The sequence below is a fragment of the Paenarthrobacter aurescens genome (assembly GCF_041549525.1).
Taxonomy (GTDB): Bacteria; Actinomycetota; Actinomycetes; order Actinomycetales; family Micrococcaceae; genus Arthrobacter; species Arthrobacter aurescens.
On record NZ_CP157456.1, the window covers coordinates 1,253,636 to 1,310,489 of the forward strand.

The following is a 56,854-nucleotide window of genomic DNA, read 5'->3' on the forward strand; positions in this document are numbered from 1 at the left end:
GGACTCCGGCGGATTCGATGACCAGTCCTTCAACCAGTCCTCCTTCGAGGGCCTGAAGAAGGCCGAAACGGATCTCGGTATCCAGGTCCGGTCGGCCGAATCGAAGGCAAACAGCGACTTCGAAACCAACCTCAACGGCATGATCTCCGCCGGCTGCAACCTGACGGTTACCGTCGGCTTCCTCCTGGGCGATGCCACCAAGGCTGCCGCTGAGAAGAACACGGACAAGCACTTCGCGATCGTCGACTACTCGTACGAGGCTCCGATCGCCAACGTCAAGCCGATCGTCTACGACACCGCGCAAGCCGCCTTCCTGGCTGGTTACACAGCTGCCGCTACGACCAAGACCGGCAAGGTGGGTACCTTCGGCGGCATCAAGATCCCCACGGTGACCATCTTCATGGACGGCTTCTACGACGGCGTCCAGGCGTACAACAAGGCCAAGGACAAGAACGTTCAGGTTGTTGGCTGGGACAAGAACACCAAGGATGGTTCTTTCACCGGCGACTTCGAGAAGCAGGACACCGGCAAGCAGGTCACCCTCAACCTCCTGGACCAGGGCGCGGACATCATCATGCCCGTAGCCGGACCGGTGGGCAAGGGTGCAGGCGCCGCGCTGAAGGAAGCCAAGGCAGCCGGTAAGGACGTCAAGCTCATCTGGGTTGACTCCGATGGCTACCTCACCGCTCCCGAGTACAAGGACCTCATGCTGACCTCCGTGGTCAAGCAGATGGGCGAGGCCGTTGAAGCCGTGGTGAAGGATGACAAGGAAGGCAAGTTCAACAACGAAGCCTACGTTGGCACCCTGGAGAACGACGGCGTTGCACTCGCCCCGTTCCATGACCTCGACTCCGCAGTCTCGGCCGAAACCAAGTCCGAGCTCGATGCCCTGAAGGCGGACATCGTGTCCGGCAAGCTGGTTGTTGAGTCTGAATCGAGCCCCAAGAAGTAAGCAATTCCCGGACGCGCCGCCAGTACCGAGCCCCGGTACTGGCGGCGCGTTTTTGCCCTGACTAGGCTGGGCTCCAAAGCCAGCGGCTTTGGAGCAGTGCAGCCGTCCCTCGGACACACAGAACGGTGGGAGTTGTGAAACTCGAATTGAAGGGGATCTCGAAAGCCTTCGGGACCTTCTACGCCAACCAAGACATCGACCTCGTGGTCGAATCCGGCCAGATCCATTGCCTCCTGGGCGAAAATGGTGCCGGCAAATCAACCCTCATGAACGTCCTCTACGGACTGTACGAGCCCACGGCCGGCCAGATCCTGGTAGATGGCCAGCCCGTTAATTTCCGTGGGCCAGGTGACGCCATGGCAGCGGGAATCGGTATGGTGCACCAGCACTTCATGCTCGTCCCCGTATTTACGGTGGCAGAAAACGTGGCTCTGGGTGCTGAGCCCACCACGTTCGGCGGCGTCCTCAGCATTGAAGAAACCCGGAAGAAGATCCGGGAAATCTCGAACCAATACGGCTTTGACGTGGATCCCGATGCCCTGGTTGAGGACCTTCCTGTGGGAGTTCAGCAGCGTGTGGAGATCATCAAGGCGCTGGTGCGCGAAGCCAGGGTCCTCATTTTGGACGAGCCCACAGCCGTACTGACGCCGCAGGAAACCGATGAACTCCTGGACATCATGCGTCAGCTCAAAGCCGGCGGCACGTCCATCGTGTTCATTTCGCACAAACTGCGTGAAGTCAAAGCTGTCTCGGACGTCATCACCGTCATACGCCGCGGCAAGGTGGTGGGGGATGCTCCACCCACGGCATCAGCCACTGAGCTGGCCTCCATGATGGTGGGCCGCCCCGTCAGCCTGAGCCTGAACAAGGCACCTGCGCAGCGGAAGGAAACCACTTTCGTGGTGGAGAACCTCACTGTGCGTGCGGCCAACGGCACCAACGTGGTGGACGGGATCAGCTTCGAGATCGCCCAAGGCGAGATCCTCGCCGTCGCCGGTGTCCAAGGCAACGGCCAAACGGAACTGACCGAGGCGATCCTGGGCATTCAGGACCACGTCACAGGCTCGGTGACGCTGGACGGCAAGCAATTGCTGGGCCTGCCCGTGAAGGATGTCCTGCGTTCGGGCGTCGGCTTTGTCCCGGAAGACCGGACAGTGGACGGCCTGGTGGGGCCGTTCTCGGTGGCGGAGAATCTGGTGCTGGATCTGTATGACCAAGCGCCGTTTGCCAGCGGTATCAGCATGAAACCGGCCAAGGTTGCCGAACATGCCAAGGCCAAGATTGAAGAATTTGATATCCGTACACCCTCCGCATCCTCGGCAGCCGGAACACTGTCCGGCGGTAACCAGCAGAAAGTGGTCATGGCCCGGGAGCTGTCCCGGCCGCTGCGGTTGTTCATCGCCAGCCAGCCCACCCGTGGCGTGGATGTTGGCTCCATTGAGTTCCTGCACAAACGCATTGTTGCCGAGCGCGACGTCGGAACGCCGGTCATGATCGTTTCCACTGAACTGGATGAGGTCATTGAACTCGCAGACAGGATTGCCGTGCTGTACAAAGGCAAGCTCGTGGGAATCGTCCCTGCCGGAACATCCCGCGACACCCTTGGCTTGATGATGGCCGGCGTCGGCCCTGAAGGAGGCTCCGATGACAACTAACGACGAGTCGAACAAGGACCGCACACCCGAGGAATCCACCTCCGAAGTCCGTGCCGCAGACGTCTCCCTCGATACCGCAGGCGGCATGCTGGAACCTTCCATCGTGCCCGTCTCTTCCCAGAGCGGGGACACGGGCCATCAGCAAGGCAGCGTCGTTCGCAGAATTGTGATGGGCAACGGATTCGTCTCCGTCCTTGCCGTTATTGTGGCGCTGTTCCTCGGTGGTCTTCTGATTGCCAGCACGGATGCACAGGTTGCCAAGACAGCAGGTTACCTGTTCGCGCGCCCCACGGATTTCCTGAGTGCGCTGTGGGCAGCCATGACCGAGAGTTACGTAGCCCTCTTCCAGGGTTCGGTTTTCAACCCCCGCCAGGGGCTGGCACCACTGCTGGAAACCATGACCGTGGCAACGCCCCTGATCTGCGCCGGCCTTGGCGTTGCCCTGGCATTCCGCGCCGGCCTGTTCAACATCGGTGCGCAGGGCCAGATCATCATCAGTGCCACGCTGGCAGCCTATGTTGGCTTCGCCTGGCACCTGCCGTTCGGCCTGCACCTGCTGGTGGTGATCATCATGGGTGTCCTGGGAGGCGCTGTGTGGGGCGGCATTGTTGGCGTCCTCAAAGCACGGACCGGTGCCCACGAGGTGATCGTGACCATCATGCTGAACTACGTGGCATTGTTCCTGCTGGACTTCCTGCTGAACACCGCAGCGTTCCGGCGCCCGGGGGACAGCAGCCCCATTTCACCACGCCTGGACGAATCGGCAACGTTCCCCGTCCTCATCCCCGGATCCCGTCTCCACATGGGCTTCCTGGTAGCCATAGCGCTGACTTTCGGTGTGTGGTGGCTGCTGAACAGGTCCACCATCGGCTTTGAGTTCCGCGCCGTAGGTGCAAACCCTGTGGCGGCACGGACCGCCGGCGTTAAGGTTTCCCGCGCCACCATCCTGGTGATGGCCATGGCCGGTGCCCTTGCTGCGTTTGGCGGTATTGCCCAGGTGGCCGGCACGGAAAAGGTGCTGACCGGCGGCGTCGCTGCCCAGATCGGCTTTGACGCCATCACTGTTGCCCTGCTGGGACGCAGTACTCCCTGGGGGACGTTCTTTGCCGGCCTGCTGTTCGGAGCCTTCCGTGCAGGGGCCGTGCAGATGCAGATTCAGACCGGAACGCCCATTGACATTGTGCTGGTAGTGCAGTCCCTGATCGTGTTGTTCATTGCCGCACCGCCGCTCATCAAGTCGATCTTCCGGCTTGAGCCCAAGAAGAAAAAGAAGACACCGAAAGCGGCTCCCAAGGCTGCCCTGGTCAACGCCTCCGGAGGTGCCAAATGAGCGCGACAACTACCGCTCCGAAGTCGGGTTCAACGGCACTGCCCGCGTTCCGGCCTTCCATGAAAGTCCCGCTCTCGCTCGGCATTCTTGCCCTGATTGCGTTGGTCTTCTTCGGTTTCCTGGGCCCGGACCAGACCGCCGAGATGAAGATCAGCGATGCTGGTGACGCCGTGGCGGTTCCTGCCCTCATGATCCCGGGGCAGGTGGGCGGGGTAGTCTTCGGCATCTTGCTCCTTGCCATGGCCGCCTACTCCATCTACCTCTGGACGCAGGGGGAGCGCTCACCAAAGTGGCTGCCGATCGCCTTCGCCGTGGTGTTTGTGTTCGCGCTGCTCGTGTGGATCGTGGCCGGAGCCCGCCAGCCGTCCATCTCGCTGGCCGGCTTGGTGGCAGGTTCTGTCACCCTGGCGGTGCCGTTGGTGTTCGGTTCGCTCTCCGGTGTGCTCTGTGAGCGTGTGGGTGTAGTGAACATTGCCATCGAGGGCCAACTCCTGGGCGGTGCCTTTACGGCCGCACTGGTAGCCACCATGACGGGCAGCCCGTACATCGGGCTTATTGCAGCCGCTGCTGCCGGTGCTGCCGTGTCCATGGTCCTGGCAGTCTTCAGCATCAAGTACCTGGTCAACCAGATCATTGTGGGCGTGGTGCTGAACGTGTTGGTCTCCGGCCTCACGGGCTTCCTCTACGGCACTTTGATGGTTCCCAACAAAGAGCAGTTCAACACCCCGGGCCGGCTGGATATCCTGCCCATCCCGCTGCTTTCGGATATCCCCATCATCGGCCCCATCCTGTTTGAGCAGTCCATCGCGGGCTACCTCATGTACATTGCCGTGGCCGTGGTGTGGTTCGGCCTGTTCAAGACCCGCTGGGGCCTGCGGGTCCGCGCCGTGGGTGAGCACCCGCAAGCTGCTGACACGCTGGGCATCAACGTCAACGCAACCCGTTTCTGGAACGTCACCTTGGGTGGCGCCATCGCAGGGATCGGCGGTGCCGTGTTCACCCTGGTAACCATCGACTCCTTTACCAAGGACATTTCCGGTGGCCGGGGCTTCATTGCCTTGGCGGCGTTGATCTTTGGCCGGTGGAACCCCATCGGTGCCTTCCTGGCTTCGCTGTTGTTCGGCTTTGCCTACAACCTGCAGTCCATCCTGGGCATCATCGGCACCCCGGTCCCGAGCCAGTTCATGGCCATGCTGCCGTACGTGGTGACCATCTTCGCCGTCGCCGGTCTGGTGGGTAAGTCGCGGCCACCGGCCGCAAGCGGCATACCGTACGTGAAGGGTTGACCATGCCGGCGAATGACGTCGATTGGCAGGCGCTGGAAGAAGCGGCAAAGCACGCCATGCGCAATGCTTATGCGCCGTACTCGAAGTTCCCGGTGGGGGCTGCGGCCCTCACCGAGGACGGCCGGATTGTGAGCGGCTGCAACGTGGAGAACGCCAGCTACGGGCTGACACTCTGCGCCGAATGCGCGTTGGTGGGCCAGCTCCACATGACAGGCGGCGGCAGGATCGCAGCATTCTATTGTGTGGACGGCCAAGGCAACATCCTCATGCCGTGCGGGCGCTGCCGTCAGTTGCTGTACGAATTCAGGGCGCCGGGAATGCAGCTCATGACAACGCAGGGAATCAAATCCATGGACCAGGTGCTGCCTGATGCCTTTGGTCCTGAACACCTGGAGGAAACTACGTGACCAGCACCGAAGCGTTCGACGCCGTCCAGATCATTTCCATCAAGCGGGACAAGGGCACCCTCACTCCCGAGCAGATCGACTGGACCATTGATGCCTACACCCGCGGGGTGATCGCCGAGGAACAGATGGCGGCACTGAACATGGCCATCCTGCTCAACGGCATGGATCGCGCGGAGATCTCCCGCTGGACCTCGGCCATGATCGCCTCGGGCGAGCGGATGGACTTTTCGTCCCTGACAACGCCCGACGGCGGCCGCAAGGCTACCAGCGACAAGCACTCCACCGGTGGGGTGGGGGATAAGATCACGCTGCCGCTGGCCCCGCTCGTGGCCGTGTTCGGCGTCGCCGTTCCGCAGCTCTCAGGCCGCGGGTTGGGCCACACGGGCGGCACCTTGGACAAGCTTGAAGCCATCCCGGGGTGGAGGGCCAACCTCAGCAACGACGAGATCATGGCCCAACTCCAGGACGTGGGAGCCGTCATCTGCGCAGCAGGCTCCGGTCTCGCTCCGGCGGACAAGAAGCTCTACGCCCTGCGTGATGTCACCGGCACTGTTGAAGCCATTCCGCTCATTGCCTCCTCGATCATGAGCAAGAAGATCGCTGAAGGAACGGGCTCGCTGGTGCTGGACGTCAAGGTAGGCTCCGGCGCTTTCATGAAGGATGTAGCACGGGCGCGGGAGCTTGCCGAGACCATGGTGGCTCTGGGCAAGGACGCCGGTGTGCACACCGTCGCCCTGATCACGGACATGTCCACGCCGTTGGGTCTGACGGCCGGTAACGCCATTGAAGTTGAGGAGTCGGTGGAGGTCCTTGCGGGCGGCGGTCCGGAAGACGTCGTCGAGTTGACCGTCCGCTTGGCCGAGGAGATGCTGGCCGGTGCCGGCATCCACGATGCCGACCCCGCAGCAGCCCTGAAGGACGGCCGTGCCATGGACGTCTGGAACCGGATGATCGAAGCACAGGGTGGAGATCCGCGGGCAGCCCTGCCGGTGGCCAGGGAATCGGAGACTGTTTACGCGCCGGCGGACGGCGTCCTGGTGGAACTGGATGCCTTGTCCGTGGGAGTTGCCGCCTGGCGCCTCGGAGCCGGCCGGGCCCGCAAGGAGGATCAGGTTCAAGCGGGAGCTGGCGTGCGCCTGCACGCCAAGCCCGGCGCATTGGTCCGTGCAGGGGAGCCGCTCATGACGCTCCTGACGGACACCCCGGAGAAATTTGATCGGGCAAAGGAAGCACTCCAGGATGCGGTGGTGATCGCGCCCGAAGGTTCACGCCCGGCGCATCAGCTCATCATCGACCGCATCGCCTAGGCTTAAGTGTTCCGGACTGTTCGCGAAGGACGGTCCGGAACACCAGTCATCCGGCGCCTGTGGGGGAGCCGGCAACCGTAAGGAAACCGTGCAGGGCATCAACGATTTCATCCTCGCCGCAGCCGAGCAGCCTTGGGTGTTGTTCCTGGTGCTGGCTTGCTGCGTGATAGATGGTTTCTTCCCGCCTATTCCCAGCGAATCCGTGGTGGTGGGCCTGAGCGCAGTTTCCGGAAGCAGCGGTTCACCCAATGTGTGGCTGCTGGGTGTGATGGCCGCTTTGGGGGCTTTCTCCGGGGACAACATCGCGTACATCATCGGCCGGCACATCGGCATCCAGCGCTGGCGATGGATGCGCACCCAGCGAATGCAGGGCGCCTTCCGCTGGGCCGGCAAGGAACTCCGCCGCCGCTCGGCCTCGCTGATCATGGTGGCCCGTTTTATCCCCATTGGCCGCGTGGCAGTGAACCTGACGGCCGGCGCCACACACTTCCATCACCGGCGCTTCGTGGCCCTGACGGCCATGTCCGCCATCCTGTGGGCCACCTACTCGGTGATCCTTGGCTACTTCTTTGGTGTCTGGTTTGAGGACAACCACCTGCTGGGCGCCGTGATCGCGATCGTGGTGGCAGTAATCCTGGGAATCATCATTGACCGGATCATCAGCAAAGTCCGTGGATCCGTTCCCCTGGACGGCAAGAACATCCCTGAGGAAGACGCCCCCACTCCACCCACGGTATGACGTTGCCGGGCCCGGAAGATCAGCCCGGCGGTTGACGACGGCACCTTATCAGCACCTATAGCGTTAAGCGTGTGATCCCTTGGCTGGGACGTAGCGAACGACGTCCCGGCCGTGGGACACTAGAGCGACTTCGGTCACATCGTCAAGTCACATTCGTCTAGGAGCTACCGTCGCGTGGAGTTTTTGAACCAAATGCTCGAGCATGCAGCCGGGCAGCCCTGGATATACCCGGTACTCCTGGTCTTCTTCTTCATTGACGGATTTGCCACCATCCTTCCCAGCGAAACAGCCATTGTTGGCCTCTCGGCGCTGTCTCTTCACAGTGGAGAGCCCAATCTCTGGATCCTGGGAGGCACCGCTCTTATAGGTGCCATGGCGGGGGACAACATGGCCTACATGCTGGGCCGCAAAATCGGTCTTACCCGCTGGAAATGGATGCGCAGGCCCAAGGTCCAAAAGATGTTCGCCTGGGCGCAGTATGAGCTGGACAAGCGCGGCGCGGTCCTCATTTTCACGGCCCGGTACATTCCTTGGGGCCGTGTAGCTGTGAACTACGTGGCCGGACAGACCGGCTTCCGCCACCGGACGTTCTTCTGGTTGGACGCTTTCGCCTGCATCACCTGGGTTGCCTACTCCATCGGCATCGGCTTGCTGGCAGGTCAATGGGTGCACCACAACCCGCTCCTGGGAGTCGGAATTGCCGTGGCCTTCGCAGTGGTCCTTGGCATTGTGGTGGACCACGCCCTTCGCTGGTGGCACAAGTACCTTGAGAAGCGGGACCTGGCCCGTGATGCGGCAGCAGGCAATACGGTCCCTGCAGAAGAGTCCCCGGATCTGTCGCAAAAGGCGGCCGCCGGCGTGGACCTCTCAAAACCCGCTGGCTAAGCTACAGCGGTCCCCCTACAGTTAGTACGTGACTGAGCCCATTCTTGATGCTGCCCCTGCCCTTGACTTCGATTTGAAGAGCCTGCCCAAGGTTTCCCTCCATGATCACCTGGACGGAGGACTCCGCCCGGCCACCATTATTGAGCTGGCTGAGGCCGCCGGCCACACGCTGCCCTCCACCGATCCCGTGGCGCTGGGCGAATGGTTCCGCGAATCCGCCGACTCCGGTTCGCTGGTCCGTTACCTCGAAACGTTCGATCACACTGTTGCCGTCATGCAGACCAAGGAAGGCCTGTTCCGGGTCGCCAAGGAATTCGTGGAAGACCTGGCTGAGGACGGTGTGGTGTATGGCGAAGTCCGCTGGGCTCCCGAACAGCACCTGCAGCAGGGCCTGACCCTGGATGAGGTTGTTGAAGCAGTTCAGACCGGCCTTGAAGCCGGCATGGAGTCCGCTGAAGAACGCGGCCAGCAGATTCAGGTTGGGCAGCTCATCACTGCCATGCGCCACGCTGACCGCGGCCAGGAGATCGCCGAACTCGCTGTCCGCCACCGGGCAAACGGAGCAGTGGGCTTTGACATCGCCGGGGCCGAGGACGGCTTCCTGCCCTCCCGTTTCAAGGACGCTTTCACCTATTTGGCGGAGAACAACTTCCCGGCAACGGTCCACGCAGGCGAAGCCGCCGGCCTTGAGAGCATCCAGTCCGCATTGGTGGACGGGCGCGCTTTGCGCCTGGGCCATGGCGTGCGGATCGCCGAGGACATCTCGGTGGAGTTTGAAGACAACTCCGACGACGACGGCGAGGACACCGTGGGCATGGTGACCATCGGCAGCGTGGCTGCCTGGGTCCGCGACCGCGGAATTGCCTTGGAAATCTGCCCTTCGTCCAACCTTCAGACCGGTGCCATTTCCGGCTTTGGCGACGGCATTGAAAGCCACCCGGTGGACATGCTTTTCCAGCTCGGCTTCAACGTCACCATCAACACGGACAACCGCCTGATGAGTGGGGTCACCCTCACCGATGAGTTCGAACTCCTGGTGGAGACCTTCGATTACGACCTCGATGATCTGCTGGAACTGACACTGAACGCCGCAGAGGCAGCCTTCCTGCCGCTGGATGAGCGCGAAGCCTTGGTTGAGTACATCAACGATGCCTACGCCAACCTCGGCTGATTCTCCGCTGGACCAGCTGCTGGGTGGGCCCACGGCAGCAGGGGTCCCTGACCGAGCTTGCGAGGTTGGGGAGCTGCTGGGGACCATTGCGGCACTGCGTGAGCACTGCCCATGGATGGGTGGGCTGACGCACGAGTCGCTGGTGGAGTACCTGATTGAGGAAGCCTATGAAGTGGTGGACTCGATCGAAGCCGGCGCAGTTGATGATGAGCTCCGTGGCGAGCTGGGCGATGTGCTGCTTCAAGTAGTGCTGCACGCCCGGCTCGCCGAGGAGCGCGGCAGCTTTGATTTCGCTGCGGTAGCCCGGGGTATCAACGACAAGATGATCCGACGCAACCGGCACGTGTTCAAGGCGGACGGTTCACTGCAGGACAGTTTTCCGTCCAGCGTCGAGGAAATCATCGTCAAGTGGGATGCTGCCAAGCGGGCCGAGAAGCCGGAGCGGAAGGATCCCTTTGAAGGTATTCCGCCGCACCTCCCGGCCTTGGCGGCAGCCCAGAAGTCGTTGGACAGGGCAGCCCGCGCAGGGCTGGACGTTGATGCGGGGTTGAGCGTTGACGCCCAAGGTGCGCTGGCCGGCGTCGGGCTCGCTGCTGTTCCTGCCTCGGAAGAGGCGCTCGGTGAGCTGCTGCTGGCGGTCGTCGCCGGTGCCCGGGAGCAAGGACTCGACGCCGAACGGGCCCTTCGTGCAGCGGTTCGATCGTTTCAGAACACCCAGGCACCGCCTTCATGACGTGAGCCGTTGGAAGCCGTGCCGTAACCTAAGCCACTCTGGACTACGCTAGTAGCGACGAGGACGTTGAGAATTTCCCTCCACATTCCTGTAATTCGCCCATAAGGAGCACATCCATGGCGCTTATCGATGCCATCCACGCACGCGAGATCCTTGATTCCCGCGGAAACCCGACCGTAGAAGTTGAGGTCCTGCTCTCCGACGGCCAGATCGGCCGCGCAGCAGTTCCCTCCGGTGCCTCCACCGGTGAGCACGAGGCTGTTGAGCTTCGCGACGGCGACAAGGGCCGTTACCTCGGCAAGGGTGTCCAGAAGGCCGTTGACGCGGTTATTGACGAGATCTCCCCGGCCCTGATTGGTTTCGACGCCACTGACCAGCGCAGCATCGACCAGGCCATGATTGACCTGGACGGCACGCCCAACAAGGGCAAGCTCGGCGCCAACGCCATCCTGGGTGTTTCCCTGGCCGTGGCCAACGCTGCAGCAGCTTCTGCTGACCTGCCGCTGTACAAGTACCTGGGCGGCCCGAACGCCCACGTCCTGCCCGTTCCGCTGATGAACATCCTCAACGGCGGCTCGCACGCTGATTCCGATGTTGACATCCAGGAATTCATGATCGCCCCGATCGGTGCCGAGACCTTCTCCGAAGGCCTGCGCTGGGGCGTTGAGGTTTACCACAACCTCAAGGCTGTCCTCCAGGAAAAGGGCCTCTCCACGGGCCTCGGCGATGAGGGTGGCTTCGCTCCCAACCTGCCGTCCAACCGCGCTGCACTGGACCTGATCCAGGAAGCCATCAAGAACGCCGGCTACACCCCGGGCACGGACATTGCCCTCGCCTTGGATGTTGCCTCCTCCGAGTTCTACAAGGACGGTGCTTACCAGTTCGAAGGCAAGGCACTCTCGGCTACCGAGATGAGCGCCTACTACGCCGAGCTCGTTGCCGACTACCCGCTGGTTTCCATCGAAGACCCGCTGGACGAGAACGACTGGGAAGGTTGGAAGACCCTCACTGACACCATCGGTGACAAGGTTCAGCTTGTTGGCGATGACCTGTTCGTCACTAACCCGGTCCGCCTGCAGCAGGGCATCGAGACGGCCACGGCCAACTCCCTGCTGGTCAAGGTCAACCAGATTGGTTCCCTGACCGAGACTCTGGACGCCGTTTCCCTGGCCCAGCGTTCCGGTTACACCACCATCACCTCGCACCGCTCCGGCGAAACCGAGGACACCACCATTGCTGACATCGCCGTTGCCACCAACGCGGGTCAGATCAAGACCGGTGCCCCGGCCCGCTCCGAGCGCGTTGCCAAGTACAACCAGCTGCTGCGCATCGAAGAGGAACTCGACGACGCCGCACGTTACGCCGGCCGCAGCGCGTTCCCGCGTTTCAAGGGCTAGCCTTCAGCGAAAACAGCTAACCGGTGGCTATGGTGGAAAGACCATGGCCGCCGGTTTTCGTTTAACTCCGGTTCTGCAGAACACAGGCCAGGTGAAAAACAGCAAGCGCAGCAAACCGCCAGGCAAGCACCGGGCATTACAGGAGTGTCATGGCCACCCGTCGTCCAAAGGTCCCCAGGGCCGACGCCCTTGGCAGCCCGTCCAGCGGTAGCCGCCCGTCCCCCGCCAGCCAGTCCTCCACAGGTGGCAAGCCGGCCGAAGGCGCTGAGGTCATCACGGCTGAGTTCGGCGGTGAGCGGTCAACGTCAAAGTCGTCGACGCCGGCTGGCGGCAAAGCGGCAACCACCAGTAAAGCGGCAACCGGCGGAAAGAGCCCCGCAGGGAGGAAGCCGTCGGGGATTTCCTACAAGGTGGCGGACACCAAATCTGCGGACAAGGGCCAAGGTTCCGGAAAACCAGGCACTTCCAAGGATGACCGCGACCTCGATCCCGTACCGGCAAAAGCGTTCTCCGGCCGGATGCTTGCACTGGCTGTGGTGATGATTGCCATCACTATCCTGCTGGCTCCCACCGTGAAGATCTTCCTGGAGAAACGTGCTGAAATCTCAGCGCTGGAAGCGGAAATCGCCGGCAGGAAAGCCGAACAAGCGGAGCTGAACAAACAGCTTTCCCGGTGGCAGGACCCCAACTACGTGAAACAGCAGGCCCGGGACCGCATTAACATGGTTATGCCGGGTGAAACAGGTTACTGGGTGTTTGGGGGAGAAGAAGCCGCCGGCACACCGGGTGGCCGCACCGGCTCCGGATCGTCGGCCAACCCGGAGAATCTGCCCTGGGTGGATGCTCTCTGGGAGTCAATCAGACGATCGGCAACTGACTAGAAGCGGTGCCCGCCGCCGTCGTGTCCGCATGGGACGCGAGAAAAGGGGCAGGAAGGTTGGCAGCGCAAGTGGAAGAGAACACGGCAGCCGTGCCGCAGGAATCCCGCCAGCCATCAGCTCACGATCTTGAGGTTCTGAGCCGCCAACTGGGCAGGCCGGTCCGGGACGTTGTGGAGATCCCGGCCAGGTGCGTCTGTGGCAACCCCTTGGTGGCCGCTACGGCTCCCAGGCTGAGCAACGGAACGCCTTTCCCCACTACGTTCTACCTGACGCACCCGGTGATCACGTCGGCAGTGTCGCGGCTTGAAGCGGGCGGGCTCATGAACGAGATGAATGAACGGCTCACCGCTGATGATGAGCTGGCCGGTGCCTACCGAGGGGCCCATGAGGCCTACCTGCAGGCCCGCAATGAAATCGCGCACCGCTCCGGGACAGGAGCGGTGCCGGAGATTGATGGCATTTCAGCCGGCGGCATGCCCACCCGGGTGAAGTGCCTTCACGTCCTGGTGGGTCATTCGTTGGCTGCCGGTCCGGGCGTTAATCCGCTGGGGGACCAGGCGCTGGACTCCATTACCGAGTGGTGGACCAAGGACCGTTGCTATTGCGACGGCGCGTGGGACACGGCCGGCGAGGCACCTTCCCGGGACTTGAGCCGCCATGGTCCGCAGGGACTGCCGGAGATCGTGGGGCGTCCCGCGCCGGTGCGGAAGTCCAAAACTGAGTCCGAGTCCGGGAAGGAAGGCACCGCATGAGCCGGGTGGCCGCCATTGACTGCGGAACCAACTCCATCCGCCTCCTCATCGCCGATGCCTCCACTAAAGGATTGGAGACGACCACTGCCGGACCGCTGACCGACGTCGTGCGGGAAATGCGGGTAGTGCGGCTCGGCCAAGGCGTTGACGCGACGGGCGAACTCGCCCCTGAAGCCCTGGAGCGCACCTTCGCTGCCGCGCGGGACTACGCGGCGCTGATCAAGGAACACGGCGCAGGACGGATCCGCTTCGCAGCTACCTCGGCCACGCGTGACGCCAGGAACCGCCAAGTGTTTGTGGACGGCATCCGGGAAGTGCTGGGAGTGCAGCCTGAGGTGATCACCGGTGACGAGGAAGCCGCGCTCTCTTTCGCCGGTGCCAGCAGTGTCCTGCCGGCCATGGGGGAGGACCCCATCCTGGTGGTGGACCTCGGCGGCGGAAGTACCGAATTCGTGCTGGGCAATTCCAGCGGCGTGATCGCGGCACGCTCTGTTGACGTTGGCTGCGTGCGACTCACTGAGCGTCACCTTCGCAACGATCCGCCCTCTGCCGCCCAGATCGCCGCAGCAGAGGCCGACGTCGACGCCGCGCTTGATCTTGCTGCGCAAACGGTCCCGCTGGACCGCGCCACAGCCGTGGTTGGGGTTGCAGGTTCCATCACCACCATCACCGCGCACGCTCTGGGCCTGGACGAATACCGGACCAACCGCATCCACGGTGCTTCGCTGGACCTGGAAACCATCACCGATGCATGCACCAGTTTGCTGGAAATGACGCGGGACGAGCGGGCTGCCCTTCCATACATGCACCCGGGACGGGTGGATGTGATCGGAGCCGGAGCGTTGGTATGGCGCCGCATCCTGGGCCGCTTGGCGGAGGTCAGCAACGGGAGAATCCGTGCCGCCGTTGCCAGCGAGCACGACATCCTGGACGGCATCGCCCTGAGTATCAGGGACGGTCAATGACAGTGGGCCACCGGCGCATCGTCTCCGCTGCGCTTGCCACTACCCTGGCAGGCGTGGCGCTGGCCGGCGCGCTGTTCTCGGCCCCGGCTGCCAACGCAGATGCCTGGCGGGACAAGGAGTACTGGCTTAAGGAATCGGGAGTCACCAACGCCTGGCAGGTGTCAAAGGGGGCTGGAGTCAAGGTCGCGGTCATCGACAGCGGTGTTGATGGAAGCCACCCTGACCTCAAGGGCGTAGTGGTGGGTGGAACGGATGTCTCCGGGGCCGGGGCCCCGAACGGACAAAAGAGCATCGGTGCCAAGACCGAGCACGGCACGCTGGTAGCCACCATGCTGGCCGGCCGTGGTCACCCGGCACCCCCTCCGCCGCCGTCAGCATCACCGTCCGCTTCGGCCTCACCTGCCCCTCCGCCTCCGCCACCCACCACTCCGCCTGCCGGAGGACCCGACGGAATTGTGGGCGTGGCACCCGAAGCGGAGATCCTGGCCATCTCAACGTGGCTCGGTTCACCGAACCCCGGTGGCAAGACTGACCAGGAACAGATACCGGAGGCCGTCCGCTGGGCGGTGGACAACGGTGCCAAGGTCATCAACATTTCCCTGGGCAGCACCTCTCCTGACTGGCCGCAGAGTTGGGACGCCGCGTTTCTCTATGCGGAGCAGAAGGATGTGGTGATTGTTGCCGCGGCGGGGAACCGTGTGGGCGGCAACGTACAGGTCGGGGCTCCCGCCACTATCCCCGGTGTTCTCACCGTTGCCGGATTGGACGGCGAAGGGCGTGCCAGCGTGGACTCATCGTCCCAGGGCATCAGCATTGGAGTAGCAGCCCCCGCGGAGAAGCTGGTGGGCGGAATCCCCGGTGGCTCCTACGCCGAATGGGCGGGCACTTCCGGTGCTGCTCCCATCGTTTCGGGAGTGGCAGCCCTCATTCGTTCCAAGTGGCCGGAAATGAGTGCCACGCAGGTCATCAACAGGATTGTCAGCACGGCCAAGGACGCCGGCGCTCCGGGCAAGGATCCAATCTATGGCTACGGCATCCTCAACGCTGAGGCGGCGTTGAAGAATGATGTTCCTGTAACCAGCACCAACCCGTTGGGTTCCATCGGGGACTGGATCCGCGTCCACCGCCGCGGTGTTTTCAGCGAGCCTGAGCCCGCGCCGGTGGCAAGTCCTACCAGTGCCGCTCCCACGCTCGCGGATCCGACTGTTCCCGTTGCCAAGACGCCGGCCACCATGGACGACGCCCTTCCTGCCGCCGTCGTCCTTGGTTTTGGAGCCCTGTTCGTGGCCTTGGTGGCGGGTGCTTCGATCCAGTTGCGCAGAGTGCTGAAGAACCCGCCGGCAGTGCCCGAGGAGGCGGAAACGGGAGCCCTGGTGAAGGTGGATCCGCCCTCCCGGACGTAGTTAGTGAAGATTTTCACAAAGTACTGTACTCTGGTGTCATGGCAACCACCCCAGAGCTCATTGACCGTCCCCGGGTTCTCGTCGTCGGCGGCGGCTACGTCGGCCTGTACGTAGCACTCAAATTGCAGAAGAAGATCGCGAACGCAGGCGGAATCGTCACCGTCGTTGATCCACTGCCGTACATGACCTACCAGCCCTTCCTCCCGGAAGTTGCCGGCGGCAACATCGAGGCACGCCACGCCGTGGTCTCGCACCGTCAGCACCTCAAGCAGACCGAGCTCATCCAGGGCCGCGTCACCAGCATTGACCACGCAAACCGCACCGCAGTGATCGCCCCCTCGGATGGCGGCGAGAACTTTGAGATCCCGTACTTTGACGTGGTCATCGCAGCCGGTGCCATCACCCGCACCTTCCCCATCAAGGGCCTCGCGGACAAGGGCATCGGCCTGAAGACCATCGAGGAAGCTGTTGCGCTGCGCAACAAGGTGCTGGAGCGGATCGAGTCCGCTTCCACCATGACTGACCCCGCAGAACGCGCCAAGGCACTGACCTTCGTTGTTGTAGGTGGCGGCTTTGCCGGCATCGAATGCCTCACCGAAATGGAAGACCTCGCCCGCGCCGCTGTGCGGAACAACCCCCGCGTCCGTCAGGAAGAAGTCCGCTTCATCCTGGTCGAAGCCATGGGCCGCATCATGCCCGAGGTCACCGCTTCGCAGGCCGAGTGGGTTGTGGAGCACCTCCGCAGCCGCGGCATCGAAGTACTCCTGAACACTTCCCTGGACAGCGCCGAGGGCAACCTTAAGCTGATCAACCTGCCGGACAAGACCCCCGCCGGTGAAGTTGAAGCAGACACCCTGGTGTGGGCTGCCGGTGTGCAGGCCAACCCCATGATCCGCTCCACCGACTTCCCGCTGGAACCGCGTGGCCGCGTTCGTGTCCTCCCGGATCTCCGCATCGCAGGGGACGAAGGCATTGTGGAGAACGCCTGGGCCGCCGGCGACATCGCCGCTGTTCCGGACCTCACGGGCAAGGGCCTGCCGGACGGCACCTGCGTCCCCAACGCCCAGCACGCACTGCGCCAGGCCAAGAAGCTCGCCAAGAACCTCTGGGCTTCCCGCTGGGACAAGCCGCTGCACGACTACAAGCACAAGAACCTTGGTGCTGTGGCCGGCTTCGGCGAGTGGAAGGGTGTTGCCAACATCAACCTGCTCGGCCGCATCGGCCTCAAGGGTGGACTCGCCTGGCTTGCCCACCGCGGCTACCACGGCATGGCCATGCCCACGGTGGAGCGTAAGTTCCGCGTGATCTTCGGCTGGATCCTGGCCTTCTTCGCCGGCCGCGACACCACCCAGTTGATGGACCTGGACAACCCGCGCGGTGCCTTCGTGGCCGCCGCAACTCCGGCTCCCAAGCCTGCTGCCGCTCCGGCACCGGTGGAAGCGAAGCCGGTTGCCGAGGAAGTCAAGACTCCGGTAACTGCTGACGCCAAGTAGTACACGCCCGACGGCGGCTGTCCCCTTGAGGGGGTGGCCGCCGTCGGCGTTTAACCGGCATGCCTCAAGGCTGCCCCCTAGACTGTCCTCATGTCCGGTGAAATCGATCTGAAGACCCTCCTGGAATCCCTTCATCCCGTGGCCCGCGACGGTGAGTACGTATACGCACTGTGGCCGCATGGAAGGCCCCTGGAAGGTGGAATCGAAGCGGCCGTGCGCGAGGCTGAGGGCCTCACCGTTGTCCTTCGCCGCGATGAGGCGGACGCGCTGGGCCTTAGCTATGATTTCGTGGCCACGTGGATCACGTTGCAGGTCCACTCGGCCCTGGAGGCCGTGGGGCTCACAGCGGCCGTCAGCGCAGCGTTGACGCATGCGGGGATCAGTTGCAACGTCCTGGCTGGTTTCCACCACGATCACCTCCTGGTGCCATCGGCGGAGGCGGGCAGGGCCTTGGAGGTGCTGCGGCTGCTGGCGCGCGGCGTGGTCCTGCGCTCCGAGCGGCCTGAGGACCGGGAAGAGATCCTGGAACTCACGGCCCGGGCTTTCTCCATCTCACCGGTGACCGGTGAGCCGGTTGAGGGCACGCCCGTTGAAGTGGGGCTGCTACGGGAGCTTTTCCAGTGCAGCGAGTACATTCCGGAGCTCAGCATTGTGGCGGAAATGGGCGGAGAAATCGTGGGGCACGCCATCAGCACGAGGGGCTGGGCGGGGGAATTTGAACTGCTGGGCCTGGGTCCCATTGGCGTGCTCCCGCCGTTCCAGCAGCGCGGAGTGGGTTCAGCCTTGATGCGCGAAACAGCGGCCCGTGCAACGGCTATGGGGGAGCGCGGCATCGCGTTGCTGGGCAGCCCGCTGTACTACAGGCGCTTCGGATACGTCCCGGCCATTTCCCTGGGCGTTGAACCGCCTGAGCCGGCCTGGGGAGAGCACTTCCAGCTACTGCCTTTGCCGGGATGGCCGGAGGACGTTTATGGGACCTTCCGCTACGCGGAGCCGTTCAACCGCCTCTAGCTGGGATACCATGGTCCGGGCGCCCCAGTAGCCCAATTGGCAGAGGCAGCGGACTTAAAATCCGCGTGTTGTGGGTTCGAGTCCCACCTGGGGCACAGGTGCAAGGTGAGAGCTCTTTCTCCCTTCCAGTGCATGGTTCCTCTCCTCAGCGACATTTCCCAGCTGGCTCCTAGATTCCCCACAGGCAACGAGTGTTATAGGGATGTGACCTGAATCACTTATGTTCGCGGGGCAATTGCACTAGTTTGAGTCTTAATCAGGAACACCTGAGTAATCGCATCAAAGGCAGTTCGCACCTTTCGATCGAGGAGACAACGAATGTTTGATCTTTCCCCAGCGGCGCCCCGAGCCGCCAAGCTAACAGCGCTTGGCATTGGGGTCGCTCTCTTGGCCACAGCTTGTGGTGGGTCTTCTACGCCTACCCAGACTGGGTCTCAATCCGCCGCTGCAGCAGGTATCGCCTGCCCGGCACCCAGCGGCGGGGCGGGAGCCGGCAACAGCCAGGCTGCCACCAACACGGGACCTGTACCTCCCTCGACCACCACTACGGCTACGCCGCTTAAACTTGGATCGCTCCTGCCGACAACGGGGTCGCTGGCGTTCCTCGGCCCGCCCGAAATCGCCGGTGTCAACCTCGGCGTCAAGGAAGTCAACGACGCCGGTGGCGTCCTGGGTGCCCCGGTGGAAGTAACGCACCGCGACTCCGGTGACACCAAGACCGACATCGCCACGCAGTCCACCACCGCCCTGCTGGGTCAAGGCGTGAGTGCCGTGATCGGCGCTGCCTCGTCCGGCGTTTCCAAGACGGTCATCAACCAGATCACCGGCGCCGGCGTCATCCACTTCTCTCCCGCGAACACCTCACCTGACTTCACCACATGGGATGACAAGGGCCTCTACTGGCGCACTGCGCCCTCGGATGTCCTGCAGGGCAAGGTCCTCGGCAACTACATGGCCACCTGTGGCGCCCAGACCGTTGGCATGATCGTTCTTAACGACGCCTACGGAACCGGCCTGCAGAAGAACGTCAAGGAAGCCTTCGAGGCAGCCGGTGGCAAGGTTGTTGCTGAAGAACTCTTCAACGAGGGCGATTCGCAGTTCAGCAGCCAGGTGGACAAGGTCCTCGCAGCCAAGCCGGACGCAATCGCACTGATCACCTTCGACCAGGCAAAGAGCATCGTCCCGCTGATGACCGGCAAGGGCGTCAAGCCTACTCAGCTGTTCATGGTTGACGGCAACACCTCGGACTACAGCAAGGACTTCCAGGCCGGCACCATGAAGGGCGCACAGGGCACCATCCCCGGTACGTTCGCCAAGGACGCCTTCAAGCAGAAGCTCCTCGCAATCGATCCCGCCCTGAAGGATTACAGCTACGCAGGCGAGTCCTACGACGCCGTGAACCTGATCTCGCTGGCCTCTGAGGCAGCCAAGAGCACCAAGGGCACGGACATTGCAGCCAAGCTCAAGGAAGTCTCTGAAGGCGGCGAGAAGTGCACCGACTTCCCGTCCTGCGTCACCCTGCTCCGCGAGGGCAAGGACATTGACTACGACGGCCAGTCCGGTCCGGTAACGTTCTCCGATGCCGGTGACCCCACCGAGGCATACATCGGTATCTACGAATACCAGGACGACAACACCTACAAGCCGGTCCGCGAAGAATTCGGCAAGCTCTAAGCCGAACGCAGGCTGAACCGCAGTCAGTACGGGTCCCCTTCCTCATCAGGAAGGGGACCCGTTCTGCGTCATCCCAAGCCTGAACAAAGCTTTCGCACAGGCGGTGGACCTACCATGGCCACATGAAGCTAACCCGGGAGGCCCGCTCCATCGCGGTGGTCATTAATGCCGGCTCACGCAAAGGATCCGCTGCCAGGGAGTTGGTGGTCCAAAGCCTGGGAAAGGCAGGACTCCCGGTTTCTGCCATGTACACAGTGGACGGAGGCGGGGACCTCAACCGGACCTTGGAACGGGCGCTTGCCGAAGGGCATGACCTCGTAGTGGTTGGGGGAGGCGACGGAACGGTTGCCTCCGCGGCAGGACTGGTAGCGGGCACGGACGTGGCGTTGGGTGTCCTTCCGCTGGGCACCGCCAATGATCTTGCCCGGACGCTGGACATCCCCAAGGACCTGGGCGAGGCATGCAAAGCCCTGGCCGAGGGAAAAATAGTGGATATTGACCTTGGCCGCGCCAACGGGCAGCCCTTCCTTAACGTTGCGTCAGCCGGCCTGTCCGTAGCTGTTACCCAGGCTCTCAGTCCGCGCCTCAAACGGCTCATTGGACCCTTGGCCTATGGAGTGGCCACAGTGCGCTCCTACGCCAAGCACAAGCCATTCCACGCCCGTTTGGAGTTCCCGGAGGGGGACCACCCGCCGGTGGAGCTGGAGAACCTGTTGCAGGTGGCTGTGGGGAACGGACGGTATTACGGCGGCGGCAATGCAGTCTCTCCCACCGCAGGGATTGATGACCACACCCTGGACATCTATGCCATTCTCATGGCGCCGCTGCGGGAGCAGGCAAAAATCGCCCGCTCGCTCAAGAACGGCAAGTTCGTGGAGAACGAGCGGGTGTACCACCTCACCAGCCGGAGCGTCAGGCTGGTCACCACCCCGCCGCTGCCGGTGAACCTCGACGGCGAAATCACCACCGGGACACCCACCGATTTCACTGTTGAACGCAATGCGGTGCACGTGGTGGTACCGGGTAACAGCAGCAGCGCCACGTTTGAGGGACGCGGCTGAAAACACCGAAGGCCCGGCTCCGGTGAAACACCGGAACCAGGCCTTCGGGACTGACGCTGTTAGACCTCGTCCGCCAGGGTACCAAGGTAAAGCTGGATGACCTTGGGGTCCTTCATGAGCTCGCGCCCCGTACCGGTGTACGCGTCCTTGCCCTGGTCCAGGACGTATCCGCGGTCGCAGATCTGCAGGCAGCGCCGCGCATTCTGCTCCACCATGATCACTGAGACCCCGGCACGGTTGATCTCGTGGACACGCAGGAAGGTCTCGTCCTGTTTGACGGGGGATAGGCCTGCCGACGGCTCGTCGAGCAGCAGCACGGCCGGGTCCATCATCAGTGCCCTGCCCATGGCCACCATCTGGCGTTCGCCACCGGACAATGACCCTGCACGCTGGGCACGCCGCTTTCCCAGCTCCGGGAAGAGGCTGGTGACAAAGTCGAACCTCTGGGAGAAGTCTTTGGGCCGCTGGAACATGCCCATTTGCAGATTCTCTTCAATGGTCAGCGTGGCAAAAACGTTGTTGGTTTGCGGCACGAAGCCAACGCCCTGGGTCACCAGCTTGTTGGCTTTCAACCCGGTGAGGTCCTGGCCACGGACCACCACCGTGCCGGAGTGGACCTTGACCAGGCCGAACATGGCTTTGAGGAGCGTGGACTTGCCGGCGCCGTTAGGCCCGATGATGCCAATGAGTTCGCCCTTGCGGGCCTCAATGCTGCAGCCGTTGAGGATATTGACGCCGGGAATGTAACCGGCCACCAAATTGGTGACCTTGACTACGGAATCACCGGCCGGGGCTGCCGCCGAGGCGGGCATTTCGCTGATGCTGCTGCTCATTTCCCGTCCTCCTTCTTGGTTTCTTCGATTTCGGACAGGATTCCTGCGTCTTCGGTTCCCACTACGGACTCTTCATCAGCTTCCAGTTCGGCCTCGAGCACCTTGATGCCTTCAGCGTCGCCGAGGTCCACATCATGGTGTGCGCCAAGGTAGGCATCGATCACCGCGGGGTTCTTCATGACTTCGCCCGGAGGTCCTTCGGCAACAACTTTGCCTTCGGCCATGACCACCACCCAGTCAGCGATGTGGCGGACCATGTTCATGTCATGCTCCACGAACAGGACGGTCATGCCCTCAGCCTTGAGGTTCTTGATGTGGTCCAGCAAAGACTGGGTCAGGGCGGGGTTCACACCGGCCATGGGTTCGTCCAGCATCACCAGCTTGGGTTTGACCATCAAGGACCGCGCCATCTCCAGGAGCTTGCGCTGACCGCCGGAAAGGGAGGCCGCGTAGTCGTCCTTCTTGGCGTCCAACTTGAACTTTTCCAGCAGCACGTTGGCCTGGGCCGTGATTTCCTTTTCCCGTCCACCCCAGATGCCCTTGAACAGAGCCTTGGAGAGTCTTTCGCCGGGCTGGTTCGCCGCGCCGAGCCGCATGTTCTCCATGACGGTCAGCTTGCCCATCACTTTGGTCAGCTGGAAGGTGCGGACCATGCCCATGCGGGCCACTTTGTAGGAGGAGACCCCTGCCAGGCTGTTGCCTTCAAACTGCCACTTGCCCGTATTGGGAGTGTCAAAGCCCGTGAGCAGGTTGAACAGGGTGGTCTTCCCTGCGCCGTTGGGACCGATCAATGCGGTGATCTTGTGGCGCGGGATCTCAAGGTATTCAACGTCCACGGCGTTGATGCCGCCAAAGGAACGGGTGACGTCCTCTGCCACCACAATGGGATCGCGCTTCTTGCACCCGGGGGTGTTCTCCCCGACCGCGATGGGCCGCGAATCGGTCATGTAGTCAATGTTGTCGGTGTTTGCACTGCTTGCAGTGTTGAATTCGTTGGTCTCACTCATGCGAAAGCAAGCTCCTTCTTATTGCCGAAGACGCCTTGCGGGCGGAAGATCATCAGCAGCATCAGCGCAACACCCACCAGGATGTAGCGCAACTGGCCGGCCTGGACGGTGGTCAGCCAGGTAATGATTCCTGATTCAATGAGGCCGTAGAGCAGGCTCTGGGTCAGCGAAAGCACCACCCAGAAGATCATGGCTCCAATGACCGGCCCCAGGACAGTGGCCATGCCGCCAAGCAGGAGGCAGGTCCACAGGAAGAACGTCAGTTCCGTACCGTAATTGGACGGTTGGACGGCGCCGCGGGGGAGTGTGAAGATCATGCCCGCCAAGGCACCCAGTACGCCACCAATGATCAGGGCTTGCATCTTGTAGGCGTAGACGTTCTTGCCCAGAGAGCGGACGGCGTTCTCGTCTTCGCGGATGCCCTTCAGGACCCGGCCCCAGGGGCTGCGCATGAGGAGCCACACCAGGAGGCAGCAAACGATCACCAGTCCCCAACCCACCACGCGGATGAAGAAGTCGCGGTTGTTCATGCCCATGTAGGAGCCCTCGGGGAAGGGGTTCATGGCATAGAAGGTGTTTTCAAACGCTGCCAGGCCGTTGGCGGAACCTGTGACGCTGGTGAGCTGGTTGGTGGTAACTACGTAGCGGACAATTTCTGCCGCTGCGATGGTGACAATTGCCAGGTAGTCCGCCCTGAGCCGCAGGGTGGGTATACCCAGGATGAATGCGAAGATGACCGAGCAGAGAACAGAAATGATCAGTGCCAGGAAGAACGGGGCGTCGAATGTGAGGGTGGAAATAGCAAAACCATAGGCGCCAACGGCCATGAAGCCGGCCTGGCCGAAGTTCAACAGCCCTGAGTAGCCAAAGTGCACCGCAAGGCCCAAAGCGGCAAGTGCGTAGGCCGCCGTCGTTGGGCTGAACAATTCGCCAAGGGCGCTGGAGAGAATAAATCCGAAGTCCATGGCCCGCTCCTAACCCACACGCTCACGCCGGCCGAGGATACCCTGCGGTCGGAACAGAAGAACAACAATCATGATGAACAGGGCACCGACGTACTTGAGGTCGGCGGGAAGGCCGAACACGGTAGTCAGTTCCACAAAGATGCCTACCACTATGGAGCCGATCAGGGCGCCGAACACGGTTCCCAAACCACCCAGGGTCACACCGGCGAAGATGAGCAGCAGGATCTGAGAGCCCATGTCGAAGGTGACACCTGGACGGTAGTAAGCCCACAGGATGCCACCGAGGGATGCCAGGACGCCGCCCACAATCCACACAATGCGGATCACGGAGTCGACGTCGATGCCGGAGGCGGCTGCCAGTGCGGGGTTGTCCGCTACTGCGCGGGTTGCCTTGCCGAGGCGGGTCTTGAGCAGGACGATGCCGATCAAGGCGATCACCACGGCGCTGATGATCAGTGACCACAGGTTGTTCGGGGAGATCGAAACCGGCCCGATCTGGATCTCTGCACTCTGCGCGCCGGGCAGCTGCTGTGTTGCACCGCCGAAGAAGAACTGGATGACGTAGCGGATGGCCAGTGCCAGGCCGATGCTGACGATCATCATGGGGACCAGGCCCGAGCCACGCTTCCTCAGGGGCCGCCAAAGCCCTGCGTCCTGGACGTAGCCAAAGAGACCACCGCCTACCAGTGCGAGCAGGATGGCCAGCCAGAAGGGGAATCCGAAGGCATTGAACATGAACACCAGTACCGCACCGAGTGTCACCATCTCACCGTGGGCGAAGTTGGTCAGGCCGGTGGTGCCGAAGATCAGGGAAAGGCCTACCGAGGCCAGTGCAAGGAGCAGGCCAAAGCTAAGACCCGCCACCAGGCGATTGAGGAGGTTTTGGCCAAAGTCCTGTTGCTGGACCACGATGCCCTCACCAAAGGCGAAGATCACCGACAGGTTTGATGTTTGGCTGAAGGTGACATCGCGGGGATTATCCTGGCCCTCGGCCAGTGCGATTCCCTCCGGCAAGGTGGAGGTGTCCAGCTCAATGGTGTAGGTGCCTTGGACAGGAACGCCGATTGTCCAGGCTCCGTTGGCTCCGGAGGTGGCTTCACCTTCAAATCCGTTGCCCGTGGCTTTGATCTTGACGCCGGGTATGGGGGCCCGGGCGTCGTCGCGGAGGAATCCGCTGATGTTGTTTTGGAACGACGTCGGTGACGGCGAAGGCGAGGGGGTGGTTGCCTGTGCCGAAGGGGCGGCGATCAACAGAGCGGTGATGAGGGCTGCGAACAGCGCCCCCACAACTCTCTGCAGTCCCTTGGACCGTCTCATGGACGGGTCGCGCAGTGTGCTTCTCAAAATGGAAACCTCCACAGTGGGGGTGGTCCCGGCTGCGCCATTGCAGCCGGTGCGAACGGTCATGGGGCTTGTGAACAGTTCTTGCCTAGCTGCCTCATTTGTGATCTAAGTCACCCATGTGTGGCCTATGTTACCGTCCGGTGGAGCTAATAAATGCCCAGTTCGGGGCTGGGAAGATCGCGATCAGATAACAACTGTGAAGCTATAGGCAACTACTGATGTAGCAATGCTTAAGTAAACCTTTGTTGTTTGGCGGTGCTTCTAAACGGTCCGCTGAAGCCGGGGTCCCGTTTTCTTGTCACAGTTGAGTTTCGTCTCCGTGAACAAGGGAACTTTCCCTGCCGCGCGCGCGTGGTAATTGGTACCGTGAATTATCACTAGCCCTTTTTCAGGAGGACACCCGCAATGGCACTTGGCGGAAACCCAGTCTTCAACGGAAAGAATTTCCGTGGAGCAAAGCAGGCCCCGCCTGTACCGCAGAACCCGTACGGCCAGCAGTTCAACCAGGCACCCGGCCGCGCGCCGGGCCAGGTCATGGACGGCCATGCGGCATGGTCTGCCCAGCAGCAGAACATGACCAATGAGCAACTGCAGCAGATGTACAACCAGCCCGCTGCAGGCCCGGCTGATACCGGACGCATGACCTATGACGACGTCATCATGAAGACCGTCGCCTGCCTCGTGGTTCTTATCATTGGCGCCGGCGTCACGCTCTTCGTGGCACCTGCGCTCTCCACCACGCTCATGATCGTTGGTGCCTTGGGCGGCTTCGTCCTGGCCCTGGTCAATACGTTCAAGAAGCAGCCCTCACCGGCCCTGATCCTTGCCTATGCAGGCCTTGAAGGCCTGTTCCTTGGTGGCCTCACGCGCATCCTGGACGGCATGTACCCCGGCGTCGGCCTCCAGGCTGTGATCGGTACGCTGGCAGTCTTCGGCGTCACCCTGGTGCTCTTCAAGAGCGGCAAGGTCCGCGCTACCCCCAAGCTGGTGCGCTTCTTCATGATCGCCACCATTGGTTACGCGGTCTTCGCGCTGATCAACATGGTGATGATGTGGACCGGCGCCGTGCAGTCGCCGTTCGGCCTCCGCACTGAACTGACCATCGCAGGCATCCCGCTGGGTGTCTTCATCGGCATCCTGGCCATCGGCCTGGCAGCGTTCTCGCTGATCATGGACTTCACCAGCATCGAAGAAGGCGTCCGCGCCGGCGCCCCGGAGCGTTACTCCTGGGTTGCAGCATTCGGCCTGACGGTCACCTTGGTTTGGCTCTACGTGGAAATCATCCGCCTGCTGGCAATCCTGCGAGGCGACGACTAGCAGCAACAGTTCCAAGGAAAATGCCCCGAAGAGAAATCTTCGGGGCATTTTTGCGTTCGTGAGAGGCGAGGTCCCGGTGGAACCGGCGGCCCCAAAGTGCCGGGTTCCACCCCCCCTCGCCGCCTGAAAACACGTCGGTCAGCTCAAACGCTCAAAGACCACTGCCATTCCCTGGCCTCCGCCAACGCACAGCGTGGCCAGGCCCAGGGTTCCATCGCGTTCTTTGAGGCCGTTGAGCAGCGTGCTGGTCATGCGGGCGCCGGTCATGCCAAAGGGGTGACCCAGGGCGATTGCACCACCATGGACGTTGAGCTTTGCGGGATCAATCCCCAATTCACGGGCGCTCGCCACTACCTGCACGGCGAAGGCTTCATTGAGCTCCACCAGATCAATGTCCTCCATGGTCAGCCCTGCCAGCGCCAGGGCTCGCCGCGTGGATTCCACAGGCCCCATGCCCATGAGCTCGGGGGAGAGGGCGCTAACGCCCGTTGAGACCACCCGGGCGAGGGGCTCCAGTCCCAGTTCCCGGGCGCGTGAGTCGCTCATTACCAGTACTGCCGCTGCGCCGTCGTTGAGCGGGCATGCGTTGCCTGCTGTCACCGTCCCCTCCGAACGGAAGACGGGCTGCAAAGCGGACACCGCTTCCAGGGTGACCCCTGGCCGGGGTGAATCATCTGTGTCCACCACAAAGCCGTCCCTGCGCGTATACGGCGTGATGTCCCGGGCATAGAACCCTGAAGCGATGGCGGCCTCTGCACGATTTTGGCTCAGGACAGCCCATTCGTCCTGCTCGGCCCGGCTGATGCCGTGGGTGGTGGACACATTTTCCGCTGTCTGGCCCATGGAGATGTAGATGTCCGGCAGCCGTCCACCAAGCCTGGGATCGGTCCAAGGGATGTTCGACGCCGCACGGGAGGCCGTGCGCTGGGCGGCTGCTTCGAAGAGCGGATTGTGGTTGGCGGAATCCGTTTCGCCTGCCCCGGCCCAGTTCTGATATCTGGACACACTCTCCACGCCTGCGGAGACTATGGCGTGCGCTTCCCCTGACTTGATGGCATGGAACGCCATCCGCAGGGTTTGCAGGCTCGAGGCGCAGAAGCGGTTGATGGTGGCGGCGGGTACACGGTCCAGCCCTGCCAGGACGGCCACCACCCGTGCCATGTTGGAGCCGGCCTCACCGCTGGGCTCAGCGCATCCCAGCAGGATGTCGTCCAAACCGTGTCCGTCCTCGGCAGCCGGATCGAAACCCGGCACTTTTGCGAGTGCGGCCTGCACCATGGCAGTAGCCAGGTCATCTGGACGTTCGTCCTTCAGGGAGCCCTTGAACGCCCTGCCAATAGGGCTTCTTGCAGTGGAAACAATGACAGCCTCAGTCATGGCCCCATGGTACGCCCGGCACCGCACGGGATGCCGGGCGCCTGCCGGAAAATCGCTACGGATCAGGCCAGTCGGAGGGCTCCAGCGGCCGGAGTGACGGTGAAGATGTCCGGGGCGGTGAAGCCGGCCTCCGCGAAGGAACGCACGACGGCGTCGCGCACCTGGTGTTCCTGTCCCACCGGAGTCAGTGCGATGGCCGAGCCGCCAAAGCCGCCGCCGGTCATGCGGGCACCGATTGCGCCGTTGGCGCGGGAGGTGTCCACTGCGAGGTCAAGTTCCGGGCAGGAGATCTCAAAATCGTCGCGCATGGAAACGTGGCTGGCATCGAGCAAAGCACCAATGGCGGCCGGGCCTGCGGAGGCCAGGACCTCCACCGTCTGAAGTACGCGATCGTTCTCCGTGACCACGTGACGGACCCTGCGGAGGGTGGTTTCGTCCAGCAGTCCTGAGGCTTCCTCCAGACGTTCCACGCCGACGTCGCGCAGTGCCTTGACGCCAAGGATTTCGGCACCCAACTCGCAGGACGCGCGGCGGGAGGCGTAACCGCCGTCGGCGTGCGAGTGCGACACCTTGGTGTCGATCACCAGCAGGACCAGCCCGGACGCTTCTGCATCGAACGGGACAAGCTCCACGTGCTGGTCGCGGCAGTCAAGGAACACGGCATGTCCCTTGGCCCCCCGCAAGGACGCCGACTGATCCATGATGCCCGTGGGTGCTCCCACAAACACGTTCTCCGCTCGCTGGGTGGCCAATACCAACTCTTCGGCCGACAGTCCGGCGCCGGTCAACTCGTTGAGGGCAGAAATGACGGCGCATTCAATGGCGTGGGACGAGGACAGGCCCGCGCCGGAGGGGACATCGGAATCCAGGAGGAGATCAAAGCCGGGCACCGTAATGCCGCGTTCCTTGAGCGCCCAGGCGACGCCGAGGGGGTAGCGGGACCAGCCCTCGCCGGATCCGGGTTCGGAGTCCGCGAGGTCAGCTTCCACTACGCCGTGCCCACCGAAAGTGGACAGCATGCGCACTTTTGAGTCGCTGCGGACCCGCAGGGCTACCTTGGCTGTCTTATCGATGGCGAAGGGCAGCACGAAGCCCTCGTTGTAGTCAGTGTGTTCCCCGATCAGGTTGACGCGGCCCGGCGCCTGCCAGACGCCGTCGGCAGCCGCCCCGAACGTTTCTTCGAAGCGGGCGGCCAGAACGCCGGTCTCGGTGGTGGTGCTCATGCTCGTGTGCCTTCCAGGGTCTTGTTCGAAGAATCAGGGGCGACGCTGCGCAGCCGTTCGGCCACGGCCTCGGGCGTGGTGTCGTTGATGAACGCCCCCATGGCAGCCTCAGAACCGGCCAGATACTTGAGTTTATCCGCGGCGCGACGAGGGGAGGTGAGCTGCAGGTGCAGCTGGCCCGCCGGGCGCAGGAGGGGATCCAGTGGGGCCTGATGCCAGGCGGAGATGTACGGCATGGGGGTGGGGTACAGGGCGTCAAGCCTGTTGAGCAGGTCCAGGTAGACGTGCGAAAGCTCATCGCGTTCTTCGCCCGTAAGCGCGGCAAGGTCCGGGACGCTGCGGTGGGGAACCAAGTGGATTTCCAAAGGCCAGCGCGCGGCGAAAGGTACATAGGCGCTGAAATGCCTGGCCTCCAGGACCATGCGGCTGCCGTCCTCACGTTCGGCCCTGAGGAGGGAAGCTCCGAGCGTTTCCTTCGCGTCGACGTCGTCGTAGTATTTCCGCGCCACCGCGCCGAGCTGCGCGGCGCGGGGCGTCACGTACGGGTACGCGTAAATCTGGCCGTGCGGGTGATGCAGGGTGACTCCGATGTCCGCGCCGCGGTTCTCGAACGGAAACACCTGCTTGATGCCGGGCAGGGCGCTTAGTGTTTCTGTCCTTTGGGCCCATGCTTCAATGACCGTTCGCGCACGCGTTTGGCCCAGTTCGGCAAAAGATCCGGTGTGCTGCGGAGTGAAGGCAACAACCTCGCAGCGTCCATATGCCGCCCCTTTAATGTTGTGGCCCGAATGTCCAGCGGAGGGAAGCGGCGGGATATCGCCAACTGCCGGGCCCAGCGACGGGAAGCGGTTCTCGAACACCACCACGTCATAGTCCGAGGCCGGAATTTCCGAGGGATTTGCCGCGGTGGTGGGGCAGATGGGGCATTGATCAGCCGGGGGAAGGTGCGTGCGCGTCTGGCGATGCGCGGCAACTGCCACCCAGTCGCCGGACAGGGCGTCATAGCGCACCTCTCCGGGCTCGCCCCGGGCCGGGAGCTCGCGGTGGTCCACTAAGGACTCCGGGGTTCGCTCCCTGGTTCCGGGGTCGTCAAAGTAGATCAGCTCTCGGCTGTCCGCGAGGCGGGTGCTGGTGATACGGCGCATAAGAGCATTATTTCACAAGTGACCAAAAGCGCATAGTTTCTAACAAAAACACACATCAACCCGTGGGTGATGAGAGCAGATGAAGTACGGTATTGCCATGTCTGCCTCTCCCTCGCCAGCCGATTCAGCCCATCAGTCCGAGTCCCGCCGCTTTGCCACGGGCCGTCAATTTGAGATCCGCAGGGACGATGCGCTCGCCGTCATCACCGAACTAGCGGCCGGCTTGAGGCTCTACTCCCGGGGCGGAGTCCAACTGACTGAAAGCTACAGCGACGACCAGATCCCGCCAGGGGCCACAGGGATCACCTTGGCACCGTGGGCCAACCGGGTAGAAGATGGCGTCTGGTACTTGGAGGGCAAGAAACAGCAGCTTGACATCACTGAGGCCTCACGCAACAACGCCAGCCATGGCCTGCTGCGCAACACCGGGTACGCGCTGGTGGACGAATCCGAATTCTCCGTGACGCTCGAAGCCACAGTCTTTCCACAGCATGGCTACCCTTTTCTGCTGCGCCACCACGTGCGTTATGAACTGGACCAAAACCTTGATCTTCGGGTCTCGCAGACGCTGATCAACGACTCCCACAGCCGGGCTCCCTTCGTTCTGGGCGCCCACCCGTACCTGCGGCTTGGCGATGTAGCCCCTGAAGACCTGATCCTGACTGTCCACGCCGGGACGCGGTTGGTGGCGGATGAGCGCCTCATCCCGCGCAGCACCGCTCCCGCGGACGGTCAGTTCGATTTCTCCGGCGGGTCAGCCGTGGGGGAGCTGCTGGTGGACGTTGCGTTGACGGACCTGACGTTCGACGGCGGCCTGGCTCGCCACACGCTTTCGGCACCGGATGGACGCACCGTGAGCCTGGAGCAGGACGAAAACTGCGGGTATGTGCACGTCTTTGTGACGGACACCTTCCCTGGACGTTCCAAGGCTGTTGCCCTTGAGCCCATGACCGGGCCGGCCAACGCCTTCAACAGCGGTGATGGCCTCCGCTGGTTGGAGCCAGGGGAGGCGTTCAGCATGACGTGGGGAATCACCGCATCCCTCTGAATCCCTCCTCCCGTCCTGCTTCCCGGACCCGCATAGCCCTTCTGTCTTGGAAGAGCCTGTGAATGTTCCGTCAGCGCTGGTCAATGACACGGAAGTGAGAGCCGGTTTCCCATACGGCTCGGCCTACGGAATTATGGGTTCATGACGCCAACACCGGACGCCAAAACACGTTCTGACCGCCAAATCGCCGAAGACATTCCCTATGGCGTGCGCATTGCTGCAGCCTGGTCCTGGCGGGCGGGCCTGATCCTGCTCATGATCGGTGCCCTGGTCTGGCTGCTGGGCAAGGTCAGCTTCCTCATTATTCCGGTGATGGTTGCTGCGCTGTTGGCTGGCCTCCTGCACCCGGTGGTGGCGTGGTTGCGCAATCGCAAGGTTCCCAACGGGGGAGCAGTCGCCATCACAGTGCTGGGCTTCATCGGCGTGATCGGCGGTGCCCTGGCGTTGGTAGGCAGGCAACTGGTCACCGGCTTTGGAGCGCTGTGGCAGGAAGCCCTGGCAGGCATCCAGCAGATTCAAACCTGGCTGGCTGATGGACCCTTGCACCTGACCGCAGACCAGATTGACCAGTACATTTCCGATGGCGCGGATGCGCTGCAGAACAACAGCAGCAGCATCCTCAGCGGAGCATTGTCCTTTGGCAGCACGGCCGGCCACTTTGCTGCCGGTCTTGTCCTGGCCCTGTTCATCCTCATCTTCTTCCTCCTGGAAGGGCCGCGGATCTGGGCGTTCATGGTCCGCCTCCTGCCCAAGAGTGCACGAAGGGCCACTGATGGGGCAGGGCGCCGGGGCTGGACGTCCATGGTCAGCTACGTACGGATTCAGATGTTCGTGGCGTTCGTGGACGCCGTGGGTATTGGCGTGGGCGCGGCCATCATCCAGGTACCTTTGGCCCTGCCTTTGGCTGTCCTGGTATTCATCGGCTCGTTCATCCCGGTGGTGGGTGCTTTGGTGACCGGTGCCATCGCCGTGCTGCTCGCCCTGGTGGCCAACGGCCCCATTAACGCGCTGATCATGCTGGCAATCGTCCTGGTAGTGCAGCAGCTTGAAAGCCACATCCTCCAGCCCTTGGTGATGGGTAAGGCCGTGGCTCTGCACCCGGTGGCCGTGATCCTCTCGGTTGCCGCAGGTTCCTACCTCGCCGGCATCCCAGGGGCTCTGTTCGCGGTCCCGCTGCTCGCCGTAGTAAACACGGCAGTTCGCTACATTGCGGGCAGGACGTGGGAACATGATGAAGGACTGGGCGGTGTGGAACTCCAACCGGCTGCCGCTTCGGCGGGGCCCAATGGCGATGCCAACTTCAAGGAGGTCCACCTCCCACGGCCCGAAACCCGCCTCGGTAAAGACGTTGCCGGCAAGACCAAGGCTTCGGGGAGCCCCTCTGTTGAGGAGCCTCAAGCCAACACCAATAAAGGAGAATAGTCAGTGAATACCCTCGAAACCCTGCCCGTCACGCTGGACGATGTCCTTAAGGCGCAGGAGCTGCTCGAGGGCATTATTACCAAGACTCCTGTGGAGTCCTCCCGTGCGCTCGGCAGCCTCGTGGGCGGCAACGTCTTTTTCAAATGCGAGAACCTCCAGCGTGCAGGCTCCTTCAAGGTTCGCGGCGCCTACGTGCGCATGGCCCGGCTGACAGAGGATGAAAAGAAGCGCGGTGTAGTTGCCGCCTCGGCAGGCAACCACGCCCAGGGCGTGGCAGTGGCCGCCAAGAGCCTGGGCATCAACGCCCGCATCTACATGCCGTTGGGCGTGGCCCTGCCCAAACTGGCTGCCACCAGGAGCCATGGCGCTGAAGTTGTCCTCCACGGCCACAACGTGGATGAGGCCCTCGCCGAGGCGCAGCGATACGCCAACGAGACAGGCGCGGTGTTCGTCCACCCCTTCGACAACGTCGATGTTGTTGCCGGCCAGGGCACCATCGGGCTGGAAATCCTGGACCAGATCCCCAACGTGGACACCATCCTCATGGGCGTTGGCGGCGGTGGGCTCCTGGCAGGGGTTGCGGTGGCCATCAAGGCCAGGGCAAAAGAACTCGGCCGCGAGATCAGGGTAATCGGCGTGCAGGCAGAAAATGCCGCAGCCTACCCGCCCTCCCTCGCTGCTGACGCCTTGGTCCCGCTGAAGAAGGTCACCACCATGGCCGACGGCATCGCCGTAGGACGGCCCGGCCAGTTGCCGTTCAGCATCATCCGCGAGCTTGTTGACGATGTTGTTACCGTGAGCGAGGACTCTCTTGCCCGCGCCCTGATCTTCCTGCTCGAGCGCGCCAAAATGGTGGTGGAGCCGGCAGGTGCGGTGGGAGTAGCCGCGCTCATGGACGGCAAGATCGAAAACCCGGGGAACACCGCCGTCGTGCTTTCCGGCGGCAACATCGATCCCATGCTCATGCTCAAAGTCATCCAGCGCGGTCTCTCGGCCGCAGGCCGCTTCATGACCGTCCGGATGATGCTCGATGACCGCCCGGGTTCCTTGGCCACAATCGCCCGCATCATCGCTGAAAACGACGCCAACGTTACCGGCCTGGATCACACGCGTTTGGGTGGCTCCATCAGCATGGGCGACGTCTCCATCACTATTAACCTGGAAACCAAAGGCCACGAACACGGCGAGCAGGTCCTCGGTGCACTGCGGGCCGAGGGCTTCCAGCCAATCGTGGTGCACTGACCGGAGGGAAGCTCGTGGTGCTTGGAATGCCTGAGGGGTCACAGGAAGCGGCCAAGGAATCGCTCGCCGGGCGGGCCAAAGGCGGACTGCTCTTCATGGGTGGATTCGTCATCCTGCTCTATGTCATAGAGATTCTCAACACCCTGATGCGCCACGGGCTCAACTCAACGTTCGGCCTGCGCCCCCGTTCCGTTGACGGGGTGCTGGACATCCTGACGTTTCCGCTGCTGCACGCCAACCTGAACCACCTTCTGTCCAATACCCTGCCGTTGATCATCTTCGGGTTCCTGGTTTTCATGTCCGGACTACGGGTGTTTATCACTGCGCTGGCGTTCAGCTGGCTCGGGTCAGGGCTGGCAGTCTGGCTGATTGGCGGGGGAGGAGTCACAGTAGGGGCGTCCGGGCTGGTGTTCGGCTTCTTCGCGTTCCTGCTGGTAAGGGGATTCTTCAACCGCAGTTGGTGGCAGATCCTTCTCTCCGTAGTCCTTTTCATGGCATACGGCAGCATCCTCTTTGGGGTGTTGCCTACGGTGCTGGGCTACATCTCCTGGCAGGCACACCTTGGCGGGGCCGTGGGCGGCGTCATAGCTGCAGTCCTGCTGCGTCCCAAAACCTCAGCCGCCATCTCCTGACCCAGGCAGGTCGCAGTTGGGGAAGGCACACGAAAAACGCCGGCCCACCCCGCAAAGGGGTGGGCCGGCGTCGTGTATTCGGGCCAGTGAGCCGCTGCCTAGGCGACGTAGGGCTTGGCGGAGACAATCTCCACCGGGATTTCCTTGCCATTGGGGGCGATGTAGCTCAGGCTGTCGCCTTCCTTGTGGCCGATGATGGCCGCACCCAGGGGAGACTTTTCGCTGAAGACGTCAAGATCGGAATCTCCGGCGATCTCGCGGGAGCCCAGCAGGAACTTCTCTTCGTCGCCGGCGATCTTTGCAACAACCAGCATGCCGGGCTCAACGATTCCGTCGTCAGCAGGAGCCTCGCCCACCTGGGCATCACGCAGGAGTGCGGTGAGCTGGCGGATGCGGGCCTCAATCTTGCCCTGCTCTTCCTTGGCGGCGTGGTAGCCGCCGTTCTCCTTGAGGTCGCCCTCTTGGCGGGCAGCTTCGATCTTCTGGACGATTTCCGCCCGGCCAGCGCCGGAAAGGTGGTCCAGCTCAGCCTGCAAGCGGTCGAAAGCTTCCTGGGTAAGCCAAGCCGCAGTGGCGCTATTGGTGGTAGACACGGATTTCTCCTCTAGATCTGGCAAATGCAAAAGACCCCGCCGAGTTGGCCACTCGTGAATCTCAGTAACCAACTTAACGGGGTGAAGGTTTCATCCATTGTAGTAAATCCTCTGGACGAACCCAAACCGCATGAGTTCTGGCTCACACGAGTGCTACTTGCCGCTGTCCACAATCCAGCAGTTGTCCACTACGCCGGAGACGGCCGGGGACTCGGTCCTCAGGACAGTTCGCTGCGCGGTGGTGCTGCCGCCGTCGGGATCGTTCTGGGGATCGTTCGGTCCGATCTCCACTACCTTCCAGCCCACCACCGCAAACTTGGAATCCAAGGCCTTAATGGCACATTTGGCTGTGGCGCCGGGGTACTTGGTGACCTGGTAGTCAACCTCTGCCTGGGTGTCGTCCACCGTGCTGTAGCCGATGTCCTTGAAGGTGACGGGGGCCTGGGCCGAGCCCGTTGCAACGTAGGCTGCGAAACCAATGCCGAGGACCAGCGCGCCAATGACAATGTTCCGCTTGGTCTTGCGTGTCAAGGCGCGCTTTTGACCGCCGTAACGATTGGCTAGGCTGGAGCTTGCCGGTACTTGGGTGGCCGATAGGTCCTCTGAAGTCACCCATCCAGTTTAGTGCCGATCCCGGCGCCCCATCACCGCCCCCAAAAAGCCCGATCCATGAAAGAGGAGCCGTCACGTGACAGCGTCCAGCAGTTCCGACCAGCAGCTGCGGCTGCTCGCCGTCCACGCCCATCCGGATGATGAGTCCAGCAAGGGGGCAGCAACCATGGCGATGTACGCCGCTGCCGGAGTGGACGTCATGGTTGCCACCTGCACCGACGGATCCCGGGGCGACATCCAGAACCCCGCCATGGAAGATGCCCCTCATCCCAAGCGGGACATGGCCGGTGCCCGGCGCTTGGAGATGGCCAATGCCGCTGCCGTCCTGGGGATCCAGCAGCGTTGGTTGGGTTTTGTGGACTCCGGCCTTCCCGAAGGCGACCCCCTCCCGCCGCTGCCCCCGGGTTGCTTCGCATTGCAGCCGTTGGAACGCGCCACGGCGCCCTTGGTCCGCCTGGTGCGTCACTTCAAGCCGCACGTCATCCTCAGCTACGACGAAAACGGCGGCTACCCGCACCCGGACCACATCATGGCGCACAAGGTTGCGGTGGAGGCCTTTGAGGCCGCAGGCGATCCCGAACGCTATGCCGGCCAGGGTGAACCGTGGACGCCCGGCAAGCTCTACTATGACCGCGCTTTCAGCCCGGAACGATTCCGTGCGCTGCACTTTGCGTTGGAAGAAGCTGGTCTGCAGTCACCGTACGCTGAGCGGCTTGCTGCCTGGCTGGAGGCCGACGCCGAAGGTCACACTGCACCTGAGGCAGGGCACCGCACCACCACCCAGATTGATTGCGGTGATTTCTTCGAAGCCCGGGATGACGCCCTGCGTGCACACCGGACCCAAATCGATCCCCTGGGTTTCTTCTTTGCAGTATCGCCGGATCTGCAACGGACCGCATGGCCGTGGGAGGACTACACCCTGATCAAGTCCAACGTTCCCTCAGAGCTGCCGGAAAAGGACCTCTTCGCGGGGATAAGATAGGAACGCCGGCAGTTTCTATCGCTCGTAGAAGTCACCGGGCAGCCAGCTGGCCCACCGGTCACGGCTGCCAGTCGGCCCGCATCAACTCCCATAGAAGGTTTGAAAGTGCATCACTTGATTCTTGCCCTGACCGTCACTCCGTCGCCCAATCCCACGGGCACGCTGCGGCCCGGCCTGTCCGAGGATCAGGTGACGCCCGGTACCTGGGGGTTCGTCCTCACGGCCTTCATTGTCATCCTGACTACATTCCTGATTGTGGACATGGTCCGCAGAATCCGACGCGTCCGCTACCGTGCGCAGGTAGAGGAAGCGCGCCTCGCCGCAGAATCCGGTGATGCCCCAGGAGAGGGCGATTCCGCCCAGGGCGGCCCGGGTTCGCTGGACGGGAAGCCGTAAGTCAGCTCAGCACTGCCATCATGATCGCCGCGAAGTGTGCTGCAAACGCCAGCACAGTGAAGGCGTGGAAGAGCTCGTGGAAGCCGAAGTGCTGGACACTGAAGTTCGGCTTCTTGAGGGCGTAGAACACCGCGCCTGCAATGTATAGCGCGCCGCCTGCGCAGATGAGTATTGCTGCCGGGGCATTTGCGGCGAAGAACTGCGGAAGGTAGAACAGCGCTCCGCAGCCCAGGGCAATGTACACAGGCACGTAGAGCCAGCGGGGTGCGTGTGTCCACAGAATCCGGAAAAGAACGCCCACTATGGCACCGGACCACACAAGCCATAGCAGGGTGACCGCTTGTGAACGTTCCAGCAAGGACCAGGCCAGTGGCGTGTAGCTGCCGGCGATCACCAGCATTATGTTGGTATGGTCCAGCCGCTTGAGCAGCATCCGCACCTTGGGCGACCAATTTCCGCGGTGGTAGACAGCGCTGACGCCAAACAGGAGAAAGCCTGTCAGGGCATAGATGGCCGAGGTGATTTTGCGGTCCGGGGTGGGGGCAACGCTCACCAGCACAATCCCGGCTGCGAGAGCAAAAGGGGCGGCGACGGCGTGGATCCAGCCACGCCAGAGGGGCTTGGTTTCGAGGAGCTCAGCCATGGGACAAGAATAACTTACGTTTCGGTAAGTTACCCTGCAGTAACAAATAGCAGTCCGAATTTGACCGGCGGCTGCACCGGCGCGCCAGCTGGGGACGGTAGCCTTGGATGTGCGCCGTCGTCGTACAAGTAAGGAAGTCAGGTGAGAGTCCGGTGGAGCTGCCCGGTTTCCTGTATGGCTTCTATGAGCGCAAACTGCTGCGCTCCCTCAAACAGGACAGAATCCCCGGCCACATAGGCGTCATGGTGGATGGCAACCGCCGGTGGGCCCGGCAGTTCAATGCCCCCACCAGCCAAGGACACCAGGCCGGAGCGGACAAAATCCACGAATTCCTCGGTTGGTGCCAGGAACTCGGCGTCAAAGTAGTGACCCTCTACATGCTCTCCACGGACAATATGAGCCGATCCGGTGAAGAACTGGACCTCCTCATGGGCATCATCGCCAACACCATGGACCGACTCGATGAGGACGAAGACGTCTCGGTACACGCCATGGGGGCACCGGAACTTTTGCCGGACTACCTCGCCGAGCGGCTCAACAAGCTGACGGCCCGCACGCCGGTCCATGAAAAGATCCACGTGAACGTGGCCGTGGGCTACGGCGGCCGCCGGGAAATCGTCGACGCCGTTCGGGAACTCCTGCACGACGCCGACGCAAAAGGGCGCAGCATGTCCGAAGTGGCAGATGAACTTTCAGTGGACGACATCTCCAGGTTCCTCTACACCCGCGGCCAACCCGATCCTGACCTCGTCATCCGCACCTCCGGCGAACAACGGCTCTCCGGCTTCCTCATGTGGCAAAGCGCATACAGCGAGTTCTACTTCTGCGAGGCACTCTGGCCGGCCTTCCGCAAGGTCGATTTCCTCCGCGCGCTCAGGGACTACGCAGGGCGCCAACGGCGCTTCGGCACGTAAGCACCCCCCGGTTTACGAGGAATTAATCTCCCGGCAATGCGACTTGCCGACTCACGTTGCGGAATTTTCCGTGAGTGGGATTACGTTAATCCCATCAGCAGGCAAAACCGCCCGCTGATCGGGGAGGCCAGTATATGGAGCGGACCATCGCACCAGTTACATGGGAGGCCGCGCCCGGCCTTCCGGCCGAGCCGCTTCACCATTAGGCCGGGCGAACTGCCCGGGGCTGGAGTCGATGTGGCTATTTCTGAGCAACTGCCCGCAATGGTTTCCGACGGGGAAAGTGCAGCTACCTCTCGCGCCAAGCGGGTCTCACAAAAAGCGCGGACCACACCATCCGCTACAGGCCGCAGCTACGTGATTGATACGTCCGTCCTGCTATCCGATCCCCACGCACTGTTGCGCTTCGCCGAACACGAGGTGATCGTGCCCATCGTGGTCATCAGCGAACTGGAAGGAAAACGCCACGACCCCGAGCTCGGCTATTTCGCCCGCAAAGCCCTGAGGCTCCTGGACGACCTCAGAATTGAACACGGCGGACTGGACCATTCCATCCCCATCGGCAAAGACGGCGGAATGCTCCGGGTGGAAATGAACCACATATCCCCGGAAGTGCTGCCCGCAGGATTCCGTGGGGGAGACAACGACAGCCGCATCCTGGCTGTTGCCAAGAACCTGGCCAACGAGGGCCACAACGTCACAGTGGTCTCCAAAGACCTCCCCATGCGCGTCAAAGCCTCCGCCATGGGACTCCAGGCTGACGAGTACCGCAACGAACTCGTCAAAGACTCCGGCTGGACCGGCATGGCCGAAGTGGACGCCACCGAAGAGGAAATCACCACCCTCTACGGACACGAACCCGCCTTCATCCCAGCGGCAGCCGAACTGCCCGTCAACACCGGACTCGTTCTTCTTTCCAACCGTGGCTCCGCCCTGGGGCGGGTAGGGGCGGACAAACAAGTCCGCCTCGTCAAGGGCGACCGCGACGTCTTCGGGCTCCACGGCCGTTCAGCCGAACAACGGCTGGCAATCGACCTCCTCATGGACCCCGCAGTAGGGATCGTGTCCATCGGCGGGCGGGCCGGTACGGGCAAGTCCGCGCTTGCCCTCTGTGCGGGCCTGGAAGCCGTCCTGGAACGCCAGGAACACCGCAAAGTAGTAGTGTTCCGCCCCCTCTACGCGGTGGGCGGCCAGGAACTCGGTTACCTGCCCGGCTCCGAGTCCGAAAAAATGAACCCGTGGGCTCAGGCCGTGTTCGACACCCTCGGAGCATTAGTCAGCCAGGAAGTCGTGGAAGAAGTCATGGACAGGGGCATGCTCGAGGTCCTGCCGCTGACCCACATCCGCGGCCGATCACTCCACGACGCCTTCGTGATCGTGGACGAGGCCCAGTCACTGGAGAAAAACGTCCTGCTCACCGTCATGAGCCGCATCGGACAAAACTCCAAAATCGTCCTCACCCACGACGTCGCGCAGCGTGACAACCTTCGTGTAGGACGGCACGACGGTGTGGCCGCAGTAGTGGAGACCCTCAAAGGCCACCCGCTGTTCGGGCACATCACGCTGACCCGCTCGGAGCGGTCGCCGATTGCGGCCCTGGTGACGGAGTTGCTCGAAGGGGCTGAAATCTAACCCCATCGACCAGTGGCCGCCTACGGCGAAGGCCAGACATCCTCTGCGTGCTAGCTCGTTCCTCGCTTTTGACGCACGCTGCCGGATGCCTGGCCTTCGCCTTTGAATCGCCCGCCGGAAGTTTTCAGATTCCGAGATAGGTGGAAAGGGCTTCGTGGCCTTGGACTTTTAGGGTCCAGTTGGGGCGGTTGTAGGTGGTGGGGGTGAGGCGGAGCCTTTGGACTTCCTCTACTTTTTCGCCCCAGCCCTCCCGGGAGATGCCGTTCGGTTCATAACCGAGGCCGGTGGATACGCCCAGTGATTGTTGGTTCCAGACCGCCGCCTCGGACTCGGCCACTTCCGCGTTCAGGTAGTCGAAGGCAAAGCTCACGACGGCGGCACGCATCTCCTTGCCGAAGCCCTGGGCCTTGCGCGGACTGCTTGAGCCAGGATCCTGTCCCTACGGTTTTCAGCGTCTTGAAGTTCTTGGCGCCGAGGTCCTGGACGCCCAGAAACTCGTCGTCGTGCCAGATGGCCAAGAGCAGGGTCCAGGACTCAGGCGTGAAATTAGCCCGGCAGCGCCAGTACCACTGGGCCATGTTCGGTGCGAGTTCCTCGTCCGGGAGTTCTGCCCACGGCATGCTGAACGGGCTCTTTCCTGGTGGGTGGACGCCGGAACGGGCTGCAGCTACAGCCTGTGGGATGTCCTCGTCCAATACGGGACGGATTGTCAGCCTCGGGGTGTTGAGGGTGAGCCCGAAGGGGGGCCAGAATTCTGCCAGCGATGTCATCGCCGTAGCTTAGCCCGCCCGTGGGGGCCGAGCGAGTCACACCGCAAAGGGCCGAGGGTATTCAGGCGGCAGGACCGATGTCCCAGGAGATGTGGCGGCGGACGTCCGTCAGATGCATCGACTCCGCCAGGAAAAGATCATCCAGCATGTACTCATCCACGGCCAGGATCTTGAGCCAGTGGCCTTTGCCGGAGGAATCGCCATCCAGGCTTTGGCTGGCCACGCAAACCCCTGTGCCGGTATCTATCCTGATCAACGTCCGGCCCGGGTGGATCAGCGGTTCCCGCGGATCTGAGGGTACGTACGTCCGGCTTGGCGTGACAATTGTTTCCAATGCCGGCCGGCCCTCATGGTCCACTTCGCGCGGTTGTTCAAGGAACACAGGATTGGTATCCGGGAACTCCAAGGGGACAGGGGCCTTGCCGGCAAGTTCCACGGGATCCAGGGCGGCGGCAAGGCGTCCGTTACCGAAGGACGGCTCCCCGTACGCGGCCTCCGGGCGGCGGCGCACCAGACCGGCGTCGTCATATACAGGGGTGACCAGATGGGCCGGGAGCAGCCACGAACGGCGTGTGGAACTGACGTACAGATCATCCCGGGAATCGTTGATTCCGGTGGTGCTGTGCAGCAGCTGGCCATCCGGGGTCTCCAGCCGGAGTGCCCCCGGCCGCCTGAGCCATGCCCTGACGATCGCGGCACCGGACGCTGGCCGTTCAAGGTATTCGAAGCGGAGGCTGGTCCATTTCCAGGGCGAGGAGCGGCAAAGATTGCGGAATGTGGAGGACAAGTCAAAGTCCGCTCCAGCTGCACCGTATCGCCCCATATCCACAGTTTACCCAAGCCTTCAAGCAGGTCCGAGGGACAAATCGGGATAGCATCCGATGGTGATCCGACGACTCTCCGACCTCTGGACCGGCAGCCCGCTGGGCTTTTGGCTGGTGCTGGCAGCCTGCCTATACTTCGTGGCCATGGCCGTGCGGCTGACAGTGATAGATGTCCGGAGCCACCTGCTGCCTAACCGCATCGTGTTTCCGTCGTATGCGGTGGCCGGGGTGCTTCTGCTGGCTACGGCGATTCTTCATTCATTCGCCGATTCAGCCGCGGACCAGGCCGCATCGGCGGAGCTCTTTGGCGTGCCGGGGCTGGCCGTCCCGGCCGGTGGTGCCGTGCTTTGGGTGTTCTACTTTGTGCTGCGGCTCATTCACCCGCCCGGCATGGGCTTTGGAGACGTAAAACTGGCCGGCGTGTTGGGCCTCTACCTGGGGTATTTGGGGTGGGGCCACGTCTTTGCCGGAACCTTCGCCGCGTTCCTGTTGGGAGGGCTGTGGAGTTTAGGCATCCTCATTGCCCGGCGTGGAACACTGCGCTCGGCCATCCCTTTTGGCCCTTTCATGCTCGCCGGAGCGGCCGCCGTGATGGTGCTCCTGCCCGCATAAGAGGTCCACTCGGTGCCAACTGCGGCCAAACTGCAACGCTCCCCGTATTCTCGGTGTTCACCGGGCTGCGTCATGCTTAGCCCACAAGTGTTCTGACGCGCCCGAAGGTGCCAGGAGAGGTTGCGATGCAGCGGATCGGGATGAGTGTAACTGTGGGAGTACTCGCAGCCTGTACCGTCCTGCTGAATGGATGCGCCCAAGAGGGCAGCGGCTCCTCTGTGCCGGCACCGTCAGAGATCACGTCGAACAACGCCCAAGCTAGGTCCTGCGAGGCTCCGCTGGGTTGTTCCGAGTTCACTTCCGTGCGGGGAAGTGACGCTGCAGGAGATGTGGCGTGGCTCGGCACGCATCCACTAATAGTGAGCTTGAGGCGTGCCAACGGGGAGCGGATCTTGTCCGTTAGGACACCCTGCAACTATGTACAGGTGGAAGTATCGGTAAACGACGATGTCCTGACACCGGGTTGGCGAACCGCCACCGACAGAGGCTGCAAAGAGCCTACGGGCAGCTACCAGGCCTGGACGGAGAAGCTCTTTGACCAGCCTGTTCAGTGGACGCTCGACGGCGATACGCTCACCTTGAAGAACTCACACGCAACCATCGAATTGAAGGAAAACTGACACCATGGGTGCACCCGACTTCGTGCTGAAACTGCGGGAAAAGATCGGCAACGATCCCCTCTGGCTGCCGGCCGTGCGGGGCGTGGTGTTCGATCACGAAGGCAGGGTCTTATTGGGCCAGCGTGCGGACAACGGTCACTGGACACTCATCACGGGAATGCTTGAGCCGGGGGAGCACCCGGCTCCGGGCCTGGTGCGGGAAATCTTTGAAGAAACGGCGGTGGTGGCCGAGACCGAGCGCATCATCGGCGTCGGCGTTGTGGGTCCGGTGACGTTTCCCAATGGCGACGTGTGCGACTTCCTGGACATCACCTTCCGGTGCCGGTACGTCTCGGGGGAGGCACGGGTCAATGATGACGAATCGCTGGACGTCGGATGGTTCGCGCTGGATGACCTTCCGGAAATGAGTGCCGGAAATCTGGAAGCGATCAGGCTCGCCACGGAGCCCGAAGGCCCCGTGGCGTACCAAGTGGAGGACTAGCGCTACTGACGCCCCGCGTCAGCTGTTGGGCGGTCCTTTTCAGTGTCATCCGAAGCTGCAAAATCCGCTTCGAGGCGCGCAGTTTCAAGACGCTCCGCCTCAAGCCTGTCCGCTTCCTCGCCACCTACAGCCTCGCCGCGTGCCACCATCCCGGCGGTATCGGAAAGCGGAATCTGCTTCAGGGTGATTGCGAGGATCAGTGCAATGGCGATGAACGGAACCAGGTACCAGAAGACCGGCGCCAGGGAGTTGGCGTACGCGTTGACGATCGCATCACGCAACTGTTCAGGCATTTGGGCCAGGGCTTGGGGATCCAACGTGCTGGTGGACTGTGAAGCCTGCTCGGAAGAAGCGCCTGCACCGGTGAAAGCCTCGGTGAGGGACTCGGCCAGGCGGTTGGTGAAGATTGCTCCGAAGACTGCCACACCAAGGGATGCGCCTACCTCGCGGAAGTAGTTGTTGGTGCTGGTGGCAGTACCAATCTGGTCAGCCGGAACGGAGTTCTGCACCACCAGGACAATGACCTGCATGATCAGGCCCAAGCCCGCACCGAAGATGAACAGCTGCACGCAGATGACCCAGATGGGCGTCGCAGCGGTGAGCGTGGTCAGCCACAGCATCGCAGCGATGGTGAGGGCTGCACCGAGGATGGGGTACATCTTGTACTTGCCGGTCTTGGATATACGGATGCCGGAGTAGATGGACGTGCCCATCAGGCCCACCATCATGGGCAGCATCAGCAGGCCCGACTCCGCAGCGGACGTTCCGGAGGACATCTGCAGGAACGTGGGAACAAATGCGATGGCAGCGAACATACCCAGGCCAAGTGTGAAGCCGATTGCCGTTGCGTTGATGAAGATGGGGTTCTTGAACAGGCTCAGCGGAATAATGGGATCCTCGGCCCGACGTTCCACCATCACGAACGCGACGGCGGCAAGGACCATGCCTGCGCCGAACGCCCATGTGAGGGGTGAGTCCCAACCCTCGTCCTTCTTTCCCCCGAAATCGGTGAAGAAGATCAGGCAGGTGGTGGCAGCGGAGAGGAACAGGACACCGAGGATGTCGATCTTCTTCTCTGCCTTCTTGTTGGGCAGCGTCAGGGTGAACCAGGCAGTGATGAACGCAGCGATGCCAATGGGGATGTTGATGTAGAAAGCCCATTCCCAAGTGAGGTGGTCCACGAAGAATCCACCCAGCAAGGGACCAGCCACAGCGGAAAGACCGAAGATGGCACCCAGGGGACCCATGTACTTACCGCGCTCCTTGGCAGGAACGATGTCCGCGATGATGGCCTGCGAGAGGATCATGAGGCCGCCGCCGCCCAGGCCCTGGATGGCGCGGAAGATCACGAAGCCCCAGAAATCGGTGGCGAACGCGCAGCCTACGGACGCGAGGGTGAACAGGGCAATGGCCACAAGGAACAGGTTGCGTCGGCCAAGGATGTCACCGAATTTGCCGTAAATGGGCATCACGATGGTTGTGGCCAGCAGGTATGCCGTGGTGATCCAGGCCTGGTGCTCCACACCGCCGAGCTTGCCCACAATGGTGGGCATGGCCGTAGAGACAATGGTTTGGTCGAGGCTGGACAGGAGCATGCCTGCGATCAGCGCCGAGAAGATGATCCAGATTCGTTTCTGGGTCAGCAGCAACGGTTCGGCTGCTTTGGAGACTGTACTCATGCGGGGTCCTTCGAGGTTTCAAGGGGGTTGGGGCCCAGTTGTTGGCTTGTGGCCAGGGGCTGGGCGAAAAGTTTCCGTGCGGCGTTGAGGTTCTGCTCGAGGATCCCGCGGTACGGGCGCGCGTTGTCCTCCGAAAAGAATTGCTGTGCTGTCTTTTTGGAGACTGCCCCGAACAATGCGGTTGCTGTCACGACTTCCGGGTGATCCGGTTCCAGCCCTTCGCGGGCAGCTACCAGCGCGGCGAATTGACGTTCACGCGCCTCGCCTTCAAGGGTGAGCCGGGCCAGAAGTTGTGGCTCGGCCGTGATGGCGGCAATGAATTGCTGGACCTCTGTGCGGCTAATGGATGAACGTTCCATGATGGTCACCGTGAGCACGTGCAGGGCCGCCAGGAGGGTGCCGGAGATGCTGTCCGGGATTCGCGTGGGATTTGCGTTGAAGGCCTCCAAAGCCTCTTCGGGCAGTTCGTCCGAGAACGAGCCGATCACGGCGTCTTCTTTGGAGTGGAAGTAGTTGAAGAAGGTGCGGCGCGAGATCCCGGTTTCCTCGCAAACTTCCTCAACCGTAAATCCGTTCAGGCCGCACTTGGCGGTCATGGAACGGGCGACGGCGGTGATCGCCGTTCGCGTGGCAGCCCGCTTGCGCTCGCGGAGGCCGCCGTCGATATTTGCACTATTACTCACAGAGTAAAGTTTTGCACTCTTGAATGAAAAGTGCAAAAAGCGTGGGAGTTTTTGCACAGCTGACGCCCTTAAGGGGAGGCTTAAGGGCATCAGCTGTACAAAAACTCTTGGGTACGACGACGGCCGGTACCTTTCGTGGGAAAGGTACCGGCCGTCGTCGTGCTCTAAGTTTTAGACCAGAGGTCAGGCCTTGTGGGCCGGCGCCGTCATGGTGGTGACGTCAAGGGCCTTGTCCAGCTGCGCCTCGGTGACCTTGCCTTCGCCTTCGCCAACAAAGCCGAGCTTCTCGGTAGCCTGGCGGATGGTCAGGCCTTCCTTGACGGCGATCTTTGCGATCTTCGCGGCGTTCTCATACCCGATGTACTTGTTCAGCGGGGTAACGATTGACGGGGAAGCCTCGGCAAGGAAGCGTGCACGCTCCACGTTGGCGGTGATGCCGTCGATCATCTTGTCGGCCATGACGCGGCTGGTGTTGGCCAGCAGGCGGATGGACTCAAGAAGGTTGGCGGCCATGACGGGGATGCCGACGTTCAGTTCGAAGGCGCCGTTGGTGCCGGACCACGCGATGGCGGTGTCGTTGCCGATCACCTGGGCGCAGACCATGATGGATGCTTCACAGATGACCGGGTTGACCTTGCCCGGCATGATGGAGGAGCCCGGCTGAAGGTCCGGAATGGCGATTTCGCCGAGGCCGGTGTTGGGGCCGGATCCCATCCAGCGGAGGTCGTTGTTGATCTTCATGAAGGAGATCGCGATGTTGCGGAGCTGGCTGGAACCCTCGATCAGGCCGTCGCGGTTGGCCTGAGCTTCGAAGTGATCGCGGGCCTCGGTCAGCGGCAGGCCGGTGTCAGCTGCCAGCAATTCGATGACGCGCTCCGGGAAGCCTGCCGGGGTGTTGATGCCGGTGCCCACAGCGGTGCCGCCCAGGGGAACCTCGGCAACGCGGGGGAGTGCGGCGTTGATGCGCTCAATGCCGTAGCGGACCTGGGCTGCGTAGCCGCCGAACTCCTGGCCGAGCATGACCGGCGTGGCGTCCATGAGGTGGGTACGGCCGGACTTGACGACGTCCTTGAACTCCACGGCCTTGCGGTCCAGCGAAGCTGCCAGGTACTCAAGCGCCGGGATCAGGTCATTTATCAGGGCGGAGGTCGCGGCAACGTGGACGGACGTGGGGAAAACGTCGTTGGAGGACTGCGAAGCATTCACATGGTCGTTCGGGTGGACAACTTTGTCACTCCCGGCCGCGGCGAGGGCGCGCGATGCGAGCTCGGCGATGACCTCGTTGGTGTTCATGTTCGAGGAAGTGCCCGAGCCGGTCTGGAAAACGTCAATCGGGAAGTCGCCGTCGTACTTGCCGGTGGCAACCTCATCGGCAGCGGCGGCGATAGCCTCGGCGAGCTCACCATCGAGCACCCCCAGTTCGGCGTTCGCCAGTGCGGCGGCCTTCTTTACACGGGCCAGGGCCTCAATGTGTGTGCGCTCAAGCGTCTTGCCGGAGATGGGGAAGTTCTCCACAGCACGCTGCGTCTGGGCGCGGTACAGGGCGTTCACGGGGACGCGAACTTCGCCCATCGTGTCATGTTCAATACGGAACTCAGTGGTGGAAGTCATGGGGCTAGCTTATGGCGATTGGACGCCTCACAGAAAACCCGGTGGGGAGTGCTACGTGCTCCGGCGCAGAGGCCGGAGCACGGCTCCCTAGAGCTTGCCGATCCCGGAAACGAGGGCCGCACGGCCTTCGTCGAGCTTGTAGGACAGACCAATCACGGCAACGCGGCCGTCGTCGATGGCGTCGGAAATCACACGTGAGCTGTCAGCAAGACGGGCTGCGGTCTGCTTGACGTGCTCCACCACCATCTCGTTGACGTCGTCCTGGTTGTTGCGCCTCGCCGTCAGGACCGACGGGGTGATGCGCTCCACGAGATCGCGGATGAAGCCCGGAGGCATTTCACCGGTTTCCACAGCGGCCTTGGTAGCCTTCACGGCGCCGCAGCTGTCGTGGCCGAGGATCACGATCAAGGGAACACGGAGTTCGCTGATGCTGTATTCGAGCGAACCCAAGACGGCATCGTCAATGACCTGGCCCGCGGTGCGCACCACGAAGGCGTCACCCAATCCCAGGTCAAAGATGATCTCTGCTGCGAGCCGGGAATCCGAGCAGCCAAAGATCACGGCAAAGGGATTCTGGTTCTCAATGAGTGAAGAGCGTCGCGAAGCATCCTGGTTGGGGTGCAGGGATTCGCCGGAAACAAAGCGTTCGTTGCCCTCGCGGAGACGGCGCCACGCCAGGGCTGGAGTCAGGTAAGTAGGCACGAGCCTTACTTTACGTCGCGGACACCGGAGACCGTGAAACTGTTGCGCGTTGTGGGGCCTACTTTGCGGGGTTCTGCGGGGTTTTAGGGCGAAGAGTGGGCCCTGCAACGTCATCCCCAACCCTTCGGCGAACCCCTGCGCGTTGCGGGGCCTAAGGCTGCGCGGAAGAAGTCGCGGTGGCCGGCGCACTTGCAGGCGGGGCCTGCTCCGCGGACTTCACGACGGCGGCTGCGAGGGTTGCGAACTCATCGAGCTTTGCCGTGCCGCTCAGGACGATAGTGGTGCCGCGGTACTCCAGGACCATGCTGCGCTTTTCCTTGCCGGAGTCCCTCAGCTCCCATTCCTGCCCACCGGCATTTCGGGTGCCGGTCACGGGAAGGTTCTCCGTCTGCTGCAAAACCCACGTGGGGTTGGCCTGGCTGGTCTGGGTGAGTCCGATGAAGTTTTCCTTGGGAGTCAGGAAGCCGATCTCCCAAGTAGGCACCCCGCTGCCGGTCCCGGACTCCCAGCGGGCGTAATTGGGCTTGAATGTGTCGCCGGTATCCGGGGTGACAGGTGTGAATCCCGCCACACCTGTGGCGTTGCGGGCGATGGCCGCCACGTCAACATCAGGCCGGAAACCCTCACCCTTGGGCGCCGGGTTCATCAAAACGATGGGGAGGAAAGCCAGGACGCACAACAGCAGCGCAATGACCATGCCAATGACCGAAGCGTTGGCCCGCTTGGCAGCTTTCGCCGCAATGACGGGTTTAAGGGGGCGTCCGGGGTTGCCGGAACATGGTTGGCGTTGGCCGTTACAGACTCGGAGGGGTTCTCTGCTGCGGGCTTGTCCTGCGTTTCACTCACCCCTTCATGATCCCTTATCCCGGCGGGGAACACACATCCGCCAACCTCACCACAGAGAATAGGGGCCGTGGTCATCCAACGACTCCTGGACCACGTGGCGACTATGATCGTTGATAGAGGAACCCCGGGTTGCCCCGCGCAACCATGTCCGGTCCCGTGAATCGTCACTCGAAGAAGAGGTTCAAGTGTCTCCTGCACCAATGACCCAGCAGTATTCCACGATTTCGCCGTCGCTCGCCGTCGGCATCGACGAACCCGACCGCAACCTTGCGCTTGAACTCGTCCGTGTCACCGAGGCCGCGGCAATTGCCGGTGGCCACTGGGTAGGTTTCGGTGACAAAAACAAGGCAGACGGCGCCGCCGTGGATGCCATGCGTTCGTTCCTTCACACCGTCCACTTCAACGGCGTTGTGGTCATCGGTGAAGGCGAAAAAGATGAAGCCCCCATGCTGTTCAACGGTGAGCAGGTAGGTGACGGCACCGGTCCCGAGTGCGACGTCGCCGTCGACCCCATCGACGGAACCCGCCTGACCGCCCTGGGCATCAACAACGCCCTGGCAGTTCTGGCCGTTGCCGAGCGCGGATCAATGTTTGATCCCTCCGCCGTGTTCTACATGGAGAAGCTCGTTACCGGCCCCGAAGCCGCCGACATGGTGGACCTTCGCCTGCCCGTCAAGCAGAACCTGCACCTTATTGCCAAGGCCAAGGGCGTCAAGGTCAACCAGCTCAACGTCATGATCCTGGACCGCGACCGCCACCGCCCCCTGGTGGAAGAGATCCGCGAAGCCGGCGCGCGCACCAAGTTCATCATGGACGGAGACGTCGCCGGCGCCATCGCAGCAGCCCGCACCGGCACCGGCGTCGACGCCCTCATGGGCATCGGCGGCACACCGGAAGGCATCGTTGCAGCCTGCGCCATCAAGTCGCTCGGCGGTGTCATCCAGGGCCGTCTGTGGCCCACCTCGGACGACGAGAAGCAGAAGGCGATCGACGCCGGACACGACCTCGACCGCGTCCTGTCCACCAATGACCTCGTCACTTCGGACAACTGCTACTTTGCAGCAACCGGCATCACCGACGGCGACCTCCTCCACGGTGTGCGCTACCAGAAGGACCGCGTCATGACGCAGTCGATCGTGATGCGTTCCAAGTCCGGAACCGTGCGCTTCGTAGAGGCTGAGCACCACGCGTCCAAGTGGGAGACCTACGCGCGCAAGCCGTAACCCCTAGGCAGCTAACAGAAGGACGGCGAGCATCGCTCGGCGGCTATCTCCTCGTACCTCGTCGATTTGATGCCGCTTTCGCGATACTCGCCGTCCTTCTCTGCGTCCTGCCGAGTTCCGGCTTCGCGCTGATAGGGGCTGGAAGGGGCTTAGCGGAGTTTGTCGCGGAGTTTTCTGGCCAATTGGTAGGCGCCGTAGCGGACCTTGTTGACTGGGAGGTCCCACGTGCCGGGGTAGGAGACTTCACGTCCGCCGAATGACTTCTTGAACGCCGTGAAGCCTGCCCATTTGTGGTCAGGTTGGTCCTCGGGGGCTACGCCCCAAAGGTCCACGTGGTTGAGTCCCTTCTCCTTGGCATCGGCCATCAGCGTTACCAGCAAGGGGATTCCCGCGCTGAGCTTGCGGTGGGTGTCATCCAAAGCAGCGTGGGCATAAACACGGGTGTCAGAGGAGTCGTACGCGAAAGCGGCGGCGATTGGTTCGCCCTCGAGTTCAGCAATGAACAGGGTGCCGGCGCCTTGGGGGAGCAGGGAAGCGGCAACTTGGCTGAGGTATTCGTCGCTTTGGGGCTTGAAGCCGTTCCGTGCGGCTGTCAGGTGGAGGAAGTGCAGGAGAATTTTGATGTCTGCAGGATCCTGGGAAGCGCGGAAGGTTACGCCCTTCTTGTGGATGTTCCGGTAGAGGTTCCTGTTGGTCGGCTTCATCCCGGCCAGGACGTCCTTGAAGTCTCCCTCAAGATCCACAATCCAGCTAAGCTCAGGCTGCTGGTTGACCGGCGCCGGCCGCAAGCCGCGGGCACGAAGGAGGGCACCGGCGTCGGACGCTCCAAAGCCTGCCGCGGCGGGCTCCAAGCGCACGAACACAGCGTGTTCCTTCTTCGCCAGAGCCACCAAAGCTGCTGTGGCGGCGTCGAAAGCTTCAACAGACTCGGCCACAGGGCCGTAGGGAGCGTAGATGACTTTACCGGCGGGGTTCTTCTCCTCAATGGCGAGGAAACTCCAACCAGGTCCGGACTGTTCGTGAACACGCCGTCCCAAGGAACGCTGGACATCCGCCCAGGCGGGCGTTTGCAGGAAAAACTCCATGGATCAGTTCCCCAGGCCGGTGGTCACTGCGAACGCGACACTGACGTCCGTTGCGCCCTGCACGGGGTGGACGTTGACGGGTGCTTCGATGTCCGGGATGAACGCCGAGGTGCCCCGGTCAAGCCGGAGGTCGCTCTTGGGGGAGTCGAGCAACACCGAGCCGGACACCACCACCACTACGGCCGGCCCTGTCTGTGCCAACGGCACCGGCTCGGCACCTGGGCCAAGTTCAATGCGCTGGAGCTGGAATTCCTTGAAGGGCGGCCGGTACAGCTCCTGCCCGAATTCCGTCCCGCTGACCTGGACGCGGGGAACGCCAAGAGCCTCGAATCGCACCGTGCGCAGCAGCTCAGGAACGTCCAGGTGTTTGGTGGTGAGGCCGCCGCGGAGCACGTTGTCCGAGGATGCCATGACTTCCACGCCCAGGCCGTGGAGGTAGGCGTGGATGTTCCCGGCAGGCAGGTAGACGGCCTCTCCGGGCTCCAGGGAAAGGTGGTTCAGGAGGAGGGAGATCAGGACGCCGGGGTCGCCGGGGAACGCCTCATTGATGTCCAACATTGCAGCCAGCACTTCACGGTGCGGTTCCAGGGGAGCGCCCGCGGAGAAGACAGCCACAACTTCGTTGATGGCATCCGATACCTGACTGCCGCCCTCAATGAGCCGGCTGAAGGCTGCTTTCAGGGCATCGGATTCATCCGGGGCGGCAAGGTCTGAAATAACGCTGGTGATCACCGGCGGGACAGCGACGGCAGCGGAATCAAGGATGCGCGCCAAATGCTCAAAAACAGCCTTTGACGCGGCAGGAGCCCGGAAGCCACACAGAGCCTTGAACGGAGTCAGGGCAAAGATCATTTCCGGCTTGTGGTTATCGTCGCGGTAGTTGCGTTCCGCAGCATCCGCCGGAATGCCTGCGGCGTTCTCGCGGGCGAACCCTTCCTTGGCCTGCTCCAGGCTCGGATGTACCTGCAGGGACAGCGGCTGAGCGGCAGCCAGGAGTTTGGTGAGGAAGGGCAGCCGGGGTCCGAATTCGGCGATGCTGTCCGCGCCCAGGCAGCGCAGCGGATCAGAGGCGATCAATGCGTCAAGCGGTTGAGTGACCCCGTTGGGGTGGACGGCTGTGGAGGGGGAGTCCGGGTGGGCCCCGATCCACATTTCCGCCTCAGGACCACCCGAGGCCGGCCGGCCCAGCAACCCGGCAATCGCCGTCGTCGAACCCCACGCATAGGGTCGCAAAACATTCTCAATCTGGTACACGAAAGAAGGTCCTTATCGTCGCGCTGAACGTGGGGGAGGAAGGCAGCTTACAGGGGTGCGCACTGTCCGTTGGTGGCCACCAGGTTTCGGATGCCTTGCTCATCGCCTTGGGCTTTGAGGCCGTTCAGCAACTCAATGGTGATGGGAGTGCCGTCAGGGGTGGTGGTCACCGGTGTGAAGTCGGCCGACGGCGACGGCAGCTGTCCCGCAGGTACGGACCCGGCCAACGGGCCGGCAGCCATGATGGCACCGGCAGCGGGTCCGTCATGGGATACGACGGCGTCACTTGCCTTGGGCGTGTTGGACGGGGCGAGGACTTCCTGGACCTTGGAGTGGATCAGGTCAAAGTCCGGCACAGTGGAGAAGGAAGCATCGAAATCAGGCGGGCCGATGGTGAGGCGCTTGACCGGCTGGTTCTTGGACTTCAAGGCGAGGTCCACAAAACTGCCCAGCTGGTTGGAAGAAATGTTGGAGTCAACCACCTTGGTCCCCGCGTTGGCGATGTCCTCGAACTTGGTAAGGAGAGTCGCCGGGTCCAACTGCTTGAGCATGGCCTGCTGTACGCACTGCTGGCGGGCAATGCGGGCGTAATCATCCACGAATTCGCGCGAACGTCCGTACCACAGCGCTTGGAAGCCATTGAGTTTCTGGTCTCCGGCGGGGATCCAGCCGTCGGGCATGCCGTGAATTCCGTTGGCCTCGTCCGTGACGGGACCACTGATGGGTACCCAGCCGCCGGCCTTGATGCGGATTCCGCCCATGGCATCGATGAGTTTGGCGAAGCCGTCCATATCAACCAGGACATACGCCTGGACCGTGATGCCCAACGTTCCGGACACAGCTTCCAGGGTGGCTTGGGCGCCGGGATCGGCAACTCCCGGATAGAGGTCCTGGTGGTTGTTGGTGACCTCGGTGTTCACAGCGTTGATGAGGCATTCATCACCGCAGTTGTAGCCATCCGGGTAGATCTGGCGCATGGGCGAGCCTTCACTGAACTGCGCATTCTGAAGGTTGCGGGGCACGGAGATGATGGCACTCTCGCCCGTCTTTGCATCAACGCTGATGACGGAGAGGCTGTCCGGACGGCGGCCGGTCCTGTCGTCGCCAGCGTCGCCGCCCATCATGAGGAAGTTATAGCGCCCGTCCACCGGGTCAATGGCCGGACCTGCGTTGAAGATGCTGCCGATCGCATTTCGGCTCACATTCAAAACGTAGGCAAGGTAACCCAGGGATCCACTGGCGATGACTGTTGTCACTGCCAGCACCACGGCGATGATGGGGCGCATTCCCGGGGCCAGGAGTGCCGGCCTGATGATCCGCAGGGTATTGAGGAAAAGGAATGCCCAGCCCAAGGCCAACGCCACCAGGATCACAATGATGAACAACGAGCCCACGGGGTGTGTGGCAAGGCTGAGCAGCATGGTCCGGTTCACCAAGGCAATGAACAGCGTAATCAAGGCCAGGGCCCACACCGTGATGGTGACGCGCAAAGCAATGCGGCCAAGTTTCCGGTCTCCGGCAACAATCTGTGCGCTGCCGGGAACAAAGAGCGTGAGGAGGACCAGCACAAAAGCGCGTTTGGTCCGCACCGGAGCGCTTGCGCCGGAGGGATAGCGGACGGGATCAGTCAGGGCGGAACCGGGCTGAGGCGGGGTCTTGTGCATGGTCATCAACCGCTGCCTTCCTAGCGGGGGCTCCGGGAGGAAGCGTTGGCGGGGGAGAAGACTTCTTCCACTTTGTGGCGCAGGTTCTCGCCCTTCTTGGTGGCCACGTCATTGAGCTCCTGCGCGAAGCTGAGGAGGTCTGCGCGAAGCTTCGAAGCGAGTTCGTCGGTTCCCGAAGCGAGCATGCGAACGGCAAGGAGTCCTGCGTTGCGGGCACCGGCGATGGACACGGTGGCTACCGGGACTCCGGCGGGCATCTGCACGATGGACAGCAGGGAGTCCATACCGTCAAGGGTCTTGAGGGGAACCGGGACGCCGATGACCGGAAGGGGAGTTACGGAAGCCAGCATGCCTGGCAGGTGTGCCGCACCTCCGGCGCCGGCGATGATGACCCGAAGGCCGCGTTCGTGGGCCGTTTGTCCATAACGGATCATCTCGGTAGGCATACGGTGCGCTGAGACCACGTCCGCTTCGAAGGGGATGCCGAACTCAGCAAGGGCGTCCGCGGCTGCCTCCATGACGGGCCAATCGGAGTCCGATCCCATCACGAGTCCAACAAGCGGGGCTGTTGTTTCCGAAGTCATGCAGTCTCCTCAGGGGTGGTCTGTTCCGGTTTGCGGCCGTCACGGATGATGTTGGCCACCGCTGTTGCGCGCTGGCGGACGGAGTCGACGTCCGAAGCCGAGGTGCCAACGAGGTTTACGTGGCCGATCTTCCTCCCCGGACGGACGGATTTGCCGTAGGAGTGCACCTTGGCTGCAGGCTCGAAGGCCAACGCCATGGGGAAGGCCTGGAAGAGGTCCTGGTTCTCGCCGCCGAGGAAGTTCTTCATGACAACTACCGGCGCCAAAGCATCGGTAGCGCCCAGCGGAAGGTCCAACACGGCCCGCAGGTGTTGCTCGAACTGGCTGGTGATGGAGCCGTCCTGGGTCCAGTGACCGGTGTTGTGGGGCCGCATGGCAAGCTCATTGATGAGGAAGCCCACGCCGACTCCAGGCGTTTCGAAGAGTTCTGCAGCCATCACTCCGGTGACGCCGAGTTCGTTGGCAATCCGGAGGGCAGCTTCTTCAGCAGCAGCAGCCACTTCAACGGAAATGTTCTGTGCGGGTGCAATCACTTCGTCGCAGACACCATCCACCTGGATGGTGTGGACAACGGGCCATGCACGGGATTCACCGCTGGGACGCCGTGCCACCAAGGCGGAGAGCTCGCGGCTGAAGTCCACTTTGGCTTCTGCCAGCAGGGGGCTCATGGTGTTAAACCAGTCGGCGGTTTCCATGGCCTCCGCAGGTGAGTCAACCATGCGGACACCCTTGCCGTCGTAGCCGCCGCGGGGGGTCTTCAAAACCACGGGCCAGCCAATCCTGTCGCCGAAGGCAACAAGCTCTTCAACGGTGTTTACCGCTGACCACTCCGGGTTGGGCAGTCCCAGGCGATCGATCGCTGCACGCATCACCAGTTTGTCCTGGGCGTTGACCAGGGCATCGGGGCCGGGCTGGACATTGACGCCGGCATCCAGAAGAGCCTGCAGGTGTTGGGTGGGGACGTGTTCGTGATCGAACGTCATGACGTCCAGGCCCTTGGAGAACTCAAGAAGAGCGTCCAGGTCCTTGTAGTCGCCAATGGGCGCCGTGGCCACTGCTGCCACGGCGGATACGTCCTCACCCTCGGCCAAAACACGGAGTTCGAAGCCCAGGGCGGTAGCGGGCGGAGCCATCATTCGTGCGAGTTGGCCGCCGCCAACAACGCCAATTACTGGAAAAGTCACAAGGTTCAGCCTACCGAACCGGTGGCAGGATCACTGATTCTGCCGCTCTCGGGCACGGTTTTCTGCCGTGGGGTGGGCCAGTATCGGGCTTCTCACAGCCCTCTCAAAGGCGGCTCAAGGAAATCGGCGCTAAAATGGGTACGGCCCATCGGCCCACTTTTCAACGGCCATGGAGGGTCATGATCACCACACTTGCAGATCGCATCCGCGGACTTGCCTCACTTTTTTGGCGTGAGGTAGCAAAGTTCGGCGCCGTCGGCGGTGTTGCTTTTGTCATCGACTCGGCGGTTTTCATCTGGCTGTTTTCCGGTCCGATGCACGGCAGCGAAGTGTGGGCCAAGGCAATTGCAACGATCGTTGCCAGCATTTTCTCCTGGGTGGCCAACCGGTTCTGGACGTTCCGGCACCGCAAGCAGGCAAACGTTGTTCGTGAGGCCGTGCTCTTTGCCATCATGAACCTTGTAGGTTTGCTGATCGCGTCCGGTTGCGTGTGGTTTGCCAAGTACATCCTGGATCTCAATGACAAGCCTTCGCTGTTCATTGCAGGTAGCGTTGTGGGCCTCATCCTGGGCACCATCTTCCGCTTCTTCGCCTACCGCTTCT

General features: G+C 62.4%; 53 protein-coding genes, 1 tRNA gene and 2 pseudogenes (2 of these 56 cut by a window edge). 34 read left to right on the forward strand and 22 right to left on the reverse strand.

Annotated elements, in window-relative coordinates; genetic code table 11:
- The 20 genes and pseudogenes from ABI796_RS05965 to ABI796_RS06060 form a co-directional block, all read left to right on the forward strand.
- Positions 1 to 952: pseudogene (locus ABI796_RS05965) on the forward strand (BMP family protein); it begins 288 nt to the left of the window's first position.
- 134 nt (positions 953 to 1,086) lie between these two features.
- Entirely contained in the window at positions 1,087 to 2,607 is a 1,521-nt protein-coding gene (locus ABI796_RS05970; RefSeq protein ID WP_141283076.1) for an ABC transporter ATP-binding protein, read from the forward strand.
- Positions 2,597 to 3,937 carry an ABC transporter permease gene (locus ABI796_RS05975; RefSeq protein ID WP_141283075.1) on the forward strand — a complete coding sequence of 447 codons (1,341 nt, stop codon included), beginning with the start codon at positions 2,597 to 2,599 and terminating at the stop codon, positions 3,935 to 3,937. Before ABI796_RS05970 ends, ABI796_RS05975 begins: the two co-directional genes overlap by 11 nt.
- On the forward strand, positions 3,934 to 5,223 hold the full coding sequence (locus ABI796_RS05980) for an ABC transporter permease (protein WP_141283074.1): 1,290 nt from the start codon (positions 3,934 to 3,936) through the stop codon (positions 5,221 to 5,223). The genes ABI796_RS05975 and ABI796_RS05980 overlap by 4 nt, the downstream gene beginning before the upstream one ends.
- A 2-nt stretch (positions 5,224 to 5,225) precedes the next feature.
- Positions 5,226 to 5,630, forward strand: a complete 405-nt coding sequence (locus ABI796_RS05985) for a cytidine deaminase (protein ID WP_141283073.1) — start codon at positions 5,226 to 5,228, stop codon at positions 5,628 to 5,630.
- The gene (locus ABI796_RS05990) at positions 5,627 to 6,937 is read left to right on the forward strand and encodes a thymidine phosphorylase (RefSeq protein WP_141283072.1); all 1,311 of its coding nucleotides are present in this window, start codon (positions 5,627 to 5,629) and stop codon (positions 6,935 to 6,937) included. Before ABI796_RS05985 ends, ABI796_RS05990 begins: the two co-directional genes overlap by 4 nt.
- An 88-nt stretch (positions 6,938 to 7,025) precedes the next feature.
- Positions 7,026 to 7,676 (forward strand): DedA family protein, encoded by a 651-nt coding sequence (locus ABI796_RS05995; protein WP_141283071.1) that lies wholly within the window; start codon positions 7,026 to 7,028, stop codon positions 7,674 to 7,676.
- Positions 7,677 to 7,868: 192 nt separating this feature from the next.
- The gene (locus ABI796_RS06000; RefSeq protein WP_141283157.1) at positions 7,869 to 8,561 is read left to right on the forward strand and encodes a DedA family protein; all 693 of its coding nucleotides are present in this window, start codon (positions 7,869 to 7,871) and stop codon (positions 8,559 to 8,561) included.
- 28 nt (positions 8,562 to 8,589) lie between these two features.
- Positions 8,590 to 9,732 (forward strand): adenosine deaminase, encoded by a 1,143-nt coding sequence (locus ABI796_RS06005; RefSeq protein ID WP_141283070.1) that lies wholly within the window; start codon positions 8,590 to 8,592, stop codon positions 9,730 to 9,732.
- A complete protein-coding gene (locus ABI796_RS06010) occupies positions 9,710 to 10,465 on the forward strand; it encodes a MazG nucleotide pyrophosphohydrolase domain-containing protein (protein WP_141283069.1) in 756 nt (251 codons plus the stop codon). The genes ABI796_RS06005 and ABI796_RS06010 overlap by 23 nt, the downstream gene beginning before the upstream one ends.
- 116 nt (positions 10,466 to 10,581) lie before the next feature.
- Positions 10,582 to 11,862: a phosphopyruvate hydratase gene (gene eno / locus ABI796_RS06015; protein ID WP_026542844.1), complete on the forward strand. Its 1,281-nt coding sequence runs from the start codon at positions 10,582 to 10,584 to the stop codon at positions 11,860 to 11,862.
- A 149-nt stretch (positions 11,863 to 12,011) separates the two neighbouring features.
- Complete coding sequence (locus ABI796_RS06020; RefSeq protein WP_141283068.1) at positions 12,012 to 12,743, forward strand: septum formation initiator family protein; 732 nt, start codon at positions 12,012 to 12,014, stop codon at positions 12,741 to 12,743.
- Positions 12,744 to 12,811: 68 nt separating this feature from the next.
- Positions 12,812 to 13,495, forward strand: coding sequence for a DUF501 domain-containing protein (locus ABI796_RS06025; protein WP_174754501.1), 684 nt, complete (start codon positions 12,812 to 12,814; stop codon positions 13,493 to 13,495).
- A complete protein-coding gene (locus ABI796_RS06030) occupies positions 13,492 to 14,460 on the forward strand; it encodes a Ppx/GppA phosphatase family protein (protein ID WP_141283066.1) in 969 nt (322 codons plus the stop codon). The genes ABI796_RS06025 and ABI796_RS06030 overlap by 4 nt, the downstream gene beginning before the upstream one ends.
- Positions 14,457 to 15,863, forward strand: a complete 1,407-nt coding sequence (locus ABI796_RS06035) for a S8 family serine peptidase (protein ID WP_141283065.1) — start codon at positions 14,457 to 14,459, stop codon at positions 15,861 to 15,863. The genes ABI796_RS06030 and ABI796_RS06035 overlap by 4 nt, the downstream gene beginning before the upstream one ends.
- Positions 15,864 to 15,901: 38 nt before the next feature.
- Positions 15,902 to 17,356, forward strand: a complete 1,455-nt coding sequence (locus ABI796_RS06040) for an NAD(P)/FAD-dependent oxidoreductase (protein WP_141283064.1) — start codon at positions 15,902 to 15,904, stop codon at positions 17,354 to 17,356.
- Between the two features lie 90 nt (positions 17,357 to 17,446).
- On the forward strand, positions 17,447 to 18,367 hold the full coding sequence (locus ABI796_RS06045) for an N-acetyltransferase (RefSeq protein ID WP_141283063.1): 921 nt from the start codon (positions 17,447 to 17,449) through the stop codon (positions 18,365 to 18,367).
- Between the two features lie 21 nt (positions 18,368 to 18,388).
- Positions 18,389 to 18,462: transfer RNA gene (locus tag ABI796_RS06050), tRNA-Leu, on the forward strand.
- A gap of 223 nt (positions 18,463 to 18,685) precedes the next feature.
- A complete protein-coding gene (locus tag ABI796_RS06055; protein WP_141283062.1) occupies positions 18,686 to 20,041 on the forward strand; it encodes an ABC transporter substrate-binding protein in 1,356 nt (451 codons plus the stop codon).
- A gap of 122 nt (positions 20,042 to 20,163) precedes the next feature.
- Positions 20,164 to 21,102, forward strand: a complete 939-nt coding sequence (locus tag ABI796_RS06060) for a lipid kinase (RefSeq protein WP_141283061.1) — start codon at positions 20,164 to 20,166, stop codon at positions 21,100 to 21,102.
- 59 nt (positions 21,103 to 21,161) lie between these two features.
- On the opposite strand, the gene ABI796_RS06065 is transcribed toward ABI796_RS06060, so the two are convergent.
- Genes ABI796_RS06065 through ABI796_RS06080 form a run of 4 tightly spaced genes read right to left on the reverse strand, consistent with a single transcriptional unit; the run spans position 21,162 to position 25,314 of the window.
- Positions 21,162 to 21,935: an ABC transporter ATP-binding protein gene (locus ABI796_RS06065; RefSeq protein ID WP_141283060.1), complete on the reverse strand. Its 774-nt coding sequence runs from the start codon at positions 21,933 to 21,935 to the stop codon at positions 21,162 to 21,164.
- Positions 21,932 to 22,942, reverse strand: coding sequence for an ABC transporter ATP-binding protein (locus tag ABI796_RS06070; protein ID WP_141283059.1), 1,011 nt, complete (start codon positions 22,940 to 22,942; stop codon positions 21,932 to 21,934). Before ABI796_RS06070 ends, ABI796_RS06065 begins: the two co-directional genes overlap by 4 nt.
- Complete coding sequence (locus ABI796_RS06075; protein ID WP_141283058.1) at positions 22,939 to 23,907, reverse strand: branched-chain amino acid ABC transporter permease; 969 nt, start codon at positions 23,905 to 23,907, stop codon at positions 22,939 to 22,941. Before ABI796_RS06075 ends, ABI796_RS06070 begins: the two co-directional genes overlap by 4 nt.
- A gap of 9 nt (positions 23,908 to 23,916) precedes the next feature.
- On the reverse strand, positions 23,917 to 25,314 hold the full coding sequence (locus ABI796_RS06080) for a branched-chain amino acid ABC transporter permease (protein ID WP_141283057.1): 1,398 nt from the start codon (positions 25,312 to 25,314) through the stop codon (positions 23,917 to 23,919).
- A gap of 342 nt (positions 25,315 to 25,656) precedes the next feature.
- On the opposite strand from ABI796_RS06080, the gene ABI796_RS06085 reads away from it, so the two are divergent.
- Positions 25,657 to 26,568: a Bax inhibitor-1/YccA family protein gene (locus ABI796_RS06085; RefSeq protein ID WP_141283056.1), complete on the forward strand. Its 912-nt coding sequence runs from the start codon at positions 25,657 to 25,659 to the stop codon at positions 26,566 to 26,568.
- A gap of 138 nt (positions 26,569 to 26,706) precedes the next feature.
- Here the strand turns inward: ABI796_RS06085 and ABI796_RS06090 are convergent, their stop codons facing one another.
- From ABI796_RS06090 to galT, 3 genes are all read right to left on the reverse strand, one after another.
- Complete coding sequence (locus ABI796_RS06090; RefSeq protein ID WP_141283055.1) at positions 26,707 to 27,945, reverse strand: acetyl-CoA C-acetyltransferase; 1,239 nt, start codon at positions 27,943 to 27,945, stop codon at positions 26,707 to 26,709.
- Between the two features lie 62 nt (positions 27,946 to 28,007).
- Positions 28,008 to 29,168 (reverse strand): galactokinase, encoded by a 1,161-nt coding sequence (gene galK, locus ABI796_RS06095; RefSeq protein ID WP_141283054.1) that lies wholly within the window; start codon positions 29,166 to 29,168, stop codon positions 28,008 to 28,010.
- Entirely contained in the window at positions 29,165 to 30,313 is a 1,149-nt protein-coding gene (gene galT / locus ABI796_RS06100) for a galactose-1-phosphate uridylyltransferase (protein WP_141283053.1), read from the reverse strand. Before galT ends, galK begins: the two co-directional genes overlap by 4 nt.
- Before the next feature lie 97 nt (positions 30,314 to 30,410).
- On the opposite strand from galT, the gene ABI796_RS06105 reads away from it, so the two are divergent.
- The 4 genes from ABI796_RS06105 (at position 30,411) to ABI796_RS06120 (ending at position 34,657) form a co-directional block, all read left to right on the forward strand.
- A complete protein-coding gene (locus tag ABI796_RS06105; protein WP_246095741.1) occupies positions 30,411 to 31,361 on the forward strand; it encodes an aldose 1-epimerase family protein in 951 nt (316 codons plus the stop codon).
- Positions 31,362 to 31,502: 141 nt separating this feature from the next.
- A complete protein-coding gene (locus tag ABI796_RS06110) occupies positions 31,503 to 32,783 on the forward strand; it encodes an AI-2E family transporter (RefSeq protein WP_141283051.1) in 1,281 nt (426 codons plus the stop codon).
- 3 nt (positions 32,784 to 32,786) lie between these two features.
- Positions 32,787 to 34,025: a threonine ammonia-lyase gene (ilvA, locus tag ABI796_RS06115; protein WP_026542826.1), complete on the forward strand. Its 1,239-nt coding sequence runs from the start codon at positions 32,787 to 32,789 to the stop codon at positions 34,023 to 34,025.
- A 26-nt stretch (positions 34,026 to 34,051) separates the two neighbouring features.
- On the forward strand, positions 34,052 to 34,657 hold the full coding sequence (locus tag ABI796_RS06120; protein WP_246095740.1) for a rhomboid family intramembrane serine protease: 606 nt from the start codon (positions 34,052 to 34,054) through the stop codon (positions 34,655 to 34,657).
- Positions 34,658 to 34,755: 98 nt separating this feature from the next.
- On the opposite strand, the gene greA is transcribed toward ABI796_RS06120, so the two are convergent.
- Together greA and ABI796_RS06130 are read right to left on the reverse strand one after the other, a co-directional pair.
- A complete protein-coding gene (gene greA, locus ABI796_RS06125; RefSeq protein ID WP_141283049.1) occupies positions 34,756 to 35,250 on the reverse strand; it encodes a transcription elongation factor GreA in 495 nt (164 codons plus the stop codon).
- Between the two features lie 153 nt (positions 35,251 to 35,403).
- Positions 35,404 to 35,862 (reverse strand): DUF4307 domain-containing protein, encoded by a 459-nt coding sequence (locus ABI796_RS06130; RefSeq protein WP_141283048.1) that lies wholly within the window; start codon positions 35,860 to 35,862, stop codon positions 35,404 to 35,406.
- 76 nt (positions 35,863 to 35,938) lie between these two features.
- On the opposite strand from ABI796_RS06130, the gene mca reads away from it, so the two are divergent.
- Positions 35,939 to 36,844 (forward strand): mycothiol conjugate amidase Mca, encoded by a 906-nt coding sequence (gene mca / locus ABI796_RS06135; protein ID WP_141283047.1) that lies wholly within the window; start codon positions 35,939 to 35,941, stop codon positions 36,842 to 36,844.
- Positions 36,845 to 36,949: 105 nt separating this feature from the next.
- Entirely contained in the window at positions 36,950 to 37,240 is a 291-nt protein-coding gene (locus ABI796_RS06140) for a hypothetical protein (protein WP_141283046.1), read from the forward strand.
- Between the two features lies 1 nt (position 37,241).
- On the opposite strand, the gene trhA is transcribed toward ABI796_RS06140, so the two are convergent.
- A complete protein-coding gene (gene trhA / locus ABI796_RS06145) occupies positions 37,242 to 37,883 on the reverse strand; it encodes a PAQR family membrane homeostasis protein TrhA (protein ID WP_141283045.1) in 642 nt (213 codons plus the stop codon).
- Positions 37,884 to 37,990: 107 nt separating this feature from the next.
- Between trhA and ABI796_RS06150 the strand changes: the two genes are divergently transcribed.
- Together ABI796_RS06150 and ABI796_RS06155 are read left to right on the forward strand one after the other, a co-directional pair.
- Positions 37,991 to 38,797, forward strand: a complete 807-nt coding sequence (locus tag ABI796_RS06150; RefSeq protein ID WP_141283044.1) for an isoprenyl transferase — start codon at positions 37,991 to 37,993, stop codon at positions 38,795 to 38,797.
- A gap of 237 nt (positions 38,798 to 39,034) precedes the next feature.
- A complete protein-coding gene (locus tag ABI796_RS06155) occupies positions 39,035 to 40,429 on the forward strand; it encodes a PhoH family protein (RefSeq protein WP_141283043.1) in 1,395 nt (464 codons plus the stop codon).
- Positions 40,430 to 40,553: 124 nt separating this feature from the next.
- Here the strand turns inward: ABI796_RS06155 and ABI796_RS06160 are convergent.
- A pseudogene (locus ABI796_RS06160) lies at positions 40,554 to 41,199 on the reverse strand (GNAT family N-acetyltransferase).
- Between the two features lie 61 nt (positions 41,200 to 41,260).
- Positions 41,261 to 42,022, reverse strand: coding sequence for a hypothetical protein (locus tag ABI796_RS06165; RefSeq protein WP_141283042.1), 762 nt, complete (start codon positions 42,020 to 42,022; stop codon positions 41,261 to 41,263).
- Positions 42,023 to 42,083: 61 nt separating this feature from the next.
- Between ABI796_RS06165 and ABI796_RS06170 the strand changes: the two genes are divergently transcribed.
- From ABI796_RS06170 to ABI796_RS06180, 3 genes are all read left to right on the forward strand, one after another.
- Positions 42,084 to 42,635 carry an A24 family peptidase gene (locus tag ABI796_RS06170; RefSeq protein WP_141283156.1) on the forward strand — a complete coding sequence of 184 codons (552 nt, stop codon included), beginning with the start codon at positions 42,084 to 42,086 and terminating at the stop codon, positions 42,633 to 42,635.
- A gap of 140 nt (positions 42,636 to 42,775) precedes the next feature.
- Positions 42,776 to 43,255 carry an META domain-containing protein gene (locus tag ABI796_RS06175; RefSeq protein ID WP_281283976.1) on the forward strand — a complete coding sequence of 160 codons (480 nt, stop codon included), beginning with the start codon at positions 42,776 to 42,778 and terminating at the stop codon, positions 43,253 to 43,255.
- A gap of 4 nt (positions 43,256 to 43,259) precedes the next feature.
- Entirely contained in the window at positions 43,260 to 43,736 is a 477-nt protein-coding gene (locus tag ABI796_RS06180; protein WP_141283040.1) for an NUDIX hydrolase, read from the forward strand.
- Between the two features lie 2 nt (positions 43,737 to 43,738).
- Here ABI796_RS06180 and ABI796_RS06185 read toward each other — a convergent pair whose 3' ends face one another.
- From ABI796_RS06185 to ABI796_RS06205, 5 genes are all read right to left on the reverse strand, one after another.
- Positions 43,739 to 45,415 carry an MDR family MFS transporter gene (locus ABI796_RS06185; RefSeq protein ID WP_141283039.1) on the reverse strand — a complete coding sequence of 559 codons (1,677 nt, stop codon included), beginning with the start codon at positions 45,413 to 45,415 and terminating at the stop codon, positions 43,739 to 43,741.
- On the reverse strand, positions 45,412 to 46,098 hold the full coding sequence (locus tag ABI796_RS06190; protein WP_141283038.1) for a TetR/AcrR family transcriptional regulator: 687 nt from the start codon (positions 46,096 to 46,098) through the stop codon (positions 45,412 to 45,414). Before ABI796_RS06190 ends, ABI796_RS06185 begins: the two co-directional genes overlap by 4 nt.
- 183 nt (positions 46,099 to 46,281) lie before the next feature.
- Positions 46,282 to 47,709, reverse strand: a complete 1,428-nt coding sequence (locus ABI796_RS06195) for a class II fumarate hydratase (RefSeq protein WP_141283037.1) — start codon at positions 47,707 to 47,709, stop codon at positions 46,282 to 46,284.
- Between the two features lie 87 nt (positions 47,710 to 47,796).
- A complete protein-coding gene (locus ABI796_RS06200; RefSeq protein ID WP_141283036.1) occupies positions 47,797 to 48,411 on the reverse strand; it encodes a carbonic anhydrase in 615 nt (204 codons plus the stop codon).
- Between the two features lie 151 nt (positions 48,412 to 48,562).
- Entirely contained in the window at positions 48,563 to 49,108 is a 546-nt protein-coding gene (locus tag ABI796_RS06205) for a DUF4245 domain-containing protein (protein WP_373092498.1), read from the reverse strand.
- Between the two features lie 349 nt (positions 49,109 to 49,457).
- On the opposite strand from ABI796_RS06205, the gene glpX reads away from it, so the two are divergent.
- Positions 49,458 to 50,480 (forward strand): class II fructose-bisphosphatase, encoded by a 1,023-nt coding sequence (glpX, locus tag ABI796_RS06210; protein ID WP_174754500.1) that lies wholly within the window; start codon positions 49,458 to 49,460, stop codon positions 50,478 to 50,480.
- Between the two features lie 149 nt (positions 50,481 to 50,629).
- Here glpX and ABI796_RS06215 read toward each other — a convergent pair whose 3' ends face one another.
- The 5 genes from ABI796_RS06215 to ABI796_RS06235 are packed head-to-tail and all read right to left on the reverse strand — an operon-like array spanning position 50,630 to position 56,251.
- A complete protein-coding gene (locus ABI796_RS06215; RefSeq protein WP_141283033.1) occupies positions 50,630 to 51,565 on the reverse strand; it encodes a lipid II:glycine glycyltransferase FemX in 936 nt (311 codons plus the stop codon).
- 3 nt (positions 51,566 to 51,568) lie between these two features.
- Positions 51,569 to 52,819, reverse strand: a complete 1,251-nt coding sequence (gene manA, locus ABI796_RS06220) for a mannose-6-phosphate isomerase, class I (RefSeq protein ID WP_141283032.1) — start codon at positions 52,817 to 52,819, stop codon at positions 51,569 to 51,571.
- A 47-nt stretch (positions 52,820 to 52,866) separates the two neighbouring features.
- Entirely contained in the window at positions 52,867 to 54,489 is a 1,623-nt protein-coding gene (locus ABI796_RS06225) for an LCP family protein (protein ID WP_141283031.1), read from the reverse strand.
- A 14-nt stretch (positions 54,490 to 54,503) separates the two neighbouring features.
- Complete coding sequence (gene purE / locus ABI796_RS06230; protein ID WP_141283030.1) at positions 54,504 to 55,067, reverse strand: 5-(carboxyamino)imidazole ribonucleotide mutase; 564 nt, start codon at positions 55,065 to 55,067, stop codon at positions 54,504 to 54,506.
- Positions 55,064 to 56,251, reverse strand: a complete 1,188-nt coding sequence (locus ABI796_RS06235) for a 5-(carboxyamino)imidazole ribonucleotide synthase (protein ID WP_141283029.1) — start codon at positions 56,249 to 56,251, stop codon at positions 55,064 to 55,066. The genes purE and ABI796_RS06235 overlap by 4 nt, the downstream gene beginning before the upstream one ends.
- A 179-nt stretch (positions 56,252 to 56,430) precedes the next feature.
- On the opposite strand from ABI796_RS06235, the gene ABI796_RS06240 reads away from it, so the two are divergent.
- Positions 56,431 to 56,854: the 5' portion of a GtrA family protein gene (locus ABI796_RS06240; RefSeq protein WP_141283028.1), read on the forward strand. The gene runs 143 nt beyond the window's last position; only the first 424 of its 567 coding nucleotides appear in the window; it begins with the start codon at positions 56,431 to 56,433; its stop codon lies beyond the right edge, outside the window.

Excerpts from the sequence above, each read along its gene's own strand:
- ABI796_RS05975 (WP_141283075.1), top strand. The coding sequence starts at position 2,597 with ATGACAACTAACGACGAGTCGAACAAGGACCGCACACCCGAGGAATCC.
- ABI796_RS05980 (WP_141283074.1), top strand. The coding sequence starts at position 3,934 with ATGAGCGCGACAACTACCGCTCCGAAGTCGGGTTCAACGGCACTGCCC.
- ABI796_RS05985 (WP_141283073.1), top strand. The coding sequence starts at position 5,226 with ATGCCGGCGAATGACGTCGATTGGCAGGCGCTGGAAGAAGCGGCAAAG.
- ABI796_RS06000 (WP_141283157.1), top strand. The coding sequence starts at position 7,869 with ATGCTCGAGCATGCAGCCGGGCAGCCCTGGATATACCCGGTACTCCTG.
- ABI796_RS06010 (WP_141283069.1), top strand. The coding sequence starts at position 9,710 with ATGCCTACGCCAACCTCGGCTGATTCTCCGCTGGACCAGCTGCTGGGT.
- eno (WP_026542844.1), top strand. The coding sequence starts at position 10,582 with ATGGCGCTTATCGATGCCATCCACGCACGCGAGATCCTTGATTCCCGC.
- ABI796_RS06020 (WP_141283068.1), top strand. The coding sequence starts at position 12,012 with ATGGCCACCCGTCGTCCAAAGGTCCCCAGGGCCGACGCCCTTGGCAGC.
- ABI796_RS06030 (WP_141283066.1), top strand. The coding sequence starts at position 13,492 with ATGAGCCGGGTGGCCGCCATTGACTGCGGAACCAACTCCATCCGCCTC.
- ABI796_RS06035 (WP_141283065.1), top strand. The coding sequence starts at position 14,457 with ATGACAGTGGGCCACCGGCGCATCGTCTCCGCTGCGCTTGCCACTACC.
- ABI796_RS06040 (WP_141283064.1), top strand. The coding sequence starts at position 15,902 with ATGGCAACCACCCCAGAGCTCATTGACCGTCCCCGGGTTCTCGTCGTC.
- ABI796_RS06045 (WP_141283063.1), top strand. The coding sequence starts at position 17,447 with ATGTCCGGTGAAATCGATCTGAAGACCCTCCTGGAATCCCTTCATCCC.
- ABI796_RS06055 (WP_141283062.1), top strand. The coding sequence starts at position 18,686 with ATGTTTGATCTTTCCCCAGCGGCGCCCCGAGCCGCCAAGCTAACAGCG.
- ABI796_RS06060 (WP_141283061.1), top strand. The coding sequence starts at position 20,164 with ATGAAGCTAACCCGGGAGGCCCGCTCCATCGCGGTGGTCATTAATGCC.
- ABI796_RS06065 (WP_141283060.1), bottom strand. The coding sequence starts at position 21,935 with ATGAGCAGCAGCATCAGCGAAATGCCCGCCTCGGCGGCAGCCCCGGCC.
- ABI796_RS06070 (WP_141283059.1), bottom strand. The coding sequence starts at position 22,942 with ATGAGTGAGACCAACGAATTCAACACTGCAAGCAGTGCAAACACCGAC.
- ABI796_RS06075 (WP_141283058.1), bottom strand. The coding sequence starts at position 23,907 with ATGGACTTCGGATTTATTCTCTCCAGCGCCCTTGGCGAATTGTTCAGC.
- ABI796_RS06080 (WP_141283057.1), bottom strand. The coding sequence starts at position 25,314 with ATGACCGTTCGCACCGGCTGCAATGGCGCAGCCGGGACCACCCCCACT.
- ABI796_RS06085 (WP_141283056.1), top strand. The coding sequence starts at position 25,657 with ATGGCACTTGGCGGAAACCCAGTCTTCAACGGAAAGAATTTCCGTGGA.
- ABI796_RS06090 (WP_141283055.1), bottom strand. The coding sequence starts at position 27,945 with ATGACTGAGGCTGTCATTGTTTCCACTGCAAGAAGCCCTATTGGCAGG.
- galK (WP_141283054.1), bottom strand. The coding sequence starts at position 29,168 with ATGAGCACCACCACCGAGACCGGCGTTCTGGCCGCCCGCTTCGAAGAA.
- galT (WP_141283053.1), bottom strand. The coding sequence starts at position 30,313 with ATGCGCCGTATCACCAGCACCCGCCTCGCGGACAGCCGAGAGCTGATC.
- ABI796_RS06105 (WP_246095741.1), top strand. The coding sequence starts at position 30,411 with ATGTCTGCCTCTCCCTCGCCAGCCGATTCAGCCCATCAGTCCGAGTCC.
- ABI796_RS06110 (WP_141283051.1), top strand. The coding sequence starts at position 31,503 with ATGACGCCAACACCGGACGCCAAAACACGTTCTGACCGCCAAATCGCC.
- ABI796_RS06120 (WP_246095740.1), top strand. The coding sequence starts at position 34,052 with ATGCCTGAGGGGTCACAGGAAGCGGCCAAGGAATCGCTCGCCGGGCGG.
- trhA (WP_141283045.1), bottom strand. The coding sequence starts at position 37,883 with ATGGCTGAGCTCCTCGAAACCAAGCCCCTCTGGCGTGGCTGGATCCAC.
- ABI796_RS06150 (WP_141283044.1), top strand. The coding sequence starts at position 37,991 with ATGTGCGCCGTCGTCGTACAAGTAAGGAAGTCAGGTGAGAGTCCGGTG.
- ABI796_RS06165 (WP_141283042.1), bottom strand. The coding sequence starts at position 42,022 with ATGGGGCGATACGGTGCAGCTGGAGCGGACTTTGACTTGTCCTCCACA.
- ABI796_RS06175 (WP_281283976.1), top strand. The coding sequence starts at position 42,776 with ATGAGTGTAACTGTGGGAGTACTCGCAGCCTGTACCGTCCTGCTGAAT.
- ABI796_RS06180 (WP_141283040.1), top strand. The coding sequence starts at position 43,260 with ATGGGTGCACCCGACTTCGTGCTGAAACTGCGGGAAAAGATCGGCAAC.
- ABI796_RS06185 (WP_141283039.1), bottom strand. The coding sequence starts at position 45,415 with ATGAGTACAGTCTCCAAAGCAGCCGAACCGTTGCTGCTGACCCAGAAA.
- ABI796_RS06195 (WP_141283037.1), bottom strand. The coding sequence starts at position 47,709 with ATGACTTCCACCACTGAGTTCCGTATTGAACATGACACGATGGGCGAA.
- ABI796_RS06205 (WP_373092498.1), bottom strand. The coding sequence starts at position 49,108 with ATGGTCATTGCGCTGCTGTTGTGCGTCCTGGCTTTCCTCCCCATCGTT.
- glpX (WP_174754500.1), top strand. The coding sequence starts at position 49,458 with ATGACCCAGCAGTATTCCACGATTTCGCCGTCGCTCGCCGTCGGCATC.
- ABI796_RS06215 (WP_141283033.1), bottom strand. The coding sequence starts at position 51,565 with ATGGAGTTTTTCCTGCAAACGCCCGCCTGGGCGGATGTCCAGCGTTCC.
- ABI796_RS06225 (WP_141283031.1), bottom strand. The coding sequence starts at position 54,489 with ATGACCATGCACAAGACCCCGCCTCAGCCCGGTTCCGCCCTGACTGAT.
- purE (WP_141283030.1), bottom strand. The coding sequence starts at position 55,067 with ATGACTTCGGAAACAACAGCCCCGCTTGTTGGACTCGTGATGGGATCG.